80 protein-coding genes, 1 pseudogene and 1 other annotated feature (2 of these 82 only partly in view) are annotated in these 54184 nt (G+C 39.8%); of the genes and pseudogenes, 14 read left to right on the top strand and 67 right to left on the bottom strand.

Features of this window, described 5'->3' with window-relative positions; all coding sequences use genetic code 11:
• From HT687_RS05105 to HT687_RS04910, 39 genes are all read right to left on the bottom strand, one after another.
• On the bottom strand, positions 1–50 hold the beginning of the coding sequence (locus HT687_RS05105; protein ID WP_172924097.1) for a phage tail protein. It extends 508 nt beyond the left edge of the window; 50 of the gene's 558 nt are visible here — the first part of the coding sequence; it begins with the start codon at positions 48–50; its stop codon lies beyond the left edge, outside the window.
• Positions 51–116: 66 nt separating this feature from the next.
• On the bottom strand, positions 117–452 hold the full coding sequence (locus tag HT687_RS05100) for a hypothetical protein (protein ID WP_138704948.1): 336 nt from the start codon (positions 450–452) through the stop codon (positions 117–119).
• Positions 449–676: a hypothetical protein gene (locus HT687_RS05095; RefSeq protein WP_001852278.1), complete on the bottom strand. Its 228-nt coding sequence runs from the start codon at positions 674–676 to the stop codon at positions 449–451. The genes HT687_RS05100 and HT687_RS05095 overlap by 4 nt, the downstream gene beginning before the upstream one ends.
• Position 677: 1 nt before the next feature.
• Positions 678–1016: a hypothetical protein gene (locus HT687_RS05090; RefSeq protein ID WP_000221695.1), complete on the bottom strand. Its 339-nt coding sequence runs from the start codon at positions 1014–1016 to the stop codon at positions 678–680.
• Positions 961–1401, bottom strand: a complete 441-nt coding sequence (locus HT687_RS05085) for a phage Gp19/Gp15/Gp42 family protein (protein WP_138704947.1) — start codon at positions 1399–1401, stop codon at positions 961–963. Before HT687_RS05085 ends, HT687_RS05090 begins: the two co-directional genes overlap by 56 nt.
• 3 nt (positions 1402–1404) lie before the next feature.
• Complete coding sequence (locus HT687_RS05080; protein WP_138704946.1) at positions 1405–1617, bottom strand: HeH/LEM domain-containing protein; 213 nt, start codon at positions 1615–1617, stop codon at positions 1405–1407.
• Between the two features lie 5 nt (positions 1618–1622).
• Entirely contained in the window at positions 1623–2519 is an 897-nt protein-coding gene (locus tag HT687_RS05075; protein WP_138704945.1) for a phage major capsid protein, read from the bottom strand.
• A gap of 5 nt (positions 2520–2524) precedes the next feature.
• On the bottom strand, positions 2525–2989 hold the full coding sequence (locus HT687_RS05070) for a DUF4355 domain-containing protein (protein WP_138704944.1): 465 nt from the start codon (positions 2987–2989) through the stop codon (positions 2525–2527).
• A gap of 81 nt (positions 2990–3070) precedes the next feature.
• A complete protein-coding gene (locus HT687_RS05065; protein WP_138704943.1) occupies positions 3071–4483 on the bottom strand; it encodes a terminase in 1413 nt (470 codons plus the stop codon).
• Between the two features lie 50 nt (positions 4484–4533).
• A complete protein-coding gene (locus HT687_RS05060; RefSeq protein WP_050216382.1) occupies positions 4534–4764 on the bottom strand; it encodes a hypothetical protein in 231 nt (76 codons plus the stop codon).
• Positions 4765–4813: 49 nt separating this feature from the next.
• Entirely contained in the window at positions 4814–4978 is a 165-nt protein-coding gene (locus tag HT687_RS05055) for a hypothetical protein (RefSeq protein ID WP_166727373.1), read from the bottom strand.
• 93 nt (positions 4979–5071) lie between these two features.
• On the bottom strand, positions 5072–5299 hold the full coding sequence (locus HT687_RS05050) for a hypothetical protein (RefSeq protein ID WP_119942444.1): 228 nt from the start codon (positions 5297–5299) through the stop codon (positions 5072–5074).
• Positions 5286–5501 carry a hypothetical protein gene (locus HT687_RS05045; protein WP_138704942.1) on the bottom strand — a complete coding sequence of 72 codons (216 nt, stop codon included), beginning with the start codon at positions 5499–5501 and terminating at the stop codon, positions 5286–5288. The genes HT687_RS05050 and HT687_RS05045 overlap by 14 nt, the downstream gene beginning before the upstream one ends.
• Positions 5501–6715, bottom strand: coding sequence for a polymorphic toxin type 50 domain-containing protein (locus tag HT687_RS05040; protein ID WP_172924095.1), 1215 nt, complete (start codon positions 6713–6715; stop codon positions 5501–5503). Before HT687_RS05040 ends, HT687_RS05045 begins: the two co-directional genes overlap by 1 nt.
• Positions 6669–7973: a hypothetical protein gene (locus HT687_RS05035; protein ID WP_138704941.1), complete on the bottom strand. Its 1305-nt coding sequence runs from the start codon at positions 7971–7973 to the stop codon at positions 6669–6671. Before HT687_RS05035 ends, HT687_RS05040 begins: the two co-directional genes overlap by 47 nt.
• Before the next feature lie 136 nt (positions 7974–8109).
• Entirely contained in the window at positions 8110–8454 is a 345-nt protein-coding gene (locus HT687_RS05030; protein WP_001095652.1) for an HNH endonuclease signature motif containing protein, read from the bottom strand.
• Between the two features lie 234 nt (positions 8455–8688).
• A complete protein-coding gene (locus HT687_RS05025) occupies positions 8689–9255 on the bottom strand; it encodes a site-specific integrase (protein WP_000754954.1) in 567 nt (188 codons plus the stop codon).
• Positions 9256–9544: 289 nt separating this feature from the next.
• A complete protein-coding gene (locus HT687_RS05020; protein ID WP_001165368.1) occupies positions 9545–9973 on the bottom strand; it encodes an ArpU family phage packaging/lysis transcriptional regulator in 429 nt (142 codons plus the stop codon).
• Positions 9974–10044: 71 nt separating this feature from the next.
• Positions 10045–10275 (bottom strand): helix-turn-helix transcriptional regulator, encoded by a 231-nt coding sequence (locus HT687_RS05015; protein ID WP_138704940.1) that lies wholly within the window; start codon positions 10273–10275, stop codon positions 10045–10047.
• Positions 10265–10444 carry a hypothetical protein gene (locus HT687_RS05010; RefSeq protein ID WP_138704939.1) on the bottom strand — a complete coding sequence of 60 codons (180 nt, stop codon included), beginning with the start codon at positions 10442–10444 and terminating at the stop codon, positions 10265–10267. Before HT687_RS05010 ends, HT687_RS05015 begins: the two co-directional genes overlap by 11 nt.
• Complete coding sequence (locus HT687_RS05005) at positions 10437–10673, bottom strand: DUF3310 domain-containing protein (protein ID WP_001067623.1); 237 nt, start codon at positions 10671–10673, stop codon at positions 10437–10439. Before HT687_RS05005 ends, HT687_RS05010 begins: the two co-directional genes overlap by 8 nt.
• A complete protein-coding gene (locus HT687_RS05000; protein WP_138704938.1) occupies positions 10673–11080 on the bottom strand; it encodes a YopX family protein in 408 nt (135 codons plus the stop codon). The genes HT687_RS05005 and HT687_RS05000 overlap by 1 nt, the downstream gene beginning before the upstream one ends.
• A gap of 100 nt (positions 11081–11180) precedes the next feature.
• Positions 11181–11468, bottom strand: coding sequence for a hypothetical protein (locus HT687_RS04990; protein WP_100103978.1), 288 nt, complete (start codon positions 11466–11468; stop codon positions 11181–11183).
• Positions 11468–11953 (bottom strand): DUF1642 domain-containing protein, encoded by a 486-nt coding sequence (locus tag HT687_RS04985; protein ID WP_001021761.1) that lies wholly within the window; start codon positions 11951–11953, stop codon positions 11468–11470. Before HT687_RS04985 ends, HT687_RS04990 begins: the two co-directional genes overlap by 1 nt.
• Before the next feature lies 1 nt (position 11954).
• On the bottom strand, positions 11955–12272 hold the full coding sequence (locus tag HT687_RS04980) for a hypothetical protein (protein WP_000969625.1): 318 nt from the start codon (positions 12270–12272) through the stop codon (positions 11955–11957).
• Positions 12244–12576: a hypothetical protein gene (locus HT687_RS04975; RefSeq protein WP_023937066.1), complete on the bottom strand. Its 333-nt coding sequence runs from the start codon at positions 12574–12576 to the stop codon at positions 12244–12246. The genes HT687_RS04980 and HT687_RS04975 overlap by 29 nt, the downstream gene beginning before the upstream one ends.
• The gene (locus HT687_RS04970; protein WP_001105094.1) at positions 12566–12757 is read right to left on the bottom strand and encodes a hypothetical protein; all 192 of its coding nucleotides are present in this window, start codon (positions 12755–12757) and stop codon (positions 12566–12568) included. Before HT687_RS04970 ends, HT687_RS04975 begins: the two co-directional genes overlap by 11 nt.
• A complete protein-coding gene (locus tag HT687_RS04965; RefSeq protein WP_000233205.1) occupies positions 12744–12911 on the bottom strand; it encodes a hypothetical protein in 168 nt (55 codons plus the stop codon). The genes HT687_RS04970 and HT687_RS04965 overlap by 14 nt, the downstream gene beginning before the upstream one ends.
• 15 nt (positions 12912–12926) lie before the next feature.
• Positions 12927–13322, bottom strand: a complete 396-nt coding sequence (gene ssb, locus HT687_RS04960) for a single-stranded DNA-binding protein (protein ID WP_000609557.1) — start codon at positions 13320–13322, stop codon at positions 12927–12929.
• 98 nt (positions 13323–13420) lie between these two features.
• Positions 13421–13636, bottom strand: a complete 216-nt coding sequence (locus HT687_RS04955) for a hypothetical protein (protein WP_050261588.1) — start codon at positions 13634–13636, stop codon at positions 13421–13423.
• Positions 13637–13645: 9 nt separating this feature from the next.
• Complete coding sequence (locus HT687_RS04950) at positions 13646–14107, bottom strand: methyltransferase domain-containing protein (protein WP_023937069.1); 462 nt, start codon at positions 14105–14107, stop codon at positions 13646–13648.
• Positions 14107–14301, bottom strand: a complete 195-nt coding sequence (locus HT687_RS04945; protein WP_023937071.1) for a hypothetical protein — start codon at positions 14299–14301, stop codon at positions 14107–14109. Before HT687_RS04945 ends, HT687_RS04950 begins: the two co-directional genes overlap by 1 nt.
• Positions 14302–14315: 14 nt before the next feature.
• Entirely contained in the window at positions 14316–15086 is a 771-nt protein-coding gene (locus tag HT687_RS04940) for an ATP-binding protein (protein WP_000228206.1), read from the bottom strand.
• Positions 15080–15238 carry a hypothetical protein gene (locus tag HT687_RS04935; protein WP_166728327.1) on the bottom strand — a complete coding sequence of 53 codons (159 nt, stop codon included), beginning with the start codon at positions 15236–15238 and terminating at the stop codon, positions 15080–15082. Before HT687_RS04935 ends, HT687_RS04940 begins: the two co-directional genes overlap by 7 nt.
• Positions 15226–16035, bottom strand: coding sequence for a phage replisome organizer N-terminal domain-containing protein (locus HT687_RS04930; RefSeq protein WP_054388386.1), 810 nt, complete (start codon positions 16033–16035; stop codon positions 15226–15228). The genes HT687_RS04935 and HT687_RS04930 overlap by 13 nt, the downstream gene beginning before the upstream one ends.
• Positions 16028–16324 (bottom strand): hypothetical protein, encoded by a 297-nt coding sequence (locus tag HT687_RS04925; RefSeq protein ID WP_000391808.1) that lies wholly within the window; start codon positions 16322–16324, stop codon positions 16028–16030. Before HT687_RS04925 ends, HT687_RS04930 begins: the two co-directional genes overlap by 8 nt.
• A gap of 15 nt (positions 16325–16339) precedes the next feature.
• Entirely contained in the window at positions 16340–16660 is a 321-nt protein-coding gene (locus HT687_RS04920; RefSeq protein WP_138704925.1) for a hypothetical protein, read from the bottom strand.
• 12 nt (positions 16661–16672) lie between these two features.
• The gene (locus HT687_RS04915) at positions 16673–16963 is read right to left on the bottom strand and encodes a hypothetical protein (RefSeq protein WP_000398533.1); all 291 of its coding nucleotides are present in this window, start codon (positions 16961–16963) and stop codon (positions 16673–16675) included.
• A 97-nt stretch (positions 16964–17060) separates the two neighbouring features.
• Positions 17061–17204 carry a hypothetical protein gene (locus HT687_RS04910; RefSeq protein ID WP_166736997.1) on the bottom strand — a complete coding sequence of 48 codons (144 nt, stop codon included), beginning with the start codon at positions 17202–17204 and terminating at the stop codon, positions 17061–17063.
• Between the two features lie 117 nt (positions 17205–17321).
• On the opposite strand from HT687_RS04910, the gene HT687_RS04905 reads away from it, so the two are divergent.
• Positions 17322–17546 carry a hypothetical protein gene (locus HT687_RS04905; RefSeq protein WP_000040988.1) on the top strand — a complete coding sequence of 75 codons (225 nt, stop codon included), beginning with the start codon at positions 17322–17324 and terminating at the stop codon, positions 17544–17546.
• Positions 17547–17764: 218 nt separating this feature from the next.
• On the opposite strand, the gene HT687_RS04900 is transcribed toward HT687_RS04905, so the two are convergent.
• On the bottom strand, positions 17765–18475 hold the full coding sequence (locus HT687_RS04900) for an ORF6C domain-containing protein (protein WP_001002355.1): 711 nt from the start codon (positions 18473–18475) through the stop codon (positions 17765–17767).
• A gap of 118 nt (positions 18476–18593) precedes the next feature.
• Here HT687_RS04900 and HT687_RS04895 point away from each other — a divergent pair, with 118 nt between their 5' ends.
• On the top strand, positions 18594–19124 hold the full coding sequence (locus HT687_RS04895; RefSeq protein WP_001135684.1) for a hypothetical protein: 531 nt from the start codon (positions 18594–18596) through the stop codon (positions 19122–19124).
• 25 nt (positions 19125–19149) lie between these two features.
• On the opposite strand, the gene HT687_RS04890 is transcribed toward HT687_RS04895, so the two are convergent.
• The 4 genes from HT687_RS04890 to HT687_RS04875 all read right to left on the bottom strand — a co-directional run bounded on the left by HT687_RS04890 (position 19150) and on the right by HT687_RS04875 (position 20065).
• Positions 19150–19290 (bottom strand): hypothetical protein, encoded by a 141-nt coding sequence (locus HT687_RS04890; protein WP_000993373.1) that lies wholly within the window; start codon positions 19288–19290, stop codon positions 19150–19152.
• 11 nt (positions 19291–19301) lie between these two features.
• A complete protein-coding gene (locus tag HT687_RS04885) occupies positions 19302–19499 on the bottom strand; it encodes a hypothetical protein (protein ID WP_001057654.1) in 198 nt (65 codons plus the stop codon).
• An 11-nt stretch (positions 19500–19510) separates the two neighbouring features.
• A complete protein-coding gene (locus tag HT687_RS04880; protein ID WP_000274132.1) occupies positions 19511–19696 on the bottom strand; it encodes a helix-turn-helix transcriptional regulator in 186 nt (61 codons plus the stop codon).
• Between the two features lie 138 nt (positions 19697–19834).
• Complete coding sequence (locus tag HT687_RS04875) at positions 19835–20065, bottom strand: hypothetical protein (protein WP_023938094.1); 231 nt, start codon at positions 20063–20065, stop codon at positions 19835–19837.
• A gap of 455 nt (positions 20066–20520) precedes the next feature.
• Here HT687_RS04875 and HT687_RS04870 point away from each other — a divergent pair, with 455 nt between their 5' ends.
• The 11 genes from HT687_RS04870 to HT687_RS04820 all read left to right on the top strand — a co-directional run bounded on the left by HT687_RS04870 (position 20521) and on the right by HT687_RS04820 (position 29166).
• Positions 20521–21336 carry an XRE family transcriptional regulator gene (locus tag HT687_RS04870; RefSeq protein ID WP_138704924.1) on the top strand — a complete coding sequence of 272 codons (816 nt, stop codon included), beginning with the start codon at positions 20521–20523 and terminating at the stop codon, positions 21334–21336.
• A 7-nt stretch (positions 21337–21343) separates the two neighbouring features.
• A complete protein-coding gene (locus tag HT687_RS04865; RefSeq protein ID WP_031233729.1) occupies positions 21344–21808 on the top strand; it encodes a hypothetical protein in 465 nt (154 codons plus the stop codon).
• Positions 21801–22589, top strand: a complete 789-nt coding sequence (locus HT687_RS04860) for a DUF1828 domain-containing protein (protein ID WP_023937089.1) — start codon at positions 21801–21803, stop codon at positions 22587–22589. The genes HT687_RS04865 and HT687_RS04860 overlap by 8 nt, the downstream gene beginning before the upstream one ends.
• Positions 22590–23115: 526 nt before the next feature.
• Entirely contained in the window at positions 23116–24261 is a 1146-nt protein-coding gene (locus HT687_RS04855) for a site-specific integrase (RefSeq protein ID WP_138704923.1), read from the top strand.
• A 132-nt stretch (positions 24262–24393) separates the two neighbouring features.
• Positions 24394–24963, top strand: a complete 570-nt coding sequence (locus HT687_RS04850; protein ID WP_000681274.1) for a CYTH domain-containing protein — start codon at positions 24394–24396, stop codon at positions 24961–24963.
• 112 nt (positions 24964–25075) lie between these two features.
• Positions 25076–26035: a ribose-phosphate diphosphokinase gene (locus HT687_RS04845; RefSeq protein ID WP_001283809.1), complete on the top strand. Its 960-nt coding sequence runs from the start codon at positions 25076–25078 to the stop codon at positions 26033–26035.
• Between the two features lie 9 nt (positions 26036–26044).
• Complete coding sequence (locus HT687_RS04840; RefSeq protein WP_023935874.1) at positions 26045–27160, top strand: cysteine desulfurase family protein; 1116 nt, start codon at positions 26045–26047, stop codon at positions 27158–27160.
• Positions 27161–27164: 4 nt separating this feature from the next.
• Positions 27165–27512: a DUF1831 domain-containing protein gene (locus HT687_RS04835; protein ID WP_000863540.1), complete on the top strand. Its 348-nt coding sequence runs from the start codon at positions 27165–27167 to the stop codon at positions 27510–27512.
• 7 nt (positions 27513–27519) lie between these two features.
• Positions 27520–27735 (top strand): DUF4649 family protein, encoded by a 216-nt coding sequence (locus HT687_RS04830; RefSeq protein WP_023935876.1) that lies wholly within the window; start codon positions 27520–27522, stop codon positions 27733–27735.
• 82 nt (positions 27736–27817) lie between these two features.
• Positions 27818–28459, top strand: a complete 642-nt coding sequence (locus tag HT687_RS04825; RefSeq protein ID WP_000653414.1) for a redox-sensing transcriptional repressor Rex — start codon at positions 27818–27820, stop codon at positions 28457–28459.
• A 17-nt stretch (positions 28460–28476) separates the two neighbouring features.
• Positions 28477–29166, top strand: coding sequence for a gamma-glutamyl-gamma-aminobutyrate hydrolase family protein (locus HT687_RS04820; protein ID WP_023935878.1), 690 nt, complete (start codon positions 28477–28479; stop codon positions 29164–29166).
• Here HT687_RS04820 and radC read toward each other — a convergent pair.
• From radC to HT687_RS04790, 6 genes are all read right to left on the bottom strand, one after another.
• A complete protein-coding gene (gene radC / locus HT687_RS04815; protein ID WP_023935879.1) occupies positions 29163–29843 on the bottom strand; it encodes a DNA repair protein RadC in 681 nt (226 codons plus the stop codon). The two genes, HT687_RS04820 and radC, sit on opposite strands and share 4 nt — an antisense overlap.
• Before the next feature lie 42 nt (positions 29844–29885).
• Positions 29886–32177, bottom strand: a complete 2292-nt coding sequence (pcrA, locus tag HT687_RS04810; RefSeq protein ID WP_000992846.1) for a DNA helicase PcrA — start codon at positions 32175–32177, stop codon at positions 29886–29888.
• Between the two features lie 517 nt (positions 32178–32694).
• Entirely contained in the window at positions 32695–33555 is an 861-nt protein-coding gene (locus HT687_RS04805; protein WP_000631540.1) for a methionyl aminopeptidase, read from the bottom strand.
• A 15-nt stretch (positions 33556–33570) separates the two neighbouring features.
• A complete protein-coding gene (spxR, locus tag HT687_RS04800; protein ID WP_000033818.1) occupies positions 33571–34848 on the bottom strand; it encodes a CBS-HotDog domain-containing transcription factor SpxR in 1278 nt (425 codons plus the stop codon).
• On the bottom strand, positions 34841–35392 hold the full coding sequence (locus tag HT687_RS04795) for a GNAT family N-acetyltransferase (RefSeq protein ID WP_023935880.1): 552 nt from the start codon (positions 35390–35392) through the stop codon (positions 34841–34843). The genes spxR and HT687_RS04795 overlap by 8 nt, the downstream gene beginning before the upstream one ends.
• Positions 35393–35407: 15 nt before the next feature.
• Positions 35408–36667: a UDP-N-acetylglucosamine 1-carboxyvinyltransferase gene (locus HT687_RS04790; protein ID WP_001227095.1), complete on the bottom strand. Its 1260-nt coding sequence runs from the start codon at positions 36665–36667 to the stop codon at positions 35408–35410.
• A 134-nt stretch (positions 36668–36801) separates the two neighbouring features.
• On the opposite strand from HT687_RS04790, the gene HT687_RS04785 reads away from it, so the two are divergent.
• Positions 36802–37017 (top strand): hypothetical protein, encoded by a 216-nt coding sequence (locus HT687_RS04785; RefSeq protein WP_023935881.1) that lies wholly within the window; start codon positions 36802–36804, stop codon positions 37015–37017.
• A gap of 826 nt (positions 37018–37843) precedes the next feature.
• Here the strand turns inward: HT687_RS04785 and HT687_RS04780 are convergent.
• From HT687_RS04780 to HT687_RS04700, 17 genes and pseudogenes are all read right to left on the bottom strand, one after another.
• On the bottom strand, positions 37844–38002 hold the full coding sequence (locus HT687_RS04780) for a hypothetical protein (RefSeq protein WP_007284777.1): 159 nt from the start codon (positions 38000–38002) through the stop codon (positions 37844–37846).
• Between the two features lie 9 nt (positions 38003–38011).
• Positions 38012–39322, bottom strand: coding sequence for a GTPase ObgE (obgE, locus tag HT687_RS04775; RefSeq protein ID WP_042758431.1), 1311 nt, complete (start codon positions 39320–39322; stop codon positions 38012–38014).
• Between the two features lie 62 nt (positions 39323–39384).
• The gene (locus HT687_RS04770) at positions 39385–39519 is read right to left on the bottom strand and encodes a DUF4044 domain-containing protein (RefSeq protein ID WP_000863852.1); all 135 of its coding nucleotides are present in this window, start codon (positions 39517–39519) and stop codon (positions 39385–39387) included.
• A 58-nt stretch (positions 39520–39577) separates the two neighbouring features.
• Positions 39578–39754: a PspC domain-containing protein gene (locus HT687_RS04765; RefSeq protein ID WP_031233512.1), complete on the bottom strand. Its 177-nt coding sequence runs from the start codon at positions 39752–39754 to the stop codon at positions 39578–39580.
• 29 nt (positions 39755–39783) lie between these two features.
• The gene (locus HT687_RS04760; RefSeq protein ID WP_023935884.1) at positions 39784–41109 is read right to left on the bottom strand and encodes a glycosyltransferase family 4 protein; all 1326 of its coding nucleotides are present in this window, start codon (positions 41107–41109) and stop codon (positions 39784–39786) included.
• Between the two features lie 15 nt (positions 41110–41124).
• On the bottom strand, positions 41125–42168 hold the full coding sequence (cpoA, locus tag HT687_RS04755) for an alpha-galactosylglucosyldiacylglycerol synthase (protein ID WP_023935885.1): 1044 nt from the start codon (positions 42166–42168) through the stop codon (positions 41125–41127).
• A 114-nt stretch (positions 42169–42282) separates the two neighbouring features.
• Complete coding sequence (locus tag HT687_RS04750; RefSeq protein WP_000331925.1) at positions 42283–42612, bottom strand: metal-sulfur cluster assembly factor; 330 nt, start codon at positions 42610–42612, stop codon at positions 42283–42285.
• 13 nt (positions 42613–42625) lie between these two features.
• A complete protein-coding gene (gene rpoD, locus HT687_RS04745; RefSeq protein WP_000201906.1) occupies positions 42626–43735 on the bottom strand; it encodes an RNA polymerase sigma factor RpoD in 1110 nt (369 codons plus the stop codon).
• Between the two features lie 2 nt (positions 43736–43737).
• Complete coding sequence (gene dnaG / locus HT687_RS04740; RefSeq protein WP_138701070.1) at positions 43738–45498, bottom strand: DNA primase; 1761 nt, start codon at positions 45496–45498, stop codon at positions 43738–43740.
• 89 nt (positions 45499–45587) lie between these two features.
• Positions 45588–46346: an ABC transporter ATP-binding protein gene (locus HT687_RS04735; RefSeq protein WP_023935887.1), complete on the bottom strand. Its 759-nt coding sequence runs from the start codon at positions 46344–46346 to the stop codon at positions 45588–45590.
• Positions 46343–47209, bottom strand: a complete 867-nt coding sequence (locus HT687_RS04730; RefSeq protein ID WP_000637230.1) for an ABC transporter permease — start codon at positions 47207–47209, stop codon at positions 46343–46345. The genes HT687_RS04735 and HT687_RS04730 overlap by 4 nt, the downstream gene beginning before the upstream one ends.
• A 68-nt stretch (positions 47210–47277) precedes the next feature.
• A complete protein-coding gene (gene trpX / locus HT687_RS04725) occupies positions 47278–48282 on the bottom strand; it encodes a tryptophan ABC transporter substrate-binding protein (RefSeq protein ID WP_023935889.1) in 1005 nt (334 codons plus the stop codon).
• A gap of 41 nt (positions 48283–48323) precedes the next feature.
• The gene (locus tag HT687_RS11820; protein ID WP_000695828.1) at positions 48324–48470 is read right to left on the bottom strand and encodes a hypothetical protein; all 147 of its coding nucleotides are present in this window, start codon (positions 48468–48470) and stop codon (positions 48324–48326) included.
• Positions 48471–48546: 76 nt separating this feature from the next.
• Positions 48547–48764, bottom strand: a binding site (T-box leader).
• 69 nt (positions 48765–48833) lie between these two features.
• Entirely contained in the window at positions 48834–51530 is a 2697-nt protein-coding gene (gene ppc / locus HT687_RS04715) for a phosphoenolpyruvate carboxylase (protein WP_000058211.1), read from the bottom strand.
• A 24-nt stretch (positions 51531–51554) separates the two neighbouring features.
• Positions 51555–52778: an FtsW/RodA/SpoVE family cell cycle protein gene (locus HT687_RS04710; protein ID WP_023935890.1), complete on the bottom strand. Its 1224-nt coding sequence runs from the start codon at positions 52776–52778 to the stop codon at positions 51555–51557.
• A gap of 143 nt (positions 52779–52921) precedes the next feature.
• Positions 52922–53236, bottom strand: a pseudogene (locus HT687_RS04705) (transposase family protein); the annotation flags it as partial.
• Between the two features lie 495 nt (positions 53237–53731).
• On the bottom strand, positions 53732–54184 hold the end of the coding sequence (locus tag HT687_RS04700) for a hypothetical protein (protein ID WP_000782009.1). The gene runs 831 nt beyond the window's last position; only the last 453 of its 1284 coding nucleotides appear in the window; its start codon lies beyond the right edge, outside the window; the stop codon is at positions 53732–53734.

Here is a 54184-nt window from a genome sequence, read left to right as displayed (position 1 = left end):
CCGATTTTCGGCTTAGCAGCCGTTACATTTGATGCTGATGCAGTCGTCATATTCTTTCCTCCTGTTGATTCTGCATTTGGTGTTCTTACTTCTGGCGCCAAAACTACACCTCCTTTTTAAAAATAATTGATGTCATATACCGCTTGATAGCGATATTGCTTCGTTTCTGTGTCTGTAAAGTTGTAGTCACTATTGTGATGCACACCGCTGACTTCGTTGACCGTGATGAGATCCTCAACTACTTTCTTGATTTTCTCATTCAGCTCAGCAGCCTTTTGAAGTGATGGTGCATAACTTTGAAAAGCAAATGTGGCGGAATGAACGTAGTCGCTTCCACCACTCCCCGTCTTTTCTAAAATGACATAACTCTCAGGCATATTCGGTTTATGTTCAAAAAAAGACGGAACATCTAACTGTCCGTCCAAAAATTTCTTTATAACTAATTCGATCATCTCATAGCCTTCAGTAAAATATTATGTTTTTTATTTCTAGCCATGCTCTTGATATCAGTCGTACTAATCTTTGCATTGGCACGCTTTTGCCCTGGCGATACAGTCAATTCAAACCCCTCACCAGCTCTTTCAGCAATCCCTTGCCCTTTCTCCCTCAAAATGCCCTGCATTTCGGAAGAACGTAGCAAGGCAGACACGCCAGCCGAGTTCAATTGAAATTTCATATCACTCATAAACTTCAACCATAACCTTTCTATTCCACGATAATGGAATCATTGACTCAATCCCCTCTTGAGGGATGCCAATCGTCCGCCATTTACGACCAAAAAACTTGACCTCACGGTTTTCCCACTTGTTAGTATCCCCTTTAGGAATACCGAGTGTATATTCCGCCTTCTTCCCAGTCAAGTTCATTTGATTGATGACGTCCTCTGATGAAGTTGGGGCAACCAATACATTTTGAACCTCAATCTCAACATCACGATGGATGGGATGACCGAAATCGTCGTTACCAATTTCTACCTTGTCCACTAAAATGACAGGGATTCCTTTTAGGTAGGTCATAAATCTCAATCGCTCCATATCGTTGTTTTTTCTTCAAACCAAGCCTTTTCAGTTCGGTGTCTTTAATAAAGAGACCGCCTCCAGGAACAAGGTAAGAACCACTAAACGAATAACCTAAGGCACTTTCAGCAACCTGAGTCATTGGTTCATGGTCTGTTGAGGTCATGAGGGTTCGTGCCACGATATCGACCGTGACAGACTTGGCAACACTAGCAAATGACACGCTCTCAGCTACCATGTCGTCAAGGTCTTTACCGACTTTTTCAGCTTCCACTCGCAAAGAATTAGATACAACTTCCAACAAAGCCTCAGCCCTTGCACGCTCATCAAATTTCAACGAGCGCCATAACAATTCCAAGTCTTCAATCTTTGCAAAATTTCCCATAAATTACCCTTTATGACTCTTATAAAGGCTGAGTAGCTCTGACTTCTTGGCATTCTTTTCATAGTGAATACCCAGCTCATCTAAACTAGATTTTAACTCAACGACAGTCAGATGTTCTTCCTCAATCACTTGCTTTTCCACAGGCACCCAATCTCCGCCAAGAACACTCTCAGCGGAGATAATCACGCCCGTTTTCGTATCACGGTATAAAGCCATAAAACTTACGCTTTCACACGCGCAAAGGCATCTTCATCAAGGATACCCCAGCCAATAAAGGCTTCCGCACGCAAACAGATTTCATTGTAGGCTTTAAGGTCACGGCCTGCACCATCTGGATCCCCGTATTCAATGATTTCCATCGGAATATTTTCAGCATAGCCCCATTTGAAGCGGTTTTGAAAATCCCCTACAATAGCATGGTCTGTCTCGGCACTACCACCAGTTACAGTAAGGTTCTTGTTGATATCTGATTTCATGCCGTAGAACGAATCTGGATTTTGACCAAAACGGAACTCAGGATATTGAACGACATCCTTTACTTTAACTTTCGCCAATGCTTGACCTGCTATTGGTGACAAGGCAATACCTGTTACCTCGCAACCGCGGGCAATAACTTGTTGTACTGCATCTTCAATATTTTCATCGATTTTAGTTTCATCATACGTCACGACACTTCCACTAATCACACCATCAAATGAGTTGGTTGCACGGAAAGTTGCATCTGTCATGGATTTTGGTTCCAAACCATGAAGAGCAGCAAGGTCAAAGGCTTCCGCAATCTTCTTAGCAAAACCGTCCATATAAGCTGACAAGAAATTCATTTGCTTTTCTTCTGAAGCATACTTGAACTCATCTGTAATGCGAGCCTGATAAACAAATTTAAGCGGTTTGATAACTTTTGAAGTCAACTTCGCTTTATTTCCAAGTTTTTGTTCGCCCTCACCAACGATTTGAGCATTTCCTTCAAGGTTGAAGATAAATTGCTCCACTCCATTGAATGGAATTGGGGTTTGTGCTGACAATTTAGCCAGTACAGATTTCCCCTGCACCTTACTAATCAATTGCTTTACTACTTCTGGTTTAAAAAGTGTTCCAGCTTTCATTGCATTATCTGCCATAAATTCTATTCTCCTTTTGGTTGTAATTCACGAAGCATCTGCTTCATTTGCACAGTTTTGTCATCACCGATAGGGGGCTCAGTATCTCTTAGCGGTGCTTGAGGTGTTGCTGGACGCATAAAGCCAGCTAGACGCTCAGCGTCAGCCTTTAATGCCTCTTCGTCAGCACCTTGAAGACGGTCAGCTAAGTCATAAGGCAAGCCATTTTGTAAAGCGATACGAGTCCGCAAGCTAGCAGTTTCATAATTGCTCACTTGCCCCTGCAATTCAGTGATTTGAGCGTCTGATTCGGCGATTGTCTGTTTTGTTTCCTCAACAGTAGCTTTCAAAGCGCCATTTTCAGACTCTAGTTCAGAAACACGTTTTTTTAGATCATCATAATCACCGAATTTTTCACGCTCACGTCTGATACGTTCCTTCACGATGTTATCTAGCTCTTCCTGTGTTTCAATCGTTTTAAATTCAGACATCTTCATGTCTCCTTTCTCCTGCTTTCCCGGCAGTTCGGTAATTTTTAGGCATCAAAAAAAGCAGTCTCTCAACTGCTCCTCTTAATAACTGATTTTTTGCTTTTTCTTAGGCTTAGTTGTCACACAAGCCCAATGCGCAAGCAAGGCGCTATCCATCAAAGAAATATCCATATCCTCAAAATGCGAGCGATAGCCAAACCCACCGTTTGAACCGATGTTCCGCTTCTCACAGTTGGTTGTAATTTTCTTCAAAGACGGTTGACCAGCATGGCACAAGGTCTTTTGATAAATCCCCTGTTCCCACATCGAGTTAGCCACGATGATTTCCTTGACCGTAGGCAATATCACGCTCTTCATGCGTTCCTTCTTCAACTCTTCATCAAGGATTTTCTGACCACTTGCTCCATCGACTACGATAGTAGCCACATCGGCACGCTTGACAAAATCCAAGATCCAGTCATTCCCGTTACGGACTGACTGACAGTCAATTGTCTCAACGAAAATCCGTTCATCTACCGTACGAACAGCAATACTTAATGCCACGTTTGCGCCATCTTGACCATATTTGACTCCGACAAACAACTTACCTGATAAATCAGGCATAGAGTCCACACACAACTCATTCCATTCCGTTTCCGAAATAGCAGATTTCTGGTTGTATTCAGGCCAATAACCCAAACGCTGAACATTATGGTCTAGCTTATCATCACCAAGCTCAGCTTCTATCTTCCGCTCATTCAAATGGCAACCCATAGAGGGATTGGAATTATACCAGGCTTCGACATCATCAATCTCTTTTTCTTCAGAGACCGACCATTCTGCCCAACCTGAGTATTTTCCTCTCCCAAATAGGCAAGTCTTACGGTAGTTTGTGAATACCGTCCCATTTGAAACAGGTGTAGGAGGTGTCCCACACATGATTGTAATCGGATTGCTACTATCCGTTACCGTATATTTCAACGCCGACTCCTGCTCAGTCGTATATTCCTGAGCCTCATCGATTACAAGAAGGTCAAAACCTTCCCCCAAACCACCATTGGATGTTCTGGTACGGAATTGTACAATCCCACCACCGTCAAACAGTTCAATCCTCTCTTGTCCCTTGGCTCGTATAGAGCTAAAGTGTTCACCGTCCACATACCCCATTTTCTCAAGGTAACGTTTCACCTTTTCAAAAGAAGAATGAGAGGTAGATATTCTATGGGCCGTGTGTAGGATGTTTAGTCCATTATGCAGGCCCCAAAGTTCAAAAAGGTACAAGAGTTCGGATTTCCCATTACGACGAGGAATAGAGTAGCCAAATTTTTGATGCACCCACAAACCATTCTTATCAACCGCCATGATAGAGGTCAACAAATTGACTTGCCAAGCGTAGCAAGAAAGACCCGTCCGCTCGTAGATTTCTACCGCTTCTTTCGCCTTAGAATTTTTCTTGACGTACTTTAAAATTACCGATTGAGTAGGATTCTGATTGCCAAGTTTCTTTCTAGCCATCCACTGCTCCTTTCAATCGTACCGCATGATAACCCTATCGCTGGGATGATTTAATTGATTACGTTCAAAATATAGTTTTTAGCAACATCAAGCATTCCTAATGCCTGCAAACTGCTATCCCAGCTATAGCCAAGATTTATCTCACCATCTTTATCCAAAGAAACTACCAATACCGAAGTATAGTCATGACTAGCCTCAAGATTTTCCTCCAAAATTTCTTTCACAGAAGCACCACGCTCCAGACTAGACTTTTTCTCTGAAAAATCAATCGTGTTTCCCATTGTTACTCCTTTCTGAGCATAATAAAAGCACTTAGAATTTTCTAAGTGCTTAACCCCAAGCGAAAGATTTCTCGTTTGGTAATTCTCCTCTATCCAACATCTGCTTCACTGCTCCACGAGCCTTGTTCGCATAGTAAGGATAACCTAGTTCTTTATCATAATTCGACTCAATGACAACTGTAACTTCACCAGTGCGCTCATCAATCTCAATCATACCTGGGTCACGGTTTTCAGGAATATACCAATAACCCTTACTTTTTGAATTGAAAATTTTAATAAGTTTAAGAATTATAGGTCTCCTTTCTGCTTAATACCAAGCAACTTGCCCTGATTCTTTCAAGCTGCCGTCTGCATTTTTTAGATTTATGATGCATTTTGACACATAATCAAAACCATATCTTGGGGGATCATTTCGCTTTACCTCACGGGTAGAAGGATTAAATTCAAATATCTCCCTTCTACTTACATCACCTTCAGGAAAGACCTCGTAACGGTAAAAACCATTCACAACTTCAATCAAATTAAATTTTAACATTATTCTTCCTTAATTCTATTGACTTGATTTCGGATTCATTGAATCCAACATATGGATGTTTATCGGTCCTTATCGTAATTTCATCATAGAGTTCATCTTCTGTATCTTGTTTTCCAGTAAAAGTATTACAATGACCTTCAAGAATTTGATCATCAACAAAAGTAACTCGAATATCTTTTCCTAAATATTGTTCTAAATTCATTACTGATCTCCTTTCTTAGGTACAATGTGAGTTCTCTTTTCAGAATGATGGATTTTAATAGATGTCACTTCTGAGCCATCTGAACCATTGATTCCGATTGGGTAACCTAACTCTATTATCTCTTTGTTCGTTCTTCTTCCGTGTCTGTCAAGCTCAATACGACCAGTTCCGTGATGTTTATTAAACAATTCCTGAACATCAACTGAATCATAGATATAAGATTTCCCTGCTTTATGTGTTGATTCCATATGCGGCAACTGCTTTTCAGGGTTTATTTTTTTACCCCATTCCCCCGTTTGGATTTTCTGGTAAATAAATACTTTATCTTTCAGTTGCTCATATTCTTTAACATCATTATACTTTAATTCTCTAAATTTAGCTACTGATTTAGGAGCATTTTTGCGACCTAATACCTTAACAATACTTCTGTACTCTCTCTTGTCGTCCGCTGCAAAGTTATCTTTGATATCAATGAGTTGTTGTTTACAACGCTCTTTTTCATTGCTTGCTTCCTTGATTATTTTCTTAGACCATGCATTTTGTTGTTTACCATTCTTAGGATGGTAATCTATTGTACATCTACAACGTTGATGTCTTCTATAAAATCCTGATGGCTCTGTGCCGTAAAGATATTTACCAACTAGCGATTGACACCAATCACAGCAATGCCCAGTTGAATTACGCTCAATAGTCGGATGCAATCCCACTTTATGATGGAACTCCGCATTTTTTCGAATGCTATCATCCACAATGCTCTGACTAAAATTTACAATCGGATCATCAAGCAACCATTTTACATCATCAAAACTTTCCTCACTTGCTAAACGATTAACCAGACCATCAATTCGGTCTTGATTAAGTTCAGGAACCTGAGCAGTTAACCCGATTTTAGCCTCAGAGTTCAAATTCTTCTGAATTTGCTCAGTATAATCACTCACAAGCTCATGATTTCGCCCCAGAACGTCCGTCAGCACACGTTGAGCGATATTGTAATACATTTTACCGTCTGGTAGCGTTTCGTTCGTTAGAGAAGCTCCCAGAGCCTTAGAAAGTATCTCCCCAATTTCAATAGCATATTGATTAGCATCCAAATAACTTGCCTTGCTATGATGCAGTTTAGACAGTAAGTCTTTCAAAACCTCGCTGTCTAGCCTAGCACCTTCAAACTCAGACTTGATTTTCTTGAGCAGGCTCGGAACGATATCCTCCACCATCTGCACCCTCCTTCACTACTGGAGCAGGCTTGTCTGACCCCTTAATTCCAGTCAAGTCACGGATGGTTTCAGCATCCATATAACCAGGCACCGCTTGATTCAGTTTGATAACACCATCACCAATCAAGGTCAGCATGTTAGCGTCCGCCTCAAACAAAGGCTCCCACTTCACGACCGTTTTATTGAACTGTTTCCTCAGATACGGAAACTCATCACGTAAACAAGTAGCCACATAAGCCACATTCAGCAAACCAGAGCCTAGAGAGCGCTGAGCCTTCCGACCAGCTAATCGCAAGTTCTCATGACTAGCCTTGATAGCTTCAACAGATGATGGATTGTCAGATACAAAGCCAAGATCATCTAAGGTCAAGCCCATCTCCCCAGCAAAGCCAGCAGCCGCAGTCCGTAACTGCTCAGTAAAGGGAGACATGCTGGATGTGGTGAATTGACCCACGTTCGGCTTGTCCCCTTCATCATCTTTCGTAAAGGTCAACAAGCTGGACACAGTCGCTTTCCAAGTATCAATCGCCTCAGCATCTTGACTCAATCCCAACACATACTTCTGAGGGAATGAATAGAACTCAGCAGTCACATCCGACCGCTCAAGCGTTCGTTTAGCATATCTCTGATAGTACATCCCAGCTCTAGTAATTCGTGACCGACCAAACGGACGGACAGCATCAGGTCTATGAATGACTGGCACCAGCAAAGGAACCCCAGTTGGATTTCCGATTGCAAACGGCTTACCATCTTTCGGATAGAACCAAGTCACATCACTAGTGAAGTAAGCCTCAAGCACGGCATAACCATTGTCATCCCGTTTCAAAACGGCATAGCCCTCTGTCAGCAAGCCAGTGATAGGATCCAGAACACCAGTCGCGTTGCTTGCCTCAATAACCTGCAACCGAGGAGCATCATCATCGTCTCCTTGCGAGATGTAGACAAAACAACACGACCCAATCAATGCTGAAAGGATCGCGCTATCAAAGAATACATCTGGATTGTTCTGAGCAAAGATTTCATTCGCTCCAAATTCGTCATTGGCAAACTCACGAAAGACCAAACGATCTGCTAGACTGTCAACACCCTTAGCAGCCCAGCCTAAGACCGCCCGATATTGTTGCCTGATTTGAGGTGGTATCGTAATACCAACATCTATCTCATTGTGTTGCATAGCATACTGATTGTATCTAGTGTCTACACCCATTTTGTAATTGGCTAGCTTCTTCCTGAGATAGCCCATACCTTTCAATGTCATTTTATACAACTACCTTTCATTTCCCGCGAGAAAATATGTACAGTGACGGTGTGAAGCCCTGAAGCACCGAGGGGGAGGGGGTCATCCCCCCACCTTGGCAGGAACACTCGTCCTTTTTTTAATCACGTTTATTTTTTTAACCCTTATACTTAAACCAATCTGTACTTTGTGGTAAGTTCCTATTACCAATGACCTTTGTTCCGTTTGTCTTCTCATCAGCATATAGCTTGTCAGACTTCTGTCTATTGCATTGCCAATGCGCCAACTGCAAGTTAGCAATGTCAGATGGATGTCCGTTCTTATTTACTGGAACGATGTGATCAATGACTGGACTTAATGGATGAGGATATCTCAGGTCTTTGTCTACAGGCTGGCCACATATCCCACAAGTGTTTCTTGTCTTTAAGATAATCTTCTTATTCTTCTCAAAGGCTACTCTATGGGGTCCACTACGGTCCGCTCGGAGGGGGTTGGTATTCATCTAGGGAGGGAGTCCTTTCTTTTTAAGGGAGGGGGTTGGTATTCTCAAATGTACCCCCTCGGTATCTTTCAAAGCAGGGGTGTTTTTAGTGCACCCACCCCCTCTTGTATTTAACATATCTTATATTCTGTTAAATAAAATTAAACAACTTCAAAGTCAAGAGTATCAAGGCTTCTACCATATTTTTCTAAAAACTAATTTACATTTTCTCATTATGTAAAATAGATAGGCTATTTAGTAATCAAATGATAGTATACTCTGGTCAAGTTCGTCTTGACTATAACCGATATATCCTAGTGTGATGTCTGGTGTGGAATGATTGAATATCTTTTGTAGGATAGCTACATTACTATTCTTTTTGTAATGATGATATCCAAATGTCTTCCTCATCGAATGAGTTCCTATATGATTCAAACCTACATATTTAGCTGCATCTTGAAGTATTTGATAGACTGCTACTCTTCCAATGTGTGTGATACGAACACCATCTGTTCTCTTTTTCTTTTTACTTGGAAAGAGATAGTCGTACTCTGCTAACTGATTATCTTTAATGTATCGATTGATTTCTTTTCTGAGAGGGGGGCTGATTGGAAAATACCTTATCTTACCAGTCTTCTTCTCTTTTAGTTCAATCCTATCAGCAATTACTTGCTTGACTTGAAGAGGTACTATGTCGCTCACTCTTAAACCAGAGTAGATTCCAAACATGAATAAAACATAGTTTCTATCACTTTTGTTTTTCAAGTAATCTTTGATTCGTTCTATATCGTCTAAATCACGAATTGGTTCTACTTTCTTCATGTACCTCTCCTTTCCTACATAAAAAGCCACTGGTCGTGGCATTGAATATGACAGTAGCTGGAATTGAACCAACTGGTCTAGCAGTAAAACGCACGCTTGGTAAAAGTTTCAAGGAGACCCAAACAACCTGCTAACCTGTCCTTACTGTCTAAGAGGCCGAAACCTCTGTATTTTTAGGAGTCCTCATGACTGTTCGTTACCCAATCATTGGATAATACTATTTTAGCACCTTTTTTCGTTCCAATTCTCCCAAGATTTTCCCAGATTTTTCCCAAGATTTTCCCAGAAATCACTTGTAAACCAAAAGGTTGCTTGCTTGATAGGACTCCGCAAACTCTAATAGAGCTTTGTTCAATATCCGATAATACTCACTAGATGAGTAGCCTAGTTCTGAATAAATACTGTAGTCTTCCCTCCTCTTTTTCCTGCAATATCGTTCGATTAGGATACGTGTGTATTCCATATCGGAAAGATTGTTGATTGCTTTAGCGATTAGTTCTAGGTCCTGCTGAGCTGATACTCTACGCAAGACCATGCTTTCTACCTGCTTGCTTGTCTGACCACTTGATGACCTTGGCTCAAGTGAATAGGATATTGTTATTTTGGGGGCGTATTCTTCTCCAGCTATCCGTCTCAGACGACTGTATTTTTTGAGTACTTTGATAGCTTCCTTTCTGGTTTTCTTTTCATCGATGATATCCAATAACTCTATTTGCACACGAACTCCTCCTCATGATATAATAGTTATGCGAAACTATAACACGGGAAGTCAGCTGTGCTGGCTTTTTTTCATGCCCTACTCCCGAGAATAATATCAGCAGGAAAAGCAAAGTAAGTACAGATATCTTCTACATTATAGATATTCGGTACACTTCCCCCCTTCTCCCATTGAGCAATCAGGTAGCGACTATAGCCTAGTTTAGCTGCTAACTTTTCTTGTGACAACTTCCTTTCCTTACGTTTTTGCTTTAGCAAGAAAGCAAACCTACTTGCTTGTCTTGGATTTAATTTATCCTTCATCATCCACCTCAATCTTTACGACAGCTCTACCATTTGGATTGCGTCTTTGGGTGGATGCAAAAGTGTAATACTTCAACATCCTTTCAGCAATTCCTGTTTCTTTGCTGATTTCCGCAAGCGTTCCTATCGTCACGAACGTTTCACCTTGATATAATGCGTACTCATTCATGCTCCATCTCCTCGATAAGCCAGTCAAGGTTCTTTCTGGCTTTCTTCAGGTCTTCAAGGCCGTTTTTCTTTTGAAACCGTAACATATACTTGATTGCGTTGCCCCAAAAGAAAGCAGACGCTCCGAAAAGATTCCCAACGAAGTTATGCACAACATCGATAGCCTCAAGACCGTTTGCACCCTGGTAGTGGCTTGGTTTATTTATATTGTCAATTATTTCTGGGTTCATTATTTATCCTCCAAAAGCTCTGGATTTTCATAGACGTTTCCGATGATTTCCTCGTCTTCAGTCCACGCATACCCACTTAGCAATCCCTTTAGATATATGGAAGGCATTCCGCCTATGAATGTGCCACCGTATTCTTTTTCTAAATATACTTCATGGAGACATCCTCTTGTACATTTAACGATGTCACCGATGAATACCTCCTTGCCGTTCTTGTCTCTGAGTCCTGTTGATTGTCCTAATGTTGCTGGATTTACAGGACACCAAGAACCTATAGTAATGTATTGTTCATTGGCTTCTACCACTTCGCTGATAATAAATGCTCTTCCTCTATCTTCAATTAAATGTCCGTATTGCCATTCTCCTTTGCTTTTTTCGTCAATGGATAACCCTCTAAATTTCGGTATCATGCCAAATCCTCCTCTTTGACAAACGAGCCATCAATCCAGCGACCTTTTCGGTCTTTGTTTTCACGGTCAATAAACCATTGTTTGACTTTCTCTATTTCCATCACTCCACCTCCTCAAAATAACTATGAAATTTACTTAAATTGACAATAGCGACCTCTTCAACAAAATGCTTTTCAATGTCAAAGTCTGGGTCATTTTTACTAAACTCTTTCTTTATCGCTTTTTCGGCCAGCGAAGGTAAAGCGAATATGCTTGCTCCGTTTTTTAGGGCCAGCGCTTGACCGTGTTTATTTACTATTCGATAACCAACATCAAACGGTCTAATTTCCATTGGGATTTTTATGCGTTTACTTTGATTCTTCATTCCTTCTTCAAGCGTTTGTATCATCACTCCACCTCCTCAATCTCAATCCCTGGGCAATCGAACACCCAGCCGAAACCAGCTTCTTCAAGTTCTTTGCGGGTGAATTTATAATTTCCAGTAATTATATTTTGGTTAAAATAAAGAACCTTCCCTGATTGCGTTTTAGTCAAAGGTTGCCCATTATTCAGACTAACAATATACCGCTTCTCTTCCTCGACCTCGTAGCCGTCAAGCCATGCACGAGCAACTAAATCAAATGGTCTTTCTTGCATAAACCATTTCCTAACTTCATCGTTCGTGAAATCAAATTCGAATAATTCTGCCACGTCTTTACAAGCTTTTCTAGCTTCCTCAATCCATTCAGCCACAAACTGCGGAACTTTGACTGATTTTTGTTCGTCTAGTTGTTTCAAGTCTCTTAGAACGGTTTTTAGAATAGTTTTTCCGCTAACAATACCTACAACACATTCAACCGCTTCGTACTTCTTAATCAATGCCTTAATATTCATCTTAGTTTCCTCCATAAATCAAATAAACTGCAATAACTACCTGAGACATGCCTGGTGAATAGCCAATCCAATCATCAAACTCCTTAGATTTTGGCAACCAACCCTTAGTAGCTCCCAAATCATAGTCGGTAGGCTTTTCATCAGCGAAGATGCATTCCATCGCTCCCATAAACGTCATACCATCTTCTGCCATTTCCCAAAAATAGTCCGCCCGGTCTTTCACCGCTTGTGGTAAATCTTGCTTGGGAGGTTGCGGCTTCCCGTCTTCTACCGTCCAGTTGTATACTTCATTAACTTTTTGCTTTAAATCTTCCATCATCTTCCAACTCCTCATTATATTTTTCTACCAATTCATGCAACCACGACCAACGTTCGGTTTCTTCAACGATTGGGTCAACTTCCCTTTCTTGCAACCAAGCTGAGAAATTAACCACATTATCAATGTAGATTGTGTCGTAATCGCCCCAATCCCAAACAGTTAAATAAATTTCTGTTTCAGTTCCATTTTCATCTTCAACCGTTATTGAACCATTTTCAACCCACGCTGTACCAAAACACAATTCGCAAGTGCCAGTCTGTTCTTCTTGAAAATCTGAATGGTATTCTGTCACTTTATATTTCATCTTCCAACTCCTCCACTTTTTTCCTCAATTCTTTATTCTTTTTCTTCAACAAATCGCGCTCCAGCGCTCTAATCCGTCTCTTGCGTGCATCGCACGGTTTCGAATACTCGATTATCTTCTCTTCATTTTGCTCAATTGTGCGTTTCAGTCCTTCGATTACTACCTGTTTATCGTAATTCATCGTCTAAAAATCTTTCAATAGCTTCTCTATAGGAGACTTCCGCCATACCGTCTAAGTCGTTCAGGGCTTCAATATAGTCTGGACGCCCTTGCCCATACTGCTTTTTCAAAAACTCAACAAAGAGATGAATTTCCTGATAGGTTACTCCAACCATATTTCTTACCTCCCACTAAAACGGAAAATCATCTTCCTCAAGGGCGTATCCTGGCATTTGTTCCTCAATATTCGAACGGTTAGCAGTATCATCACGCTTTTCAAGTCGCTCAAAACCATCTGCGACCACCTCAGTCAGATAGACCCTGCGCCCCTCCTGATTCTCATAGTTCCTTGTCTGGATGCGACCCGTCACACCGACCAGATTACCCTTCTTGCACCATTCTGCGAATAGCTCCGCCTGCTTACGCCACATCATACAGTTGATGAAGTCCGCCTCTCGCTCGCCGTTGGCTCCCTTGAAGTTCCGATTGACTGCAAGAGTAAAGGTAGCGACTGCCACATTCGACGGTGTATATTTCAATTCAGGGTCTTTCGTCAAGCGCCCCACTAACGTAACATTATTGATCATCTTTCTTGTCCTTTCTTGCTGCACGTTCTCCGATTAAGTAGCCGAGAAATAGCCATAGAATAGCCATGCCAAATTCTTTAATAAGTTCAATCATTTTCTTATCCTCCTGAAAAAGTTGCTAAATAGTAACAATCCTTCGCACCATAGTCAAACCGTGTCGTCCGCTGACCAATGTGCTTCTGAAACCTTGGCTGAGTGATAGCCGAGAAAGCCCACTGATGATCTTCCATTTGCTCAATGAGATCATCGACATTGTCAAACATCCCAAGGTAAAACTTGCAGTGCCCGTTGTAGACGAAGTAAAGATTTAGCATCAATACCTCCTAAAATTTCATAAAAGCCATCCAGTGAGTTGTCCCACGCTGTTGCCCAAAAAGTGGTTGTTGTGGGACTAATTCCAAAATTTCCTTAACATTTACTTGAGCATCAGACCACTTGAAAATAAGTGTTCCTCCTGTTTTCAAAACCCTAAAACATTCTTCAAAACCTTGTTGTAAATCTAATCTCCAAGTCAACAAGTCTAGTTGTCCATATTGCGCACGCATGAATGATTTCTGGCCAGCCCATAAAAGGTGTGGTGGATCAAATACAACAAGGTTGAATGTTTCATCATCAAATGGCATATCTCGAAAATCTGCAACAATGTCTGGCTTAACATTGATTTTCTTTTTGTGAATCTCAAATTCCTCTTCACGTCTATCCATGTATGTTGTGTGTGGTTCATTTTTATCAAACCAAAACATTCGAGAGCCACAGCAAGCATCTAGTATTCTGATATCTTTCATCACTCCACCTCAACAGGGTAAAAGTTCCCAAAGGAACCCCTCAAAGCCTTTCCAACCTGTACGGCTACCCCACGAGAAACAAACCGCATGGCTTTCTTCTCCTCAGAATATGAAATGTCCAAGCCGGTCACTCCGATAACCACGGATCTCAGAAAGGGCTTATCCTCTCTTGTTCCATGTCTTAAAATAAACATCAGCCACCTCCATTCTAAAAATAGTGCTTCCGCTTGTTTGTCAAGTCGTTGAAAACCATCAAATGGTCTTTATCCACACCCTTCATCAGTCTGGACATAAAGGGTCTGCCATATCTTTTCTGAATATCAGCAGAAATCAAATTGGTGGTAATAATTGTATTTGAACGCTTATTCAGGATATTGTAGAGAATAGTAAACGACCACTCACTATCCTTTTCCATGCCCAAATCATCCAAGACCAAGAACTTAGCACTGGCAATTTTATTGACCAGAAACTCTTCCTGACTAAAATCAGCTTTAATCTTCATCAACAAGTCCGTCACATTGATAAAAATCGCAATCTCTTTCGTGTACTCAGATAGAGCCTTAACCATCGCAAAGGCCAAATGGCTCTTACCAGTTCCAGCTTCTCCTTGTAACACGATGTTGTTCCTAGCCCCCTCAGACCACTCACGACAAATCCTCTTTGCAAAAGCTAGCTTTTCTGCTTCTTTTTCAGTGGGTGTCTCAAAGTTGTCCAAAGTCGCATTTTTCAAAACCTCATCATAAAGAGAAAACTTCTCAAGATAGTATTTCCTCTCTCGCTCATTCTCAGCGTCGGCCAGTTCATTCACTCTTGCTTGATTCTCCTCATGGATCCGCTCAGATTCACACATGCGGCATACAACACTCTCAGTCCGCAATATCTTTATCAAAGGAATGTTATGCTTTTCGCAAAACTCATCTTGTTGTTCTGTATTCCTGTGATAAGATAAGGCAATCTCCTCAAACACATTGTCTACCATGACAGACGACCTCCACATTTATGCCAGCTAGCCATTTCAGACAAGCAGGCAACCACTTGATGAATTGGTTGGTTGGCTAAAAGAGTTTTCTTCTCGTAGCTTAACGGATAATAGTCAATCTCGAATTGTTCAATTAGTTCTAGTACCCCCATTCGTCCTTGGCCTCCTGTTCTTCTTTCTTATCCTTGTTCTTCTTTTCCGATTGACGAACCTGTTCAACAGTGGTAACATTGTTCATCTGCCAATTTCTTAAAATCCCACCAATATATTTGATGTTCGGCTTTCCTGAGTTAATAGCAGTCTTCAGTGCTTCCTTTACCAAATTCACATCATTCTCATTTAGTAGATGGTTGATTTCTTCAATTTCAAATCCAGATAAGAGTCTACGAAACTCAGATTGAAAAAGTTCTAAAATATTTTCTTGACCACCACTACTATTAGTAGTAGTTATTCTTTTCTTATTCTTATCTTTATCTAATCTATTCTTATTCTTATCTTTATCTTCTTCTAGTGCGTTACCGTCCGTTACTGTAACGTTACCTGTAACGTTACCAAGAGCAAGATTTTTCTGTTTTTTACGGTATTTGGCTACACGGTTGCGTGTCTGTTCCTTTATTTTCTCCATTCCGTCAACGTTTTGATGTTTTTCCCAATTTGGCAAGCTAATAATACCATCGATAATCTCAATCATCCCAAACTGTTCAAAAACTCCAATAGCCATTCTTACTGTATTCAATGGTCTACGAAAAATAGTAGCTAACATTTCATCTGTATAGTGAACCTTATCAGTCATCATCAACAAACCATTACTGTTATGTTTTCCAGCAAGTGTCAAAATCTTGAACCATATCACTAAGATGGCATCAGGATCAGGCAAGGCATCAATCAGGCAAATCTTTTCATCGTCAAAAATATCGGTTGTGATTTTTATCCACTTAATTTCAGACATACCTAGCACCCCACTTCCTACGGTTAGCGCGATACTTCATTCGCATATCCTCATAGATGTACCTGCCTTCCAGCTCCATTTTTTCAATCTTTAGCAGCTTATTTTTAAGCTCCACATCACGATAGTCCTTAGCTAGTTTTTTATAGTCTGTTAGGTATTCTTTGACTAGTAATAGATTTTTATAATCGTTTTCCCATGTCGTAATAAAATGTCTTGAAGTTGATTCCCTTCCTTCCAGTTCTTTAACAATCATAATCAGGTTATCCAGCGATTCAATCAATTCTTCCATTTCCTGACCTCATCATTACAAAAGTCTGATTGCAGACTGTTTAGGTTCTGGCAAAGCTAACGGCTCAGGACGCAAGCCTACAGGCGGTTCGTTGTCATATGTGAATCCTTTGAACTCTCTACGGATATTCTTGCGAATTTCTTGCCATTTGTCCTCTCTACCACGTTCATATGCATGATTACGCACTTGGATAATCATAGACGCAAATTCTTGCTCTTCTCGTCTCTCTTCTTCCTCTCGTTTTTCTTGCAGTTTGATATGACGATAAGCCCCTGCAAATCCAATCAGCAAGGCTCCAACACCCATCAACTGGTCTAAAATCGGTGGTTCAAACATTTTTCTCTCTCCTTATGCTCTTAATTTTCGTACTTCTTTCTCTAATTCCAAAATCTCATAAACATCATTAATATCGTACATAATATATTTCCCTTGCTTACGAAATCTCAATCCTTTACGTTCTAACTTCTTAATATAGCTATGAGTGAAGCCAAACTTCTCCATCAAAGCCTGTTGATTGATTGGCATGCGATCATTCTCTAACTGCTCCTTGACCTGCTTTTCAGCAAAAGCCAATAATTGATTTGTGAACAATTCAGCACTTTCGCCGTCTAATCGTAATTGTAACGTTATACCTTCCATTTTCTACATCCTCTCAACTATGCGGGCAAGCATTTTTGTGATATAATGGTTTAAATTGTTTTAGTATGCGCCTGATTGCCGTTAGGTGCTTTTTTGTTTAAAAAGTTTTACTTTCCATCGCCCTGAGTTCTATCTCATGGCTGACTTGTCTAAATAGCTTCTCACATGCTATCTTAGCTTCTCTGTACGTTGTAGATTCACTGATGAAGTAATCAGCAAGTTCGATGATTTTGTCTTCCATTCAACCTCCTACATCGGTCTTGAGACTGATGTAATATCCTCCTAAATTGCTATAATACTCTTGACTAGGACCTCTCACCGTTTTAGTCAAAAATTTAACAGAAAGGAGGTTCAAAAAATGAGTAAGCTTAGCCATAAGCCAAACCACGTTGTTAAGAAACTAACCTGGGAAAATCTCGATAATATTCTATTATCTAATTTTTCAGAGTCGACTACTGATAAACCTAGCGCAGTAATTCAGTTATCTGATTTTGAAATGTCTAAAACTGAAATTATCGAAGAAGCAACTGCTCAAGGTTATCAAGTTATCGATAATTCTGATGGTTACTTAAAGTTTCTATAACGAATTTTAAAGATGATATATTTGTACGATTTACATCAATATCTCTTTTTAACTTAGCAATCTGATGGTTACTTAAAGTTTCTATAACGAATTTTAAAGATGATATATTTGTACGATTTACATCAATATCTCTTTTTAACTTAGCAATCTGTCTATCAGATTGCTTTTTTCTTTTCCCACTATACGGATATCGTCTTGGTCTCATTTTCTTTCCCTCCCTACGCTTGACTAAATGCGTTCAGTTCCATGATTTTCATCTTGGTATTGGTGCTTGGCTCCCACGTCATCCAGTAAGCTAGAGCGGCATCCGCATGCTTCTTGGGTAGCAAGTCATAGCGACTAATGTTGAAGTGGTCTTTAAAGTCAATCTCAGCTTGTCTAAATACCGACTGAGCAAAAATCTTATCCGCATAAGCTGGGCTATCAATGCCACCCAGGCAAGCCACAACCCTAGCCTTACGCTTCTTCAGGAGCGACTGAGCATAGCTTGGATGAATCGGTTGCTCACTCTTGAGGTAGTCAATATCCTCCAGCATGGTCGTCTGTTGCTCACGCAATTTCTTCTGGCCAGTGAAGAGAGCGATAAAAGCATCCTCGTCCAAATCCTCGCGAATAAATCCGCCCTGCTTACGAATAGCTGGCAAGACCTCTGATGTCACCCAGCGCTTGAACTCCTTAGCTTGAGGCAACTTGCTGGATAAGATAAGAGAGTAGAGACCAGATTCGTTGATGATCAACATATCCTGTGTTCCACCACTAGTAGGGATGCCCTGTTTTAGGGCGTCCTCTTCATCAACGTGAAGAGCAATCGCATTTCTAGCCTTGCTATATCCTAGGATGTCTGCAACATCTTTCCCAACGAACCACGGCTCGTCATCAATTGTCAAAGTACGGACTTCCTGCCCGTGAAAATTAAAAATTTCGTTCATAATATTCCTTTCTAAATTCGGTATTTGGTAGTAAATTTTTTGATAGGTTGCTCATATCTCTTTCCTTCCTATTCTTCTCCCCTTTTTGCTATAATAAAAGCAGAAAGGAAGTGATCTAATGCCACAAATCACCAATGATAATGTCCAGATTTGGACACTCTATATCACAGTAATAATTGCAGTTATCGGTTTTGTTTTTAATACCATTTCACTCTGGCAAACAAAGAAAGCTACAGAGGATATGGCAAAGCCTTATATTAATGTTTATGTAGATGTCTATGCAGTTAAAAATCAACAACGTACCTTTGTTTTTAAAAACTTTGGCCAAACTCCAGCATATATAGATAATATTCAGATAGATGGCGAATTGGATCCATTGAATTCTGTACACCGCTTCAACTCACTTATCGGAAATATGATTGCCCCAGGACAAAAATTTACATCATCAATAGACCCAGATTATAAAGGTCGAATTACACTGACAATTACTTACTCCGATAGCAAGAAACACAAATATATAAACAAGTTTGTACTTGATGCTACATTGGCATCTGCAATGTTCTACACTGTAAACGAGAGCAATAAAAGCGATTCTCCAGCTACAGCTATCAGACAATCGACCATGGCTCTATTACGCGATCTACGATAGAACCATCTCCGAGCGATTTTACAGTTCAAACATCACGTAAGAATTCAATTTTTATCTCAACAGTTTCATCGTCAAGTGTATTGGCGATGATTTTATTTTTTGCGTCAATCGCTTCGTTCAAGTCTTTACAAGTTAATTCATAAAATACATTTACATTTGCATTCATCTCTTCCCCTCCTACTCCAGCACCTTACTGCCGACTACCAATCGTTTAACGACAACGTCCATCTCCTTAAATTCAGCATTCTCTGCACAGTAGCGGACGCTCTCGCTGATGATGTGACAAATAGATACGCCGTATTCGTTCGCCAGCTCCGTAGCGATCTCCCAGGCATCTTTGTCAATCCGTGTTACTTTTTGCGCTGCGTTGTTCATAGTATCCCCTCCTACAACATATCTTCTACCCTACACCCTAGCGCCTTGGCAATGACCACCGCCTGCGACAGCGTCACTGCCTTCAGGTCGTTCTCGATCCGTGACAAGGTTGTGTAGTCTATCAAGGTTCGCTTGGCAAGCTCACGCAAGCCCAGCTTTTGAGCCGTTCTCAGCTCCCTCATTTTCGCTCCATACATCGACTTCTTCCTTTCTACTAATAGGTCTTTTCAAAACTGTTGGTACTTGTCAACAGTTTTGATAGAATTAATTCTATCGATTTTGAAAAAGTTTGACCTTCTTGACTTTTGTTTATTTTATCTCTTTTTGAGATATTTTTAACTGAAGAATAAGTCAGTTTCACTCATTCCGAATTTATTAGCAATAATTGCCATTTCATAATCCTGAAAAGGAAACTGACCTTTTTCTTTAAGTTCATACTGACGACGATTTTTTAACCCAATCAAGTCCGCCATGTATAACGTAGTAAGCTCTCTTTTTCTACGTTCTTCCCTTAATCGAATTTTAGGAAGAAGAAACTGAGAACGTATTTTCTCTTTATTTGTCAACAATAATTCTCCTCTCTTTATATAAGCCAAGTAATAATGATAACTAGAATAGTTAAGGCAATCAAAGACCAAGTGATAAATTTAGCAGTTTTGTTTTGCATTTTTTCTACCTTGTGCTATAATGAAATTACACAATAGTGGTTGGGGCTTTCGCCCCTTCCACTCTCTTCCTAGAAGAGTTTTGATATAAGATTTACCAGTGCAGAGATTAGATTGATGAGGGCTATTATCAAACCGATCTTGACTTCATTGGTAAGTCTTTTCTTTTTGTGCTTTTTCATTTAGTCCATCCTTTCTGTTGTTTTCCTTGTCTTAAGATTGCCTTTCTCAACCTTACAAGACTATTATATCTCATTTTGAGATATAAGTCAATGATTTTTTATCACTTTTTGAGATTTTTTTATTTATTTTTTTATCTCATTGTGATATATTATAGGTAGAGAAAGGAAATGTTTATGAATATACTAGGTAATTCTATTAAAGAAATCAGAAAATCTAAGAAAATGACACAAAACGAATTGTCACAGTTGACTGGTTTTAAACAAAATACTATATCCAATCATGAGAACGGCAAACGACAATTAGACGAAACAGATATTAGAATTTATGCTGCTGCTCTCGAAGTTGAGCCACAACAACTATTTAGTCTTTCTAAAGTTACCACCCCCACAGCGTCCCCAGATTTGCTCACACAGCAGATAACGGACAAGGTGGTACAATTAACCCCAGATAATAAAAAAATCGTCCTACGGACTTCTGAGGAGCTTCTGGAGAGACAAAAAGCAAACGGCGAGATGTACACAGAGCAAAACGAAGAAGAAACGAAGATAAACGAAGAAGAAGCGAAGAAAAACGAAGTGTCGGAAGTTATCAGCTTGTATCAAGTTGAGGTTGTATCTGAGACGGCAGCGGCTTCTGGATTTAACTATGGATTTGGGTACGACGATACAGACAGAGAGACTATAGAGGTTGACGAGCAACCACCACATCACGATATTGCGACTAAGGTCAGCGGAGACTCCATGCAGCCTGACTACCAAGACGGAGACATTCTCTATTTAGTAGACAAAGGACTGACCACCTACAACGGAGACCTAGCAGTTATCGCATACGGAGACCGTTCTTACTTTAAGAAGATCTATACCGAAAACGGACGCTTACGCCTCGTATCACTCAATGACAAGTACGAAGACATCATCCTAGACTTCCCACCAGCCGAAGACACACACATCAAGATCTATGCAGTAGTCGGGGTGTATAGAGGGGAATAAGGAAAAAATGAATTACAACGACTTAAATGATCAGCAGGTACAAGAATTAATTAACAAACTGAAGTACCCCAAAAACGAACTTTCTTTTAATGAAATCCATACTACAATCTCGTCTTTATTTGGTAAAATAGATATAGACGAAGCTATTATTGATGATGATGACATTCAATATATACTTCACATATACAGAGGAAGGATGAATCCTGAGCGCTACAGCATTCATATTAGATTTAAAAATTCCCATAATCATTTAGTTAGGGTAGACATTAATCCATCTAATAGACATGTGAATCCTGATGACTCAATTGTAGAGGGGAATCACATTCATATATACTCCAATCACTACGATAAAAAGGATAGAGTTGCTATCCCGCTTGAAGATTCTGACTTCCCTAATTTAACTCACATTGTGGACGTATTTTCTGAATTCATCAAATATACACATATCAAGACGGAGGCTGATGATGAATAACTCAAATACACTAAAAAATATATATTTTGATTGGTTATTAAAAGAGTATAAGTTCAATGATCTAGAGAAAAATATAGTAGAAATTAGAACACCGTTTTTAGATAATGATTTTGATCATATCATCCTATATGCTGAGTTTTTATCAGATGGTAGGGTCACACTCACAGATGACGGATGGACCATTAACAATTTAAAAAGTCACGGCGTTAGTTTCTCAAATCGTTCAACATACAAAAATAACTTACTAAATACAATCGTAAACAATTTAGGTACGAGAGCTGAAAATGGAGAGTTGTTTATCACAACCAGCCTCGAAAAATTCCCACTTGCAAAGCAACGGTTGCTCCAAACTATTATGCAGGTGAATGATATGATAGTCTTACGAGATACAACAATTAAAAATGTTTTCCATGACGAAATAGAAAACACCTTAGTACAGAGAGAGGTTCTTTTTACAAGAAGGCCGTCTTATTCAGGTAAAGAGGGGATAACTGTGCAATTTGACTTCGCAATTCCCACAATCAAAAAAGAAAGACTTGTAAGGACTATTTCAAACGGAAATGATCTCAACAGGGCTAAATTACTCGCAATGGATACACGTATTTTACAGAACCATAAAGATAACGTTGAATATATTGCTGTAGTCGACGATATACACCATAGATTTGATAAAGTGGCAGAAACCCAAGCGGTATTTAACGAAAATAGCAAAGATAAAATAATATTGTTATCTCATAAAGATATCTTAGAAAATTCTCTTTTATTATCAAATGTGATATAAAAAATCCCCGCACTCGGCAATAGTCCCCCATATCCAAGAAGTCTATTGTGCAAAATTGATATTTTTTGAAAATTATATTACAATACAGCTATCAGGAGTTTAGCTCCATAAAGTTTAGGTTTGGATTTTAGATCCATATCGTGATGGTAGCCGTATTTGATACGGCTACTTTTCTTTTCATATTCTAGTAAACATAAGTCGTTAAAATAAGTTGACGTTTGACAGAAATTAAAAAAAGAAATACACTAAGAATGTAAAAAAGCCTTGTTCGTCAAGGATAAAATCGTCTGGTGTACTTCTAAGAGGTACACCTTATTTTATTATCTGACGAGCTGCCAACTGTTTCCATTTTGGAAACAACTCAAAAAAATCCCCACACTCGCCATCGCCAAACTTTGAGTGTGAGGATTTAACTTTCCATCTAGCAAGCAATGGAAAGGATGATAAAAAAATACAACTATAGTTTATCATAAGTTCTACACCTTTTCAACTATGCGGGCAAGCAATCGAAAAGAAAGGACTTTTTATGATAAAAAAATACATTACAAAAAAAGGAGAGACTAGATATCTCTTTCAAACATATCTGGGCATAGACCCTGCTACTGGAAAAGAAAAACGCACAACACGACGTGGTTTTAAAACCATAAAGGAGGCAAAGGCTGCCGAACGTGACCTTCTCTTAGACGTTGAAGAAAATGGTTTTTCAAACAATGAATATTTCCAGAACCCTACATTCGCTGAAGTCGCTGAATTATGGCTTGATAGCTATAAGAGTACTGTAAAACCAACAACCTATCAGAACGTTAAGAAAAAACTTGATGTTATGATTGACTTGTATTTTACAGATATGAAAATTCAGCAGATCAGTGTAGCTTATTGTCAAAAGATTACTATCCAGCTAAGTAATCGCTATATCCTCTATGCTAATTACTACTCTGTAATCAGCCGTATTTTCAAATATGCCACTTCTATTGACATTATTAAGTCAAATCCATTAGATAAGATTATCAAGCCTAAAAACAGGCCATTGAAGACCAAAGAAAACTACTATACAAAACAGGAGCTAACGGAGTTTCTTAAAGTTTGCAGAGTAGATTGTAAGCCTGTAGAGTATACCTTTTATCACTTACTAGCTTTTACTGGTTTGAGGACTGGAGAAGCTATCGGACTCATCTGGTCAGATGTTGATTTTGAAAATAAACGATTGGATATTTCTCGTACGGCTGTCGTTGTTAATAAAAAACAAACTGTTCAGGACCCTAAAACCAAAAAGAGTAAGAGAGTGATCACCTTAGATGATGAAACTCTGAATGTATTGAAATTCTGGAAGCGTCAGCAGATAAAAGAATATTTTCGGGCTAGTGTGCCTTACAAACATGATTCAAATTATATTTTTACGAATAGTTTCGGAGGATGGATTTCTCCTTCAGCTGTGAAAGAGAGACTTAGAAGATTCTTTTGTGAACATAAAGATGTCAAAAAAATCACTCCTCACGGTTTCAGGCACACACACGCTTCTCTCCTCTTTGAAGCAGGTGTTACAGCCAAAATCATTTCAGACAGATTAGGTCATAACAATGTTCAAACCACTCTTGATATGTATACCCACATCAATGATAATCAACGTTTTGAAGTCGTTGAGCAGCTCATAGATTTCATCCGCTCCAGCTAAAAGTAGAGTCGTATTCAATCTCGTATTCACTTTTGGTTGACATGCTAGAAACCCACTGATTTCAAGGGATTAGGAAGACGTGTACTATTTATACCAAAATCCGCTTTCATAGATAAAGAAAAGGTAAGAAAAATGAAACATTTAGAAATTGAATTGAAAACACTATTGAAAAAAGATGAGTATGATCGTCTAAAAGACCAGTTCACAGGTGTCACTCCTGTTCTTCAAAAAAATTACTACATCGACACACCTGATTTTGAGCTGCGAGAAAAGAAAGTTGCTATGCGCATTCGAACTTTTGAAGACTGGGCAGAATTGACACTCAAAGTCCCGCAGAGTGTTGGAAACATGGAATACAATCAAAAATTGCAACTAAAAGATGCTGAAAACTATCTGAGCAAGAAAGAATTTCCTCAAGGGATAGTATTGGATGAATTGGCGAAACATGGTATCCAAACTAGTGAATGGCAGGTTCTTGGTTGTCTAACAACACTTCGCTATGAAATGCAAACAGCTATTGGCCTCATGGCACTGGATGAAAGTCAGTACTTTGATATGACAGATTATGAATTAGAGCTTGAAGTGGAAAATCATGAGCAAGGCAAACAGGATTTCCAGCAATTTTTAGAGGAAAATCAGAGTTCCTATCAAAAAGCTCCTTCAAAATTGGTTCGATTTGTCAAAAGCATGAAAAATAGCTGAAATAATCTCCATTTTTTGGTAAAATAGAAAAGATAAAAATACACAGGTTCTAGTTCATATATGTAAGATAAATATCACTAGGATTTAAAAAGTTTACAGAGGACGGTCTATAATGTCAGATAGAAAAAACATGAAACTTTTCGCACTCAACTCTAACCAAGAGATTGCACAGAAAATTGCTGAAGCTGTTGGTGTCCCACTTGGAAAACTATCATCACGTCAATTTTCAGACGGAGAAATCCAAGTGAATATTGAAGAAAGTGTCCGTGGTTATGATGTTTACATCATCCAATCAACAAGTTTCCCTGTCAACAACCACCTAATGGAATTGTTAATCATGGTCGACGCTTGTGTGCGCGCAAGTGCCCACAGTATCAACGTTGTCCTTCCATATTTTGGCTATGCACGTCAAGACCGCATTGCTTGTCCTCGTGAGCCACTTACAGCAAAACTAGTTGCCAATATGCTGGTTAAGGCTGGGGTTGATCGTATCCTGACTCTTGATTTGCATGCTGTTCAGGTTCAAGGTTTCTTTGATATTCCAGTGGATAATCTTTTCACAGTTCCCCTATTTGCAAAACATTACTGCGATAAGGGACTACTCGGTTCAGATGTTGTTGTCGTTAGCCCTAAAAATTCAGGTGTGAAGCGTGCTCGTAGCTTGGCTGAGTATCTTGATGCTCCTATCGCCATTATCGACTACCCTCAAGACGATGCAACTCGCAACGAAGGATATATTATCGGTGATGTCGAAGGTAAAAAAGCTATTTTAATTGACGATATTCTGAATACAGGACGTACCTTCTCTGAAGCTGCTAAAATCGTTGAACGTGAAGGGGCTACAGAAATTTATGCTGTTTCTAGCCACGGTCTCTTCGTCGAAGGAGCTGCTGAACTTCTTGACAATACTAAGATTAAAGAAATTCTTGTGACTGATTCAGTAGCAACAAAAGAAAAAACTCCTAAAAACGTATGCTACATCACTGCTAGTGAGTTAATTGGTGATGCCATCGTCCGTATCCACGAAAGAAAACCAGTCAGCCCACTCTTTGCCTACAACAAAAAGAAATAAGGTGATTCTTTGATTTATTTGGACAATGCTGCGACAACTCCTATGTCAGCAGTTGCTATTTCAGCTATGACCAAGGTGATGCAAGAAACCTACGGCAACCCTTCTAGTATTCATGGTCATGGTCGTCAAGCTGGTAAACTCTTACGAGAAGCCCGTCAGGAACTAGCCCAGTTACTGGGGACAAAACCTCAACATATCTTTTTCACTTCTGGTGGGACTGAAGGCAACAATACTGCTATCATTGGCTACTGCCTTCGTCACCAAGAACAAGGAAAACATATCATCACAACTGCCATTGAACACCATGCTGTCCTTGAAACCATTGATTACTTGGTTCAACACTTTGGGTTTGAAGCAACCATTATTCAACCAGAAAATCAAGAAATCACAGCCCAGCAAATTCAAGAGGCCTTACGTGACGATACGATTTTGGTTTCTACCATGTTTGCCAATAATGAGACTGGAAACCTACTGCCCATTGCTGAAATTGGCCAAATACTCAAGCAACACCCAGCCGCCTATCATGTCGATGCAGTTCAGGCTATTGGTAAAATCCCTATACACCCAGAAGAATTGGGCATTGATTTTCTCACTGCTTCTGCCCACAAGTTCCATGGTCCTAAGGGAATCGGCTTTCTCTACGCATCTAGCATGGATTTTGATTCCTATCTACATGGCGGAGACCAAGAACAGAAAAAACGTGCAGGAACTGAAAATTTAGCTGCTATCGTAGGCATGATTGCAGCCCTAAAAGAGGACCTAGAACAGCAAGAAGAACATTTTCAACATGTACAAAATCTAGAAACTGCCTTTCTGGCAGAGCTAGAGGGTATTCAATATTACTTGAACAGAGGAGACCATCATCTCCCTTATGTCCTCAATATTGGATTTCCTGGCCAGAAAAACGACCTCTTACTCCTTCGTCTAGATTTAGCTGGAATTTCAATCTCTACTGGCTCAGCCTGTACGGCAGGCATTGTCCAATCCAGCCATGTTCTTGAAGCTATGTACGGAGCAAATTCAGAACGCTTGAAGGAATCCGTTCGTATCAGTTTGTCGCCACAAAATACCGTTGAAGACCTACAAACCCTCGCAAAAAACTTAAAAGAAATTATCGGAGGTTAGCCATATGGCATTTGAAAAAACCATTCAGTTAAAAAATTGTCGTTACGACTACACTCTTAGCCCTTCTGTTAAAAAATTCACCCTCAAAGATAACACCTTTTTTGAGACAAAAGTTGGTAACTATGAACTGACTCGCCTTTTGGAAAAAGTGCCAAACAGCGGTGAAGGATTCCAACTCAAAATCATCATTAACAAGGAACTTACAGGGGCTAAAATCAATATCACTGACAAGTTTGGCCTTCGTCTGGTTGATATTTTCAAATCAGAAGACCACCACATTCATCAGGAAAAATTCTATTTCCTCATGGATAGCTTGGTAGAACGTGGTGTCTTCACAAAATCGGAAAGATAGGTCCCATATGTTTGAACTGACCTATAAGGACAGCTATCATGTAGAGCGCACTCTCAAGTATGAGGATTACAAGGCTCTCATGCTGGCTCTATCAGGATGTGTGACTCTGCCAGATACACTTTATGTAACTTCTTTGACCTTTCAAGAGCAGGAAGTTTACCAAGGACTGGTCGGAGACCTCTACCGTTTTCTATCACATGCAGATTTTTTACATCAAAACTAAGATTTTTCTTAGTTTTTTCTTGTTTTTGTTGATTTTTTCACAATGTTTCTATAAAATAGAAGAATAGAAAGGTTGTGATTTTGTGAAAGATAAACAGTCTGCTATTCCAAAAGCTACAGCGAAAAGACTCTCTCTCTACTATCGAATTTTTAAGAGATTTCATGCAGAAAAGATTGAACGTGCCAACTCTAAGCAAATTGCAGAGGCTATCGGTATTGATTCAGCGACCGTACGTCGGGATTTTTCCTATTTTGGTGAACTAGGTCGTCGTGGTTTTGGCTATGATGTTAAAAAACTGATGACGTTTTTTGCCGATTTACTCAATGATAACTCTATTACCAATGTCATGCTGGTTGGTATTGGAAATATGGGCCATGCCCTTCTCCACTACCGCTTCCACGAGCGTAACAAGATGAAGATTATCATGGCCTTTGACCTGGATGACCATCCTGAAGTCGGTAGCCAAACTCCTGATGGGATTCCCATTTACGGAATTTCTCAAATCAAGGATAAAATCAAGGATGCTGATGTCAAAACTGCTATCCTGACCGTTCCCAGCGTCAAGTCACAAGAGGTTGCCAATCTCTTGGTGGATGCTGGCGTGAAAGGAATTCTCAGTTTTTCACCAGTCCATCTGCATTTACCAAAGGACGTGGTCGTTCAGTATGTCGATTTGACAAGTGAACTCCAAACCCTCCTCTATTTCATGAGAAAAGAGGATTAGAAAGCGAAAATCATTTTATGAAAAAACCAGTTATAGGGATTACAGGAAACGAAAAAACTCATCCAGATGATGACATCATGATGAGCTACGCAGCAAAAGGCTTTGTTGAAGGCGTTAAAGACGCTGGAGGGATTCCCATCATCCTACCGATTGGTGATCAAGAAATGGCCTGCCACTATATCAGTATGATTGACAAGCTCATCTTGACAGGTGGGCAAAATGTTGATCCAAAATTCTATGGTGAACCAAAAACTATTGATAGCGATGACTACCACCTTCAAAGAGATATATTCGAACTAGCCCTCATCAAGGAAGCTATCAAACAGCAAAAGCCGATTTTCTCTGTCTGTCGTGGGACTCAGCTTTTTAACGTTGCCATGGGTGGAACTTTGTACCAAGATATAGAAGACCACTGGCAGGATTGTTCTGCCGAATACACAACTCAACGCTTGGTGACAGAACCAAATACTGTTCTTCGAGAAATCTATGGAGAAATCTCCCATATCAACTCCTTCCACCACCAGAGCATCAAGGATTTAGCACCAAATTTAAAGATTGCGGCTCATGATCCTAAAGATGGTATTATAGAAGCTGTTATGAGTACGGATGATGTCGCCTTTCTCGGTGTCCAATGGCATCCAGAATTTCTATTTGAAAATCGTCCCAAGGATAAAAATCTCTTTGATTATGTCGTTAATGAACTTTAGATTAAATCCGTCTTTTCACGGTAACTAAAGTAACTAGATTGTGAGACAATCAAATGGTCCAAGAGGACAATCCCCATCAGTTCGCAGGCTTCTTTGACAAGTTTAGTGACATGATCATCATTTCGGCTAGGCGCTACCGCTCCTGAAGGATGATTGTGAACCAAGATGAGAGAAGTCGCCATATGCTTGATTGCATAGTGAAGGATCTCTCGCGGCTCAGCGATACTACGAGTGGCAGAACCGATAAAAATGGTCTGTTGATGGATGATTTGATTTTGAGTATTGAGATAGAGCGCCACCAGGTGCTCTTGTTTTTTGTCCCCTAATTCCTGTTGCATCTTCTTGGCCAACTTTTGACTACTGAGAATACTTTCCATCTCAAGAGTCTCGTGTTTGTGAATACGATGCCCCAGTTCAATCATAGCTTGCAATTCTATGGCCTTAACACGTCCAATACCAGACAGACTCTGCAATTCCTGCAGGGTCATTTTTTTCAAATCCGTTAGGTTTGAAAGATTGTTCAAGACTTTCTGGGCAATTTCAAAAACACTAGCTTGACGTGTTCCTGTCCTGAGTAAAATAGCTAGTAACTCTTGATTACTGAGCGCTTCTACTCCTTCCTTGGCCAGTCTTTCTCTTGGTAATAGTGAATCTTCTTGGAATGAAATACTATACATAAAAATCCTCCTCACTTTATTATTCGTGAGAAGGATGAAAAATTAGATTTTTTTCTCAATTGGGGCTACACTAGCTAAAAGTTTTTTCAAACCTACTTCTGGGAAATTGATTTTTAATTCCTGCCTAGCACCGCTACCTGAAACTTCCAGAACAGTTCCCTCTCCCCATTTCTTGTGGAGAGCAATATCTCCAATGGACCAATTTGACTCACTAGACTCTGATTTTGCCCCAGCTGTAAATTGACTAAACGGAAGGCCACTTGACTGGATAGTTTTTGGGGTCGCACTGCGTTTACGGTCTTGGAAGGCCTGCGCCAAACTCATACCTTGACCGAAGGCAAGGCCACCACTACTATATGATGCTTTAAAGCTTGTATTTGCTGGACGAGCCAGACCTTGATACTCAAGTAAGTCTGAACTGATTTCGTTAATAAAACGAGTGGGACGGTTGTAGTTGGTACGACCAAAAAGCAGGCGTGAGTTGGCATTGGTCAGATAGAGAATTTTCTCTGCACGCGTAATTCCTACATAGGCTAGACGACGCTCTTCTTCCAATTCATCTTGATCCTCAGCTGCACGACTAAGTGGAAAGACATTTTCTTCCATCCCAATCAAAAAGACAACTGGAAACTCGAGACCTTTGGCAGCATGCAGGGTCATCAAGGTCACTTCTGATGTCTCCTGACTACCTGAATCTGTGTCCGCAATCAAGGCCAAGTCATTTAAAAAACGACTCAGTTTATCCAGACCAGTTTCTTCTTCTGGCCCATCAGAGGTGTCATCAAAGTTTTTCGTCACAGAGAGGAACTCCTCGATGTTTTCTACACGAGCCTTGCTTTCTAAGGTCGCTTGGGCGTTAAGAATATCGACATAACCTGTTTTTTCTAGGACGGACTCAACCAACTCAGTAATGCTTAAGTGGTCCAGTTGCTCTCGCAAATCTAACATCATATTTGCAAAATCCCAGATAGACTGGGCTACTTTACCCTTGATACCAGACAACATGATATTGGCTGAAGCATCTAGCATAGACATGTTTTGCATATTTGCAAAGTCACGAATTTTCTCAACAGTACCTGGCCCAATTCCACGTTTTGGTTCGTTGATAATGCGCTCAAAACTGATATTGTCACTCAAATTAGCAATAAGATTAAGATAAGCGATAATATCGCGGATTTCCTTACGGCTGTAGAACTTGGTTCCACCAACCATGGTATAAGGAATGTTTGACTTGAGCAGGGCTTCCTCAATAGTACGAGACTGGGCATTAGTCCGATAGAGAACTGCAAAATCCTTGTGAAGGAAGTTTTGACTGCGACTAAGTTCATCGATGGTTCTGGCTACAAATACAGCCTCATCTAGCTCATCATCGGCACGATAGTAAACGATTTGCTCCCCATCAGCATTTTGAGTCCAGAGATTCTTGGGACGGCGATTTTTATTATTTTTGATAACCTCATTAGCCGCTTGGAGAATTGTTTTAGTGGAACGGTAATTCTCCTCCAACAAAACCACCTTGGCTTGGGGATAATCTTTCTCGAAATCCAAGATATTCTGCATATCCGCACCACGCCAACCGTAGATAGACTGGTCCGCATCTCCAACCACACAGATATTTTTAAAACGGGAAGCCAAGAGTTTGACCAATTGATACTGGGCATGGTTGGTATCTTGGTACTCATCAACATGGATGTACTGAAATTTCTGCTGGTAGTAGGTCAAGACATCAGGATTTTGATCAAAGAGACGCAGGGTCAGCATAATCAAATCATCAAAGTCAACCGACTCCGACTGACGCAGTTCTTTCTGATAGGCTGTATAACACTGGGCCACAATTTGCGTGTACATATCTCCAGCTTGGGCAGCATAGGCAACATCATCAATCAGATCATTCTTAGCATTGGAAATAGTTCCTAAGATGCTCCGTTCATTCCATTTTTTCGGATCCAAGTTTAACTGCTTAAGAATGCGTTTCATAAGAGTTCGCTGTTCACCAGGATCTACAATAGTAAAATTGCGGTTGTAGCCAATATGGTCTGCATCACGACGCAGAATACGCACACACATGGAGTGGAAGGTCGCAATCAGACAGTCCTGAGTGGCTGGATTGAGGCTATAAGCACGCTCTTTCATCTCACGCGCAGCCTTGTTAGTGAAGGTAATAGCCAAGATATTCCAAGGATTGACCAGCTTTTCATCGATTAAATAAGCGATACGGTGGGTCAAAACTCGGGTCTTTCCAGAGCCAGCCCCCGCCATAATCAACAAGGGACCTTCTGTCGTTTGCACCGCCTCAGCCTGACGGTCATTCATTCCATTTAATAATGCGTTCATCTTCTCTTCCTTACTCTTGAAGTCAATATTTCTATTATATCAGAAATCAGGGAAAATAGAAACTTTACGGGGAGTAGCAAAATATAGCGGATTGAAACTAGAATACTACACTGTAGGTTTCTAAAACACTCGACTTTTTCACTTAATTTTTTCATGAACTAGCTCAATACATCAATATAAAAAAAGGTAAATTTAAGATTGGCAATACGAACGTTAAACAGAATTCCATTTCTCTTTTTAAAACCAAAACAACGATATCGTAAAACCTCTACAGGAACGATAGATTGCGACACTAAAATATTCTCCCCTAGTTTTGCTTTACTAATAGTATATAGGAGGAGAGCCCTGAATCCTAGACCCTCTGTTATGATGTGGTTACAAACAGAGTTGGAAAAAATCTTAAAGTCAGAAAAACGCATGATATCAGCCCCTAACACTTGATACAATGCGTTTTATTATGAAAAGATCTACTGGATTTTTTATCAAAATAAACTTCCAGTAGTCTTTTCAATTTTTATTAATAAGTTCCTTCTTCACCTTGGCTAGTCAAGATAACAGGTCCATCTTTCGTAATGACAAATTGGTGTTCATACTGACATGACAATCCACCGTCAATGGTCTTATGCGCCCAACCGGTTTTCATATCTGTATCGATTTCCCAGTCACCTGTATTAATCATTGGTTCAATAGTCAAGACCATTCCTTCACGGAGACGAAGTCCACGACCAGCAATACCATAGTTAGGAACCATTGGTTCTTCGTGCATGGTTGGGCCAACACCATGACCAACCAAATCACGCACTACACCGTAACCACGACTTTCAGCGTATTCTTGAATGGCTGCACCAATATCACCAATACGGTTCCCAATAACAGCTTGCTCAATCCCCTTATACATTGCTTCTTTAGTTACATCCATCAAGTTTTTCACTTCTTCGGACGGTGTACCTACAGCATAAGCCCAACAAGAGTCTGCTAAACCACCAGAATAGCTCTGAGTGTATTTCTTCATTTGCTCAACATTGTTGAAGTTTAATTTTGAGACATTCAAATCAGACTTAGCAATTGGACCTCCCAAAACCATGTCAACCTTGAGCAAATCACCATCTTTCAAGATATAGTGACGAGGGAAAGCATGAGCTACTTCATCATTAAGAGAGCAACAGGTAGCATAAGGATAGTCCATCATGGCACCGTCAACTCCAATCTGAAGCGGAAGGAAATTTTCTTCCTTACAACGACGGCGAACGTATTCTTCAACTTCCCACATATCTACGCCAGGCTTAATCAAATCACGCAAGCCAATATGGATACTTGCTAAAAAATCACCGGCCTTATCCATAGCTTCGATTTCACGAGCTGATTTTAATGTTATCATTTTTTCTCCTAGTTTCTAATTAATTTTAACGGTTACATTTGCTTTTGAAACAATCTGATGACCATGATAAATATCGTAATCAATAATAGCTGACCGTCTAGTATGGTGGATAATGCGTGCTTGAATGCGCAGTGTATCATCTATCTGAACAGCCTGCAAAAAGTAGATGAGCATCTGCTCGATAATGAGATTGCGACCACTATTCACAACTAAATCTTGGGTCATGTGAGTCAGTATCTCCGCTAATACACCATTAGCCAAAACACCGTTTTTCTCAAGCATAAAGGGTTCCACTGTAATGACGACTTCATCATGGTGATAAGCGAGTTTTTGACCAATCTGCTCAGAAAAAGTTGGTAGAGCAGAAACTTGGGAACGACTCATCTTCTCCATGACATCTCGTCGTGTCACAACTCCAAGCAAGGTTTGATTATTCCGAACAACCGGTACCATTTCAAAGTCTTCAGCAATCATCCGTTGACTCACATTGGCAATATTTGTCGATAATCCAACTAAAAATAAACTACGAGACATGACCTTGTCAATTGTGGTACTTGGTGACTTATCACCAGCATCTCTCATGGTTACAATGCCAACAACAACCTGATGTTGATTGATAACAGGAAAACGACTGCTACGATTCTTGCGTACCAAGTACAAATAATCTTTAACGGTGTCTGTCTCTCTCAGAAAACCATACTCATGACTTGGACGATAAAGCTTCTCAACTGTCAAAATATCAGTCTTGATTTGGACATTTGACAAGGCTTTATTGATCATAGTCGCAACAGTGAAAGTGTCATGCTTGCTTCTTAGAACAGGAATCCCTTTTTGATTTGCCAGTTTAAGCACATCATCATGAACATGAAAACCACCTGTAACCAAAACGGCATTTTCATTTTCCAGCGCTAGTAATTGGATACGGGTCCGGTCTCCGACAATCAAGAGTCCCCCATCATGAAGGTAGGATAGGATGTTTTGTTCAGTCATGGCACCGATAGAGAACTTACTAAATTCTCTCTCTAAACCTTCTTTCCCAGCCAGAACCTCAGAAGAAGTCACCTCTGCAATTTCAGCAAACGCTAATCTCTCTATAGCAACTTTCTGGGATTTAACACGAATTGTTCCACTTCTAGGACGGGTCTCCACAATTCCACGGTTTTCAGCTTCTTTAATAGCCCGATAGGCTGTTCCATCACTAACTCCTAGATGATTGGAAATACTACGAACACTGACTCTTTTACCTACTGGTAATTCCTCCAAATAGCTTAGAATTTCCTGATGCTTACTCATTGAACTCTCCTTTTACATACCGAAATTCAAGATAATCCCGCATTTTTCTTGTGTAACGATCACTTCCCTTAAACTGACGAATCAATCGAAATCCAGACTTAAGGGCAACCCGTTGACTTGCTTCATTTTCGAGATGGGTAATAATAGATAATTGTTTTAAATCAAATTCTTCAAAAGAAAGCTGACAAATTTTTCTAACAACCTCTGTCATAAATCCTTGCGACCAAGCATCTTTTCTCAAAAAATAGCCAAGCTCAGCTTCTTTTTTGATTTCATCTAACTTCTCAAATTTAATAGAACCAATCATTTGTTGATTTTTCTGGTCACAAATTGCCCACACTCCCAAAGGGGACTTCATAAAGTAATTGGCAAGTGCATACTGACTTTCTTCCAGACTTGCCTGCGTTGGGAAAATAAATTGAAGATTTTCTGGATTTGAAGCTACCTCGTGGAAGTTCTGATTATCACTAAAAAAGAAAGGACGCAAATACAAGCGATCCGTTTCAAAAAAAGAAAACATTGCTAATTTGGTCCAAATATTCATAAACACCTCTACGGTTTAATACTCAACAAGTCTAATATCCGCTCCTAGATTACGTAATTTTTCGATAATATCAGAATAACCACGTAAGATAAACTCGACATTGATAATTTCAGTTTGTCCCTCGGCCATCAAACCAGCAATAACTAAAGCTGCACCTGCTCTCAGGTCAGTTGCTTTAACACTGGCTCCACGTAAACTACGTCCACCCGTGTACAAAATATGACCATTTGTTGTCGAAATGTTCGCATCCATCTTTACTAGTTCAAAAACATGATTTACACGTTTTTCGTAAATCGTATCGACAATTGTACCACGACCATTCGCTCTTAGTAAAAGTGGGGTAATCGGTTGTTGCAAATCAGTTGCAAAGCTTGGGTAAGGAGCCGTCTTAATATTGATTGCTTTCAAATTAGACTGTTCCTCGACAAAAATGCTGTCTTCAGATACAGTCATTCTCACTCCCATTTCTTCCAACTTAGCAATAAATCCTTCTAGGTGTTCGTAAAGAACATTATTGATACGAATTCCTTTACCAACTGCAGCAGCTAAGGAAATATATGTTCCAGCTTCAATGCGGTCTGGAATCACCTGATGACGGGTCCCATGTAATCTTTCGACACCATCAATAATGATGATATTGGTTCCTGCCCCACGGATATGGGCACCCATATTATTCAAGAGGGTAGCTACATCAATAATTTCAGGTTCACGGGCTGCATTTTCAATAATAGTACGACCATTTGCTTTAACCGCAGCAATCATCGTATTAATCGTTGCTCCTACACTAATCGTATCCATGTAAATACTTGTACCATGAAGTCCTGTATCTTTAGCAGATAACTTCATGTTATCTCCCTCGTAGCTAACAGTGGCACCCATAGCTTCAAAAGCCTTAAGGTGTAGGTCAATCGGACGAGGACCAAGGTCACATCCTCCAGGCAAGCCAACTGTGGCTTCACCAAAGCGACCTAAAAGACTTCCATAAAAATAATAAGATGCACGAAGACTATTGATTTTCCCATAAGGCATTGGAATATTTTGAACACCTCTTGGATCAATCTCCAAGACATCGTCATAACGCTTAACAGTAGCTCCCATCAATTCCATAATTTCGACAAGACTGGCTACATCCGAAATATCTGGAACGCAATCCAAAGTCACCACATCATCAGCCAAGATAATAGCCGGAATTAAGGCCACAACACTATTTTTAGCACCACTAATAGTGATTTCACCTTGTAGTGGTAATCCACCATTGATAACAATTTTTCTCATTCTAAGTTTTCAATACTCTCTCAAGATTTCTAATAAGGTCTTTAAAATAAATTATATCATAAATGCAACCTTTTTTCCATCCTTTTCAATTTTATTGGATAAATCAGAGTTGATGAGTTAGTCACTGATACTCAATGAAAACCAAAGAGCAGATTAGGAAGCTAGCCGCAGGCTGCTCAAAACACTGTTTTGAGGTTGTAGATAAGACTGACGAAGGCAGCTCAAAACACTGTTTTGAGGTTGCAGATAGAACTGACGAAGTCAGCTCAAAACACTGTTTTGAGGTTGTGGATAGAACTGACGAAGTCAGTTACCTATACCTACGGCAAGGCGATATTGACGTGATTTGAAAAGATTTTCGAAGAGTATGAATTACTAATCTTTCTCGAATCGCTATTGCCCCTTTTTTGTCCCCTGAAACCAAGTAGGAGCTAAGACTAGCTCCCTTACCTAAGTATCGGAATACGGCTGTTCAACTAAATTTTAGCAAGAACTTCTCCCCCTTCTCTCAGTTCACAAAAGCGTTTGATACATACCGTCCTATATTTCATAAACAAGACGTTTTCAGGCTATCATCCTATCAGACAATCTATTTTAAAGATAACTGTGACTCAGGATCACTTCTATCTGTCGTTTTCTCTTTATAGTGATAGACCTCACGGGATAAGTCATACATCTTTCCTCGTGTATACAAGATATGAGGACGTTAAAAGGTTACAGTGAAAATAGAAAATCTTAGTCCGAATTCAATTACTCTCGTGCTTTATGTATATAGGTTACGACTACCTTTTTGGAATTTAGAGTTTTGAGCCCCCTTATCTACTATATACGCCTTACTATCACGTTCCTGTTCGTAGAGCCACGATTTCGCTATCCCTTCCTCTGACGATTCTTATTTCCAGCGTCAGACTTAAAACGGTCTATCCCCAGACCGTTTTAATCCGCTACCTCACGATAGTCAGGCTTGGGAATCGCTATTTGACTCGCCGAGAACTTTGACATCAGATATACTATAATAAAGTGAAAAAAGAATTAAACAATTTAATTTTGAAATTCAAATCAATTTATAACAATATTTTAGAAGATATGCTGTGCTATTCCAGATTCAGTTTGCTATACATGCCCGTTGTACCACAAAATCCCGTGTCTGATGAGGCACGGGATTTTTTAGCTTCTTTACTGAGATGGATTGTCTTTTTTAGTTCGTGCCAATCTCAGAGCACGATTTGGATTGAGACGATTAAATAGTTCTTCCAATTTCTTTTCATTCCAAACATCTGCGGCGGAAACAAAATTGCCATCCGCATCTCGGAAAGATATCGGTTTATCTCCCATACTAGTCTCCTAGTCTACAAATTCAAATTCAAATTTACCAATGCGGACCAAATCCCCATCCTTAGCACCACGCGCACGAAGGGCTTCATCAACCCCCATACCACGTAATTGACGGGCAAATTTCATGACTGATTCGTCACGATCAAAGTTGGTCATATTAAAGAGTTTCATCAGTTTTTCACCGGAAAGTACCCATGTCGCATCGTCATCACGGCTAATTTCAAAGGCTTTCTCTTCCTCGTCAAATCCATAGTAAGCTTCTTCTTCCATATCGGACTCGTCGTAAAGCAAGAATTCTGGTGTCTTGTCTAACAATTCAGCTGTAGCATCCAAAAGCGTAGCCAGACCTTGCTTGGTCAAACCAGATATTGGGAAGATAGCTGGTAACTCTTCAAATTCATCGTAGTTTTCAGCCAATTTTTTCTTAAATTCTTTAAGATTTTCTTGACTCTCAGGCATGTCCATTTTGTTAGCTACAATAATCTGTGGACGCTCCATGAGACGAAGATTGTATGACTCTAACTCCTTGTTAATGGCAAGATAATCCTCATAAGAATCACGTCCTTCGCTAGCTGACATATCAATAATATGAAGGATGACACGGGTACGCTCAATGTGACGGAGGAACTGAGTTCCCAAACCAACACCTTGACTAGCCCCTTCAATCAAACCTGGCAAATCGGCTACTGCAAAGGATTCACCTGATTGGGTGCGAACCATACCTAGATTTGGCACAATGGTCGTAAAGTGGTAGGCACCAATTTTAGGTTTAGCCGATGTGATAACACTTAAAAGTGTTGATTTCCCTACAGATGGGAATCCTACTAAACCAACATCTGCCAAGATTTTTAGTTCCAATTGTAACTCACGTTCCTGACCTGGTTCCCCATTTTCAGAGATTTCAGGTGCAGGATTTTTTGGTGTTGCAAAGCGGATATTTCCACGACCACCACGACCTCCGTGGGCAACGATAAATTCTTGTCCATGTTCAATCAAATCTGTCAAGACCTTGCCAGTCTCTGCATCACGAACAGTCGTACCTTGTGGTACTCGAACTATAAGGTCCTCAGCACCACGTCCATGCATTCCTTTGGTCATTCCTTTTTCACCAGAATCAGCCTTGAAATGACGATTGTAGCGGAAATCCATGAGGGTACGTAGTCCTTCGTCTACAACGAAAACCACATTACCTCCACGTCCACCATCACCACCCCAAGGACCGCCATTAGGGACATATTTTTCACGGCGAAAGGCAACCATGCCATCACCACCATTACCAGCCTTGACCTTAATCTTGGCTGTATCTAAAAACATACTCATTTTTTCTTCTCACTTTAAAAAAGGGCTGGGAAATCCCAGTCACAAAATTTTCTTGAATCTTTTTATAGATTACTGAGGGCACCAATTGCAGTTGCAAAAATACCCAAAATACTTGCTACTAACATGATAAGCACGATAAGCAAGGTTAATTTCTCAAACATCGTTTTTTTACGTTTTCCATTATCTCCAAATGCCATTTTTATCTCCTTCGTTACATTCTATTTTCTATTATCTTAGCATGAATTCAGCTAGTTTTCAATAGTCAGTTGCTACTGGTGCAATAATCCATAAAATGATATAAGCTACAATTCCAGCTCCGTAACAGCAAGCAAGGACACCCCAAATGATTCGAACAATAGTTGGATCCATATCTAGATAATGGGCCACCCCGGCACAAACACCAGCAATCTTTTTGTCACGACCACTTCTCATTAATCGTTTATTCATAGCTTGTCCTCTTTCTATTCTTCATGGTCTTTCCAATAATCTCTGATGCTGATTAACTGTGTTTTTGAAGCCCTCAGCATTCGTCTAGAGCCTTTTACGGGCACAGCAACCACCTGTTGCGGTAAATACAAAACTGTCTTAAAGATACGCTGGCTGACCGTATCATCTTTTGCTAAATCTTTCTGGAAGTTATTTGAAATAATGGCATCCAGATAAAACTCATGCACTCGTTTTCCAAAGTTCTCAGCTGAAATCTCGTACAATTTCTCTGATAAGGTATGCTCATCCATATCTGGAGTTGCAATCAGGGCTTCCAAAATAGCTCCGGCCAAATCATGTTCCCCATAGTACAAGGTTCCAAACATTTTATCACTGATCAGATTATCCAGATAAGGATTTCCATGAGCAATGACAGGCGTTCCACTAGCTAAGCTTTCCAAGTAGGTCAAGCCTTGGGTTTCACTTGTCGATGCCGAGATGAAGAAATCCGCCGCCTTATAGTAAAGAGCTGTCTCACTAGGAGCAATCATCCCTGTAAAGACAACAGAGTCTTGAATCTCTAGTTTCTGGGCTTGCTCTTTGAGGTCATCCAGATAAGGACCATCCCCAGCTACCACCAGTTTAACCTTGTCTTCCTCTTTCAGAACTTCTGCAAAGGCTACTAGTACTGCTTGAATATTTTTTTCATAGGAAATTCTGGAAAGACTCAGCAACATCTGGTCATCATCTTGAATCCCTAGTTTACTACGTAGTTCTTTCAAATTTTCCTGCTTGATTTCCGGACGCTCAAACTTGGCTAATTCAATCCCAGTTGGAATGACACGTTTTTCAACCTTAACCTTATAGTCAGATAGCAAATCATGGACAATCTCACTCGGGCAAATCACCCCATCCACATCATGCAAAAAACCTCTAACCAGATACTTGACCATGCTCGGACGAATCAACATCCCCTTGGCAATATAATGCACATAGTCTTCGTACTGGGTGTGATAGGTATGGATGACTGGAATCTTCAATTCACGCGCAATCCAAATCCCCAACAAACCAAGAGAAAATTCTGTCTGAGTATGGATAATATCCAGTTGATATTGTTTAGCAATTTCAAGTGCCTTGCTGAAGCCTCGATAGGCAAAGCGACGATCTTTAAAAGCAAAGAAAGGAACACTTGGAATGCGGATGATTTGCCAATCTTCATAACGATTAACATCCTTATCTGTCGTCGTAAAGATAAAAACAGCATGCCCCTGCTTTTCAAGTTCTGTTTTCAAGGTTCGAATACTGGTCGCAACACCAGAAACCTGAGGAAAATAGGTATCTGTAAATAAACCAATTCGCATAGATTACCTCACTTTTTACTTTCTCCCTAAAGCGGCTTGTTTCTCATAAAAGTCCAACCAGATTTGTAACAGATGCTCTTCTGAATATTCTCTGGAAATATTCTTAGCCTTTTCTTTGAGGTCTTTTAAGGCAACAGGATTTGCTTGATATTCCAAAATAGCCTCTTTCATCTCTTCTCTATCTGCTGTCGCCCGATAATTTCCCTCTAAAATCACCTTATAAAGATCCAAATCACGCAACATAATAGGAGCTTCACAACTGGCAGCCTCTAAAATCGTCATCGGAAAGAGCTCATTATAACTAGGTAACAAGAAAAGATTCGCTAGGGCATACAATTCGCGCATCCGCTCTGGCGACACGATACCTGGAAAAATCAAATTTTTAGGGGGATTTTCCATCATTTTCTTATAGCGTTCATAACCATCTGTCATACCACCAAAAGAGAAACCACCAGCCCAGATAAAGGTAATCTGAGGCAATTCCTCAGCCAGACGGATAAAATCATCAATCCCTTTGCGTTTCTGAACTTGACCAGCACCTACTACGATAAACTGATTTTCACTAAGACCTAGCTCTGTTCGCAGTCTCACTATCTCTTCTTGTGGTAGAGGATGCCATTTTTCCTTGTTGACAAAGTTAGGGATATATGTCACTTTTTCACGTGGAATACCAGCTGCCACCAAATCCTCAATAAACATCGGATTGACCACAACCAAGTGCTCCATCCGGTTGTAAAAAGAAAATACATAGAGTTTAACAATTCCCTTTAAGAAAAATGGAATTTTTAAACTTCCCTCAAGTGTATCAGGTAAGAAATGCACATAGCCAATTTTTCTCCCTGAGCGTTTCTTTTGAAATGTTGATAAATAATAGGGGAAATCAATGGTATGAAAGTGAGTCACATCTGCCTCTATTGGAAGATTTTCTGTAACAATCAATTGATCCTTGGCATCACGGTGAAGAAGACGAACTAATTCACGGTAAGCACCTGAAACTCCTTGTCCTGCTACTTTCTCACTTGAACTCAACATATTGATGCGTAATTTCTTTCTTTCCATAACTACTATTATATCATTTTCTTTGAATAAAATCAGCAAAAGAAAGGAGAGACTAGAGGAAAAGAGGGGAAATTTCCTCGCTTTTCCAATAATCTCTCACATGCTATTATATGTTTACTTAATGCCTAGGGCAATGCGTGCATAGCGACTCATTTTTTCAACGGTCCAGGCTGGATACCAAACCAATTTGACCTCAGTATCCGTTACTTCTGGAACCTCTGTCATAGCATCATAAATCTGATCCGTCAAAAGGTCTGCTAGGGGACAACCCATAGTTGTCAACGTCATATCAATCTCTGTTTGCCCTGTGTCGCCGTCAAAACGAATCTCATAAATCAAACCAAGATTGACAATATCGATTCCCAACTCAGGGTCAATAACTTCTTCCAAGGCTGATAAAATTCGTGTTTTGATATTTTCAATTTGCTCTTCTGTATAAGCCATATTTTCCTCACTCTTAGTCTTCAATAAAATCACGAAGCGGTTTGCTACGACTTGGTTGGCGTAGTTTTCTCAAAGCCTTGGCTTCAATCTGACGGATACGCTCACGAGTCACGTTAAAGACTTTACCCACATCTTCAAGGGTACGCATTTTTCCATCATCTAGTCCAAAACGTAGACGCAGAACATTTTCTTCACGGTCTGTAAGAGTATCCAAGACCTCATCCAACTGCTCACGCAAGACGATACGAGTTGTATAGTCCACTGGATTTTCAATCACTTCATCTTCGATAAAGTCTCCAAGGTGGCTATCATCCTCTTCACCGATTGGTGTTTCAAGAGATACTGGTTCTTGAGCAATCTTCAAGATTTCACGAACCTTATCAGGAGTCATATCCATACGTTCAGCGATTTGCTCAGGTGTTGGATCTTGACCTAATTCTTGAAGGAGGTTACGCTGTTCACGAACCAATTTATTGATGGTTTCAACCATGTGAACTGGGATACGGATGGTACGAGCTTGGTCCGCAATAGCACGAGTGATAGCCTGACGAATCCACCAAGTTGCGTAAGTTGAGAACTTGAATCCTTTAGAATAATCAAACTTGTCAACCGCCTTCATCAAACCCATATTTCCTTCTTGAATCAAGTCAAGGAACTGCATACCACGACCGACATAGCGTTTGGCAATAGAAACAACCAAACGAAGGTTGGCTTCCGCAAGGCGTTGTTTAGCTTCGATGTCACCCGCTTCAACAGCCAGTGCTAACTCTTTTTCCTCTTCATTGGTCAAGAGAGGAACGACCCCGATTTCTTTCAAATACATACGGACAGGGTCATTAACCTTAGCAGAAGTTGACCCAATCAAGTCCTCATCGCTGAGTTCTGGTTCTTCTTCATTGCTAAGAACACGCGCACTTGGATTTCCTTCATTATCTGTGATAGAAATTCCTGCATCTTGAATCCGTTGCAAGAGATCTTCAATCCCATCAGCGTCCAAGGTAAAAGGAACGACAAGACTAGCATTGATTTCATCATCTGTTGCTGTCCCTTTTTGCTTATGATTACGGATAAATTCTGCTACTTGTACGTCAAATGTTGTTACTTCTTTTTGTTTTGTTGCCATTATTACTCCATTCTTCTCTTTTGTGAAATTAAACGTTCCAATTCTTCTAAGGCTGTGTCGGTATCTCCTACATGGCTAGCTTCCTGCACCTTCTTTTTGATTCTCATATTATCCTGATTCAAGAGAGCCTTGTTTCGAGTCATTTCTACTTCACTAAGTTCCTGAGGTGACATCTCAGATGGTAAATCCTGAGCTAAGACTTGGTACCAAGCTCTTTCAACTTCCTCTGTCTGTTCTGCTAGAACTTCTGGAGGAAGATTGCCATACTGTCCAAGCAAGTCATATAAGACCTGAAATCCAGGTGTATCAAATGCAAAATCTTCTCGCAAGCGGTAATCGTTCAAAACAAGAGGGGATTCCATCATTCGATAAAGTAGATGGGCTTCTGCCCTCATAATAGCGGATAACTGCTTGGTGACAGGCATGGTGATTGGCGTCGGTCTGGAAATTCCTTCCATGCGATTCTGCCTTTGCGCCTGACGACTCTCATTAACAATCTGCTCAATCTGGGCATAATCAAAGGACGCCAGACTGTCAGCTAAAATATGAATATAGCTGTTTTGAGCAGTGATGGATTTTTCTTGAACAATCAAGGGAGCTATTTTTTCAATAAACTCAATCTGAGCCTGCAGATTTTCACTATTTTCAGGTTTATACTGGTGAATGTAAAACTCAATCGGACTAATACGAGTTTTCGTTAATAGATAGGCCAAGTCTTCTGGGCCATTTTTTTGTAGATACTCATCTGGATCCAAGTTATCAGGCATGCTGACGATCTGCACAGGAATCTCATCAATTTCATCCAGTGCTTTCAATGTCGCAGCTTGCCCAGCCTTATCGCCATCGTAAACAAGAACCAACTTCTTGGTTAACCTTTTCAGATGCTCAACATGCTCACGACTCAAGGCCGTTCCCATAGATGCGACAGCGTTTTCGATTCCAGACCGATAAGCTGCAATGACATCCATGAACCCTTCCATCAGGTAAATCTCACTGGCTTTTCCAGAAGATTTTTTTGCCCTATCCATATGATATAATTCGTAACTTTTGTTAAAAATTGCAGTCGATCGGCTATTTTTATACTTAGAAGTTTGTGAATCCGTTTTCTGCCAGATACGACCTGAAAAGGCAATGACCTTTCCTTGGTCATTTGTCAGGGGAAACATGATCCGATTGTGAAAGGTATCTACAAATTGATTGGCATCTGAGAGGTAAAATAGTCCCGAATCCAAGAAATCCTCTTCACGATACTGACCAGCCAAACGTTGATAGAGATAGTTTCGTTCTGGAGGTGCTAAACCAATCCGAAAATGCTTGAGCACTTCATCTGTCAAACCACGCTGATAAAGGTAGTTTCTGGCCTCTTCACCCATCGTAGTTGTCATGAGAATAGCATGGTAAAATTTGGCAGCATCTTCGTGCATATCATAAAGAGCTTGGTGAGGCGAGGCTGGCCTCTGCTCACTATAAAGCGGTTTTTCCACCTCTATACCGACACGCTGACCTAAGATTTGGACAGCCTCTATAAAGGGAACCCCTTGGTACTCCTCTATGAACTTAAAGACATCACCAGATCGGCCACAACCAAAACAGTGGTAAAACTGCTTATCCTCTACAACGTTGAAAGAAGGTGTTTTTTCACCATGAAAAGGACAGAGCCCTAGATAGTTCCGTCCTGCCTTTTGTAAAGAAATCACATCTCCTATGACTTCCACAATGTTGGCATTGTTTTTGATTTCTTCAATGACTTGTTTGTCAACCATACACAATACCTCCATGTTATCATAGTTTACTTTATATAGTATACTTTATTTCAGAAAAAAAGTAAACCATTTCACTCATTTTCCTTACTTTATTCAAAGAGCTGATAATAATCAGAGATTTTCATTTTTGCTTTTTCTTCTTGGTTCAAATCTTGGATAATCCGTCCTTCTTTCATGACAATCAGACGATTACCATATTTGAAAGCATCTTCCATATGGTGGGTAATCATAAGGGCTGTCAGCTGGTCTTTCTTGACAAATTCATCCGTCAATTCCATCAAGGCGACACTTGTCTTTGGATCAAGGGCTGCAGTATGCTCGTCTAACAAGAGTAATTCAGGTCGCTTCAAGGTTGCCATCAAGAGACTCAAGGCCTGTCTTTGCCCACCTGATAAGAACTCAATCGGTGTATTCAAGTGTTTCTCAAGACCATTTCCTACTTTTTCAATAGTTGCCTGAAACTCATCCTTATAGCTAGCAAGACGTCTCGGAAACAGTCCACGTTTTTCACCACGAAACTTGGCAATCAAAAGATTTTCAGCTACTGTCATACGAGGAGCTGTCCCCATCTTGGGATCTTGGAAGACTCGAGACAGATACTTAGCCCGCTTCTCTGGTGAAAACTTGGTAACATCTTCACCCAAAATACGGATAGTTCCACTGGTTAGTGATAAGGTTCCTGCAATAGTGTTAAAGAGAGTTGATTTCCCAGCACCATTTCCACCTAAAATCGTGATGAAATCCTGTTCAAAAATTTCTAAGGAAACATCATTTAAAATAATCTTTTCTTCATCAAAGCCATTTTTAACGACTTTGGTTGCATTTTTTAATTCTACAATTGCTGTCATTTGCTTAATTTGGCTCCTTTCAAGATTGTTTGCTTAAATGTTGGAATCATGAGGCAGACTGCCAAAATCACGGCGCTATACAAACGAAGGTAACTTGTATTAAAGCCAAGCGCGATAACTGCCCATACTAAGAATTGATAGGCGATAGAACCGACAACGATAGTAACCAAACGCTCTGCCAAGCTCAAACTCTTGAAAATAACTTCTCCAATAATCAAACTTGCAAGCCCCACAACGATGACACCAATTCCTCGAGATACATCAGCATAACCTTCTTGCTGGGCAATGAGGGCACCTGCAAGGGCAATCACACCATTTGATAAGACCAAGCCCATCAGCTCCATGCGCCCAGTATGAATCCCGAAACTTCTAGCCATATCAGGATTGTCACCTGTAGCAATATAGGCTTGTCCGAGTTTGGTGTCCAAGAAAAAGAGCATGAGAGCAATGACAAGACTGACAAAGATAAGACCTGTCAAAAGTTGATTCAAATCCGAATCAAAAGGCAAAACATCCTGAATTTGCTTGGTTCCAAGCAAGCCTAAATTTGCACGTCCCATAATCAAGAGCATGATAGAGTGACAGGAAGTCATCACCAAAATCCCTGAGAGCAAGGTTGGAATCTTCCCTTTTGTATAAAGAAGTCCTGCCACCATTCCAGCCAAACAACCTGCTCCTACAGCAAGCAGTGTCGCTAAAAAAGGGTTCACGCCTTTGGTTATCAGAGTGACAGCAACAGCTCCCCCAAGAGGGAAGGAACCTTCTGTTGTCATATCTGGAAAGTTTAAAATCCTAAATGTCATAAAGATTCCCAGACCTAGAATAGCCCAAACAAATCCTTGAGAAATAATGGAAACAATCATATTTTATTTAATCCTTTCTATATTCATCTTTTTAAAAAATGGGAAGAGTCTCCTCCTCCCTACCTTATTTATTCGATGACTTGTCCTGCTTCTTTGAGAACAGACTCAGGAATCGTAATACCTAGTTCTTGAGCTATTTTTTTATTGATCACTGACTTACCAGTTGAAAAGACATTGACTGGGGTATCAGCTGGTTTTGCACCTTTCAGAACTTGCGCAATCATTTTTCCAGTTGCCACACCAAGGTCATGTTGGTCAACTACAACGGATGCCAAACCACCTACTTCTACCATAGCTGCCGCACTTGGATAAATTGGTTTCTTAGAACTTTGATTGCTAGAGACAACCGTTGGAAATCCTGATGCAATGGTGTTATCAATTGGAACCCAAATAGCATCTACCTTGCTAGTCATAACAGTGACAGTTGAGGCAATTTCATTTGTTGAAGGAACTGCAAATGTTTCCACTGTCAGACCTGCTTTTTCAGCATAAGCCTTAAATTCTTCGACCTGTGTTTTTGAATTGTCTTCGCTACTTGAGTAAAGAGCTCCGATTGTTTTCACATTCGGTGTCAGAGCCTTGATGAGTTCAACTTGTTGTTGAGCTGGATTGTGGTCAGATACCCCTGTAATGTTGCCACCTGGTTTTTTCAAATCTTTGACCAAGTTAGCACCAATTGGGTCTGTAATAGCGGCCATGATAACTGGTAGGTCTTTTGTTGCACTAGACAAACCTTGAGCAGCTGGTGTTGCGATACCAACCACAAGGTCATTGCCATTTGCAACCAATTGTTTACTCATTGTCGCAACCTTACTTTGGTCACCTTCTGAGTTCATAAAGTCGATTTTCAACTGGTCATCTTTATAACCTTCTTCTGCAAGTCCAGCTTGAATCCCTTTATAAATCAAGTCAAGAGAGGGATGGCTCACAAATTGAAGCACACCAATCTTGGCTATTTTCTTCTCATCCTTATTATTCTGAGCTTCTGATTTATTCATTGAAGAATAAATCAAGCTTCCTGCTACTAAGACTGCTAATGCAGCGATAATTCCAATTAAACGTTTATTTTTCATTTTATTTCTCCTTTTTAATTCCTTTAAAATACTTCACTTATCTAATACTCTTCGAAAATCTCTTCAAACCACGTCAGCTTCACCTTGCCGTAGCTATGGTTACTGACTTCGTCAGTTCTATCCACAACCTCAAAGCAGTGCTTTGAGCAACCTGCGGCTAGCTTCCTAGTTTGTACTTTGATTTTCATTGAGTATAAACAAGCGACGCCATCGTTTTCTTTCCATACTAACCTCCATCAAAAAAGTCCTCACACAAAAAACTTGTGTGAGGACGTCGATGCGCGGTACCACCTCAATTATAGGGAATTTCCCTATCGCTCTGTCTCGCAATAACGAGATGCACTGTAAGGTGTGCTCACCGAATTTTTATGATTTCAAATTCTAAATAGCATTCAGCCCAATTTTCATCATCGCCACTTATCTGTTTTCAGCTACCACAGACTCTCTTGAAAGTTTGTACGATTACTTTTCTGAATGGTTAAATTATATCATTTTTAAACTACTTGTCAATAGTCTATTAGAATTTTTTTGATCTTCACTTTTGAAAATGATTAGCCTGAATTACGCAATCCTGTCGCAATTCCGTTGATGGTGATATGAATCAATCGTTCTTGATCACTGGACAATTCTCCACGACGTTGGCGTTTAATCAACTCTAACTGAATATAGTTGAGAATATTAAAGTAAGGCATACGGTAATCCAGACTCGCTTTTAGATATGGATTGTCAGCTAAGAGTTCGTCATGTCCTTCAATAGCCAAGATAACGTTCTTAGTAACTTGCCATTCATTTAAAATAGTCTCATAGATGACCTTAACTTGCTCATCTTCACAAAGTTTAGCATATTCAAAAGCAATATTCATATTTGATTTTGACAAAACCATATCAACATTTGAAAGAAGCGATTGGAAGAAAGGCCAATTTTGGTACATATCTCGTAAGATAGCAATATTCTCTGGATTTTTATCGATAAATTCCTTGAAACTTGAACCAACTCCGTACCATCCAGGGAACATAACACGACTCTGTGACCATGAGAATACCCAAGGGATGGCACGCAAACCACCGATTTCAGTAATCGTCTTACGAGCGGCTGGACGAGAACCAATATTAAAGCTTGAAATAGCCTTGATTGGACTTGACTCGAAGAAATAGTCATAGAAATGCTCATTACCAAAGACCAAATCACGGTAGATATCGTAACTACGGTCCACTACTTGATCCATAATGGCTTCATAACGATTTGAGGTATTGGTATCGCTCTTCTTCTGCGTAATCATACGGTTAATAGCTGCCGATACTAGCATTTCAAGGTTATAGTAGGCAGCATCTTTGTTACCGTATTTATTGCCAATTACTTCTCCTTGCTCCGTCAAGCGGATACGATCCTTGATAGACTTGAGCGGTTGAGAGGTGATAGCCTCATAGGTTGGCCCACCACCACGACCGACAGTCCCACCACGACCATGGAAGAAGGTAACCTTAACGCCAAATTCATCTCCAATAGCAGTCAATTGTTGTTGAGCCTTGTAAAGGGTCCAACATGATGATAAGTAACCGCCATCTTTATTACTATCAGAGTAACCAAGCATGATTTCTTGGTAGTTATTGCGTGAAGCAATCCATTTTTTGGCAAGGCTAAGAGAAAGATATTTTCTCATTGTTTCCTCTGAATGATCCAAGTCTTCAATTGTTTCAAAAAGGGGAACAATCTGAACACGCGCCCTTTCCGTATCCACCAATCCTACTTCTTTTAATAGAATAGCTAATTCTAGCATATCAGAAAGGCTGGTAGCATGTGAAATGATGGTCTGACGGATGACATCATCGCCCAACTTATCTTTCAAAACACGAGCCGTCTTAAAAATAGCTAGTTCTTTTGCTAATAATTCTGATTTTTCTGCGTGAGTCGCAGAAAGAATTCGGGGATCTTCTTCTAATTCTTTCAAGAGAAGGTCACACTTTTCTTCTTCACTCAACTCACTATAGCGAGAATGAATTCCTGCTGATTTCAAGAGTTCTGCCACACAGGCTTCATAGACGCTAGAGTCTTGTCGCATATCAATTGATGCTAGGTAAAAACCAAATATCTCTACTGCCTGCAATAATTCCACAAAATCACCTGAAATCAAGGACTCGCCCTTATTTTCTAGTAGAGAATCTCGAATGGCAATCAAATCCTTGTAGAAATCATTGGCGGTTTCATAGCGAGTCCCAACTTCCTTATCCTCAATCAGATAGGTTTTTGTTGCTTGGATTTTTGATTGAATATCAAACAAGGCACGACGGTAAAGCTCTTTTTCGCGGTAAATCGAGTTATCCTTGGATTGACGAGCCATTTCTCTGACTTGCTTGCTGACGTTGACAATGCTAGTTGAAAGAGAAAATTCACGATAAAGTTGGTAAATCTTTTCATCATAATAGTTCATGATGACTTCACACTGAGTAAGTGCAGACTGTTTCAAGGTCTCTGCTGTAACAAAGGGATTACCATCACGGTCTCCACCAATCCACATTCCCATGGTGATCGGTTTAGCCTGTTTTAAATTCAATCCATGCGCTTGCGCTAAGCGCTTATACTCCGTCGTCAAATGAGGTACAGCTTTCAAAAAGGAGCTGTTGTAATATTCCATAGCATTCGTGATTTCGTTAGTCACTTTTAATTTTTTCTCACGAATCATGTCTGTCTGCATGATAATTTCGATATAACGACGCAAATCATTGTGCCATTTTTCTTTATTGATCAACCCCAACTTAACATCACGGTATTTACGCAAAAGACTATGAATATGATTTGTTAAATCCAACATACTTTTGCGTTGCACTTGTGTTGGATGGGCTGTCAAAACAGGGACAACATTCAAGTGTTCAAGAATTTCAGCGGCATTTTCTTTTTCAGCAACCATTTTGATCGTTGTTGATAATTTACCTAAATAGTCCTGATCAATATTATTTTGATGATTGATTTCATAAGCTAAATCCACATCCTCTGAAATATTAATCAAAAGAGGTAAGATTGAAAAATAGCGTGAAATATAGACCATTTCATCATTTGATAAGCTAGTCACTAGACGGTTTAGACCTTGATAATCTTCCTGCGTTGATAATTCTTTCAACTGCATGATTTTTTCAAAGGTCTCTGGGGCAAGCATATTTTTAGTAATATCTTCCAGCAATTCTGTTAGAATCAATACTTCTTCTTGCACAACACTTTTATTACTATAATTTTCTAATTTTTGAAGAGACATAGACTATCCTTTCTTTATTCTACTTCACAGAAGGTTCATTGGTTGATTTTCCAATTCCCGGTACAACTTAGCGCGTTTTTCACTGGCATCAATATTTAAGACAAAGGCCACTGCCACTGATAAGACTAGAAGACTATTCCCCCCCTGGGATAAGAAGGGGAAGGTTACTCCTGTAGATGGAATCAAGCCCGAAATCCCTCCGATATTGACAAATACCTGAACCAACATCATCCCTCCGACACCGAGTGCAACCATGGCATTGAAAGGATTCTCCGCTCGGATACCGACCAAGATAATCCGCAAAATCATGAAAAACAAGAGAGCTAAAATAAGACTGGCACCAACAAAGCCAAATTCTTCAATCACGATAGAAAAGACAAAGTCTGTATGAGCTTCTGGTAAATAACCTCGTTTTTCAATCGAATTCCCAAGACCTAGACCAAACCAACCGCCATTGACCATGGCAAAATAAGAATTAGATAACTGGTGACCCGCATCCGCACGATCGGCAAAAGGATTAAAAAAGGCACTAAAGCGCTTGGCTACATAGCCAAATACTGGAATTTTTGACAAGGTCTCAACACCGATTAGGCTGATAGTGGTCAAGAAAAAGACAGAAGCGGCAGATACGAGGGCCAGAATGGTTGAAAACCAGCGATAAGCGATTCCACTAACTGTATACATAATCAAGGAAACCAAGACTAAAATAGTCGCATTTCCTAAATCAGGGAAAATTCCCAAACTTCCAATCAGAACTAGGAGAACGAATCGCCAATCATTAAAAGCACGGGGAAGCCATTGATTTTGAGTCAAAACTTGAAAATCATAAATAGCTATTTCTTCTTGCTGTTTGGAGAATCGGTGAGCCAAATACCAAATAATAATGATTTTTAAGTACTCAGCTGGCTGAATAGTTACTCCTGCAACCGAAATCCAACCGTATGCCCCGTTTACGGAAATACCAATAAAACGAGCTAAGAACAATAAAAGCATTTCTATCAATATAACTAAAATGATTAGTCGCTCATTTCTCAAAAAATCTAGTCTCAATTTATAAATTAAGGCAATCAGTATCAAACTAACAATCCAAAAGATTCCTTGGTTTCGAACCAATTGCAAGGCGCTCTTGCCTTCTTCAATTAAAATAGCGCTGGTGGTCGAATAGACCACAATCAAGCCCAAAATAGATAAAAGCAAGTAAGGAATCAAGATGGAATAATTTAATAAGTGCCTCTTACTAATCTTCATAGTATCACCACTCTACTAGGATACAGACAAATCTGTTCCAAATTCCGTTTTATTTTCTAGTTTTGATTGCTATTATACCATTTTTTCAGAAAGAAAAAAACTCTTACCTTACAATCCTTCGAATTTTACTGTTTTTACAGAATTAAGGCAGAATTTGAAATCGTAAAACCATTTTGAATAAGAGTTGCTTCAATCCATTGACTCCGACTAATTATGTTGCTTTCGTGAATGCCAAAATCAGCCGCAATTTGTTCATAAGTGCACTATTCTCGCATGTATTGAATAGTTACCATGAGGAGATCGTCTAGGCTTAATTTGGGTTTTCGTCCACCTTTTGCGCGTTTACGTTGATAAGCTGTTTTTAACACAGCTAACATCTCTTCAAAAGTCGTGCGCTGAACACCTACAAGGCTCTTGAAACGGCTATCGCTTAATTGCTGACTTGCTTCAGAATTCATAGTTTTATTGTATTATATTTTGTTTCGCAGAAAGTCTATTATTCCTTTCGTTCAAAGGTTTCTACGCTTTTAGCAACAAAGCTACACACTGAGCGTTTCGGACTTACCTTATCGTTTCGTCGTAAACTCCTTACTCTACGACAGCTATCCCATTGGCGGAGAATCTACTTCTACTTCGCTGATGACTCAGCTCGTACAAGCAATCCTACACACTCCACGTGATGCGTATGCGGAACTCAAAAGGTTTGGGGAACCTTTTGAGGATTAACTTCGTTTCTCCAACAAGCTTACACACTCCACGTGTGGTGCTAGCAAACTTCTATATTATAGAATGAAAGTGACTGAGTTGTTGTTTAAAATTAAACTTCAGAATGAAAGTATATACTATCTTGTATCAAATGGCTATTTAAAATAAATATGTAAAACTATTTATTACTAAAATAGTTAATCATATACTCCTATAACACTACAATCTGTAAAAATAAAAACACAAAGTTACCAGTAGTACCTTTTCTCACTTAGATATTGTTCCTTTTGTTCTCTAGAATTTTCATGATTTCTAATTCCTAGTAATTCATCTGTTGAAGAAACTATTGGGTCTATCCAGTCAGCTTTGGATCTAATCCAATCAATTTCATCCTTACTAAGTTTCCCCGCTATCTCCAGTTTATCAGCCATCAATCTTAAATCATTTGCTGTTTTAAAATCTTCTAGCATATTCAGAAGAGACATTGTCCGCTTCTTCTCTTCTTCGATTCTATTTTGTAATTTTCTTTTTCGCTCTTGTTCCTCTTCGTATAGTCTTGCTTTCTCTTCACGTTCAAGGCGTAAGTTCTTAACTTTATAATACTCTTGGTAAATTAAAACAATTATTTCTGGGATTGATTGTTCAAGTGTGAATTCTTTAGTATCTTTAATGTATTTACCATCTATTATCTTAAATCGAAA

Origin of the sequence: Streptococcus sp. 1449, assembly GCF_013276805.1 — a bacterium.
Lineage (GTDB): Bacteria > Bacillota > Bacilli > Lactobacillales > Streptococcaceae > Streptococcus > Streptococcus pseudopneumoniae.
The sequence above is the reverse complement of the archived record's forward strand: the minus strand, read 5'-3'. Positions and strand labels throughout refer to the sequence as shown.

Coding starts and splice junctions, on each gene's coding strand:
- HT687_RS05100 (WP_138704948.1), bottom strand. CDS start 452: ATGATCGAATTAGTTATAAAGAAATTTTTGGACGGACAGTTAGATGTT.
- HT687_RS05095 (WP_001852278.1), bottom strand. CDS start 676: ATGAAATTTCAATTGAACTCGGCTGGCGTGTCTGCCTTGCTACGTTCT.
- HT687_RS05090 (WP_000221695.1), bottom strand. CDS start 1,016: ATGACCTACCTAAAAGGAATCCCTGTCATTTTAGTGGACAAGGTAGAA.
- HT687_RS05085 (WP_138704947.1), bottom strand. CDS start 1,401: ATGGGAAATTTTGCAAAGATTGAAGACTTGGAATTGTTATGGCGCTCG.
- HT687_RS05080 (WP_138704946.1), bottom strand. CDS start 1,617: ATGGCTTTATACCGTGATACGAAAACGGGCGTGATTATCTCCGCTGAG.
- HT687_RS05075 (WP_138704945.1), bottom strand. CDS start 2,519: ATGGCAGATAATGCAATGAAAGCTGGAACACTTTTTAAACCAGAAGTA.
- HT687_RS05070 (WP_138704944.1), bottom strand. CDS start 2,989: ATGTCTGAATTTAAAACGATTGAAACACAGGAAGAGCTAGATAACATC.
- HT687_RS05065 (WP_138704943.1), bottom strand. CDS start 4,483: ATGGCTAGAAAGAAACTTGGCAATCAGAATCCTACTCAATCGGTAATT.
- HT687_RS05060 (WP_050216382.1), bottom strand. CDS start 4,764: ATGGGAAACACGATTGATTTTTCAGAGAAAAAGTCTAGTCTGGAGCGT.
- HT687_RS05055 (WP_166727373.1), bottom strand. CDS start 4,978: ATGATTGAGATTGATGAGCGCACTGGTGAAGTTACAGTTGTCATTGAG.
- HT687_RS05050 (WP_119942444.1), bottom strand. CDS start 5,299: ATGTTAAAATTTAATTTGATTGAAGTTGTGAATGGTTTTTACCGTTAC.
- HT687_RS05045 (WP_138704942.1), bottom strand. CDS start 5,501: ATGAATTTAGAACAATATTTAGGAAAAGATATTCGAGTTACTTTTGTT.
- HT687_RS05040 (WP_172924095.1), bottom strand. CDS start 6,715: ATGGTGGAGGATATCGTTCCGAGCCTGCTCAAGAAAATCAAGTCTGAG.
- HT687_RS05035 (WP_138704941.1), bottom strand. CDS start 7,973: ATGACATTGAAAGGTATGGGCTATCTCAGGAAGAAGCTAGCCAATTAC.
- HT687_RS05030 (WP_001095652.1), bottom strand. CDS start 8,454: ATGAATACCAACCCCCTCCGAGCGGACCGTAGTGGACCCCATAGAGTA.
- HT687_RS05025 (WP_000754954.1), bottom strand. CDS start 9,255: ATGAAGAAAGTAGAACCAATTCGTGATTTAGACGATATAGAACGAATC.
- HT687_RS05015 (WP_138704940.1), bottom strand. CDS start 10,275: ATGAAGGATAAATTAAATCCAAGACAAGCAAGTAGGTTTGCTTTCTTG.
- HT687_RS05010 (WP_138704939.1), bottom strand. CDS start 10,444: ATGAATGAGTACGCATTATATCAAGGTGAAACGTTCGTGACGATAGGA.
- HT687_RS05005 (WP_001067623.1), bottom strand. CDS start 10,673: ATGAACCCAGAAATAATTGACAATATAAATAAACCAAGCCACTACCAG.
- HT687_RS05000 (WP_138704938.1), bottom strand. CDS start 11,080: ATGATACCGAAATTTAGAGGGTTATCCATTGACGAAAAAAGCAAAGGA.
- HT687_RS04990 (WP_100103978.1), bottom strand. CDS start 11,468: ATGATACAAACGCTTGAAGAAGGAATGAAGAATCAAAGTAAACGCATA.
- HT687_RS04985 (WP_001021761.1), bottom strand. CDS start 11,953: ATGAATATTAAGGCATTGATTAAGAAGTACGAAGCGGTTGAATGTGTT.
- HT687_RS04980 (WP_000969625.1), bottom strand. CDS start 12,272: ATGATGGAAGATTTAAAGCAAAAAGTTAATGAAGTATACAACTGGACG.
- HT687_RS04975 (WP_023937066.1), bottom strand. CDS start 12,576: ATGAAATATAAAGTGACAGAATACCATTCAGATTTTCAAGAAGAACAG.
- HT687_RS04970 (WP_001105094.1), bottom strand. CDS start 12,757: ATGAATTACGATAAACAGGTAGTAATCGAAGGACTGAAACGCACAATT.
- HT687_RS04965 (WP_000233205.1), bottom strand. CDS start 12,911: ATGGTTGGAGTAACCTATCAGGAAATTCATCTCTTTGTTGAGTTTTTG.
- ssb (WP_000609557.1), bottom strand. CDS start 13,322: ATGATCAATAATGTTACGTTAGTGGGGCGCTTGACGAAAGACCCTGAA.
- HT687_RS04955 (WP_050261588.1), bottom strand. CDS start 13,636: ATGCTAAATCTTTACTTCGTCTACAACGGGCACTGCAAGTTTTACCTT.
- HT687_RS04950 (WP_023937069.1), bottom strand. CDS start 14,107: ATGAAAGATATCAGAATACTAGATGCTTGCTGTGGCTCTCGAATGTTT.
- HT687_RS04945 (WP_023937071.1), bottom strand. CDS start 14,301: ATGTTTATTTTAAGACATGGAACAAGAGAGGATAAGCCCTTTCTGAGA.
- HT687_RS04940 (WP_000228206.1), bottom strand. CDS start 15,086: ATGGTAGACAATGTGTTTGAGGAGATTGCCTTATCTTATCACAGGAAT.
- HT687_RS04935 (WP_166728327.1), bottom strand. CDS start 15,238: ATGGGGGTACTAGAACTAATTGAACAATTCGAGATTGACTATTATCCG.
- HT687_RS04930 (WP_054388386.1), bottom strand. CDS start 16,035: ATGTCTGAAATTAAGTGGATAAAAATCACAACCGATATTTTTGACGAT.
- HT687_RS04925 (WP_000391808.1), bottom strand. CDS start 16,324: ATGGAAGAATTGATTGAATCGCTGGATAACCTGATTATGATTGTTAAA.
- HT687_RS04920 (WP_138704925.1), bottom strand. CDS start 16,660: ATGTTTGAACCACCGATTTTAGACCAGTTGATGGGTGTTGGAGCCTTG.
- HT687_RS04915 (WP_000398533.1), bottom strand. CDS start 16,963: ATGGAAGGTATAACGTTACAATTACGATTAGACGGCGAAAGTGCTGAA.
- HT687_RS04910 (WP_166736997.1), bottom strand. CDS start 17,204: ATGGAAGACAAAATCATCGAACTTGCTGATTACTTCATCAGTGAATCT.
- HT687_RS04905 (WP_000040988.1), top strand. CDS start 17,322: ATGAGTAAGCTTAGCCATAAGCCAAACCACGTTGTTAAGAAACTAACC.
- HT687_RS04900 (WP_001002355.1), bottom strand. CDS start 18,475: ATGAACGAAATTTTTAATTTTCACGGGCAGGAAGTCCGTACTTTGACA.
- HT687_RS04895 (WP_001135684.1), top strand. CDS start 18,594: ATGCCACAAATCACCAATGATAATGTCCAGATTTGGACACTCTATATC.
- HT687_RS04890 (WP_000993373.1), bottom strand. CDS start 19,290: ATGAATGCAAATGTAAATGTATTTTATGAATTAACTTGTAAAGACTTG.
- HT687_RS04885 (WP_001057654.1), bottom strand. CDS start 19,499: ATGAACAACGCAGCGCAAAAAGTAACACGGATTGACAAAGATGCCTGG.
- HT687_RS04880 (WP_000274132.1), bottom strand. CDS start 19,696: ATGTATGGAGCGAAAATGAGGGAGCTGAGAACGGCTCAAAAGCTGGGC.
- HT687_RS04870 (WP_138704924.1), top strand. CDS start 20,521: ATGAATATACTAGGTAATTCTATTAAAGAAATCAGAAAATCTAAGAAA.
- HT687_RS04865 (WP_031233729.1), top strand. CDS start 21,344: ATGAATTACAACGACTTAAATGATCAGCAGGTACAAGAATTAATTAAC.
- HT687_RS04860 (WP_023937089.1), top strand. CDS start 21,801: ATGAATAACTCAAATACACTAAAAAATATATATTTTGATTGGTTATTA.
- HT687_RS04855 (WP_138704923.1), top strand. CDS start 23,116: ATGATAAAAAAATACATTACAAAAAAAGGAGAGACTAGATATCTCTTT.
- HT687_RS04850 (WP_000681274.1), top strand. CDS start 24,394: ATGAAACATTTAGAAATTGAATTGAAAACACTATTGAAAAAAGATGAG.
- HT687_RS04845 (WP_001283809.1), top strand. CDS start 25,076: ATGTCAGATAGAAAAAACATGAAACTTTTCGCACTCAACTCTAACCAA.
- HT687_RS04835 (WP_000863540.1), top strand. CDS start 27,165: ATGGCATTTGAAAAAACCATTCAGTTAAAAAATTGTCGTTACGACTAC.
- HT687_RS04830 (WP_023935876.1), top strand. CDS start 27,520: ATGTTTGAACTGACCTATAAGGACAGCTATCATGTAGAGCGCACTCTC.
- HT687_RS04820 (WP_023935878.1), top strand. CDS start 28,477: ATGAAAAAACCAGTTATAGGGATTACAGGAAACGAAAAAACTCATCCA.
- radC (WP_023935879.1), bottom strand. CDS start 29,843: ATGTATAGTATTTCATTCCAAGAAGATTCACTATTACCAAGAGAAAGA.
- pcrA (WP_000992846.1), bottom strand. CDS start 32,177: ATGAACGCATTATTAAATGGAATGAATGACCGTCAGGCTGAGGCGGTG.
- HT687_RS04805 (WP_000631540.1), bottom strand. CDS start 33,555: ATGATAACATTAAAATCAGCTCGTGAAATCGAAGCTATGGATAAGGCC.
- spxR (WP_000033818.1), bottom strand. CDS start 34,848: ATGAGTAAGCATCAGGAAATTCTAAGCTATTTGGAGGAATTACCAGTA.
- HT687_RS04795 (WP_023935880.1), bottom strand. CDS start 35,392: ATGAATATTTGGACCAAATTAGCAATGTTTTCTTTTTTTGAAACGGAT.
- HT687_RS04790 (WP_001227095.1), bottom strand. CDS start 36,667: ATGAGAAAAATTGTTATCAATGGTGGATTACCACTACAAGGTGAAATC.
- HT687_RS04785 (WP_023935881.1), top strand. CDS start 36,802: ATGAAAACCAAAGAGCAGATTAGGAAGCTAGCCGCAGGCTGCTCAAAA.
- HT687_RS04780 (WP_007284777.1), bottom strand. CDS start 38,002: ATGGGAGATAAACCGATATCTTTCCGAGATGCGGATGGCAATTTTGTT.
- obgE (WP_042758431.1), bottom strand. CDS start 39,322: ATGAGTATGTTTTTAGATACAGCCAAGATTAAGGTCAAGGCTGGTAAT.
- HT687_RS04770 (WP_000863852.1), bottom strand. CDS start 39,519: ATGGCATTTGGAGATAATGGAAAACGTAAAAAAACGATGTTTGAGAAA.
- HT687_RS04765 (WP_031233512.1), bottom strand. CDS start 39,754: ATGAGAAGTGGTCGTGACAAAAAGATTGCTGGTGTTTGTGCCGGGGTG.
- HT687_RS04760 (WP_023935884.1), bottom strand. CDS start 41,109: ATGCGAATTGGTTTATTTACAGATACCTATTTTCCTCAGGTTTCTGGT.
- cpoA (WP_023935885.1), bottom strand. CDS start 42,168: ATGGAAAGAAAGAAATTACGCATCAATATGTTGAGTTCAAGTGAGAAA.
- HT687_RS04750 (WP_000331925.1), bottom strand. CDS start 42,612: ATGGCTTATACAGAAGAGCAAATTGAAAATATCAAAACACGAATTTTA.
- rpoD (WP_000201906.1), bottom strand. CDS start 43,735: ATGGCAACAAAACAAAAAGAAGTAACAACATTTGACGTACAAGTAGCA.
- dnaG (WP_138701070.1), bottom strand. CDS start 45,498: ATGGTTGACAAACAAGTCATTGAAGAAATCAAAAACAATGCCAACATT.
- HT687_RS04735 (WP_023935887.1), bottom strand. CDS start 46,346: ATGACAGCAATTGTAGAATTAAAAAATGCAACCAAAGTCGTTAAAAAT.
- HT687_RS04730 (WP_000637230.1), bottom strand. CDS start 47,209: ATGATTGTTTCCATTATTTCTCAAGGATTTGTTTGGGCTATTCTAGGT.
- trpX (WP_023935889.1), bottom strand. CDS start 48,282: ATGAAAAATAAACGTTTAATTGGAATTATCGCTGCATTAGCAGTCTTA.
- HT687_RS11820 (WP_000695828.1), bottom strand. CDS start 48,470: ATGAAAATCAAAGTACAAACTAGGAAGCTAGCCGCAGGTTGCTCAAAG.
- ppc (WP_000058211.1), bottom strand. CDS start 51,530: ATGTCTCTTCAAAAATTAGAAAATTATAGTAATAAAAGTGTTGTGCAA.
- HT687_RS04710 (WP_023935890.1), bottom strand. CDS start 52,778: ATGAAGATTAGTAAGAGGCACTTATTAAATTATTCCATCTTGATTCCT.